The following is a 55,832-nucleotide window of genomic DNA, read 5'->3' on the forward strand; positions in this document are numbered from 1 at the left end:
ATGCCCTCCAGCGCCTCGTAGCCGTCGATGGCGTGCTCCTGCGGCCGGAACGGTGCGTCGTCGTACTCGACCGACCCGGGGTCGCCCGCTTCGATCGCCTGTGCGGGGATCTCGACGTCCTCGCCGAGCACGACCGGTGCCGGGACCTCACCGTTGCCGGTGACCTCGACGGTGGGGGAGGTGATCTGGGTGGTGGTCAGGTTGTCGTGACCGCCGGAGCCGCCGGGGCGGTACTCGGTGACCAGGCCGCTGGTGGCCACCTCGTCGCCGGGGGCGACCTCCACGGAGCCACGGGTGTACACGTAGAGGCCCTCGCTGGTGGCGGGGTCGTCGTCCGGGGTCGTCGACTGCATCCAGAAGCCGTTGCGGTCCGTGGCGGTCACGACACCGGGAACCGCCGAGACCTGCTGCCCCTCGTACGGGGAGCGGTGGGTGGCGCCCTGGATGTCGGCGATGGTCGCGTCACCCGGCTTCGGGTCGTCGGGATCCGGCACGGCCGAGCAGTCGCGCGGGGCGGTGGCGGAGTTCTGCGGCTCCGGCGAACCGGCCCGGAAGTCGGCGGCGTTGCTGTCGGTGTCGTGGCACGGCTCGGTGCGGGCGATCGAGGTGGTGTTCGAGGTCGAGCCGGCGGGAGCGCCCTCGGCGGTGTCCGCCCCGCCCCATCCGAGCAGGTCCACGACGGTGCCGTCGGGGCCGACGAGCTGCAGCTTGGCGCCGGAGGAGGACATGGGCGTGGTGCCGGTGGAGTCCGGGGTCGGCAGGGGCGCGGCCTCGGTGTTGGCGCCGGCTGCCTGCTGGACCAGGTGGCGCCCACCGGGCTCCACGGTGCCGGAGAGCTTGGTCACCTGCGGGGTGGTGCCGCTCTTGGAGCGGTACTCCAGGGTCCAGCCGGTCAGGTCGACGGGCTCGCCGGAGCGGTTGAACAGCTCGACGAAGTCGTTGCGGAACGGGGCGCCGGAGTTGCCGCCACCGCCGTACGCCTCGGCGATGACCACGTCCTGCGAGGCCGCGTGCGCGGACGGCTGGGCGGTGGGAGCGGCCAGGGCCGCGGCCGGCACGAGGAGGGCCAGCGTGACGGTCAGGGAAGTGCGAGCGGTGTGTCGCATGAGGGGGTCTCCACGGGAGGGATCGTCGGACAGGACAACATGACAGGCCATGGTGTTCTCCAGGTGCCAAGGACGTGTCCGGTGGGTGAACGGCACGTCCCCGCACCGCACCCCGGGCCCGGGTCCGACGACGGACGGTGCCCTCCTCGCGGAGCGCCGTAGTCTTCTGGGGACACCCTCGACGAACGCCCGTGCGCCCCGCACCGGCGTCCCTCCCGGCAGGAGCCCCACATGAGCAGCAAGGCCGTCGTCCTGGAGGTCCCCGGACCGGACGACTCGGTGCGCACGGTGCGCCTGTCCAGCCCGGGCCGGGTCATGTGCCCGGCGGGGGAGCAGCCCGGCTCGGTGGACGTCACCAAGCGGAACCTGGCCGAGTACCTCCTGGCAGCGGGGAGCCGGTTCCTGCAGGCGAACGCGGACCGCCCCGTCACCCTGCAGCGCTTCCCGACCGGCATCGACGGGGAGGAGTTCTACTCCAAGAACCCGCCGAAGGGTGCCCCGGACTACCTGTGCACCACCACCTGCACCTACCCGAGCGGGCGTTCACACGATCAGGTCGTCCTCGACGAGGTGGCCGCTGCCGTGTGGGCGGTGCAGATGTCCACACTCACCTTCCACCCCTGGCCGGTGCGCACGACCGACCACTCCGGCGATCTGCTCAACGACTGCCCGGACCAGGTGCGTCTGGACCTCGACCCCATGCCGGGCCGTCCGTTCACCGACGTCGTCACCGTCGCGCGCACAGCTCGCGAGCTGCTGGGGGAGTGCAGCCTCACCGGGTACGTGAAGACCTCCGGCCACCGTGGCCTGCACGTGTTCGCTCCGATCGAGCCCGACCGGGAGTTCCTCGACGTGCGGCACGGGGTCATCGCCCTGGCCCGGGAGCTCGAGCGACGGCTGCCCGAGCTCGTGACCACCCGCTGGTGGAAGGAGGAACGGGGTGACAAGTGCTTCATCGACTTCAACCAGCACTGCCGTGACCGGACGCTCGCCGGGGCCTGGAGCCCTCGTGCCCTTCCCGGCGCCCCGGTCTCCCTGCCCGTGACGTGGGACGAGCTCGACGACCTGACGCCCGGGGAGGTGGTGGTCCCCACCGCGGCCGAACGCCTGCAGGAGCCCGACCCGTGGGCCGACATGCTCGACCACCGCGGCGACTTCTCCCGGGTCATGCAGCTCTGGGAGGCGGACCTCGAGCGCGGCCTGGGGGAGGAGCCCTTCCCGCCGGACCACCCGAAAATGCCCGGCGAGCCACCCCGCGTGCAGCCGAGTCGGGCGCGCAGCGGGTCCTGATCCAGCGCTCGTGGGCGTTACCTCCTGCGCTCTCGGCACTGCGTCCCCTCGCCGGCGCAGTCCCGGTGCTCTCGACACGGCGGTTCTCTCCCTGCCGGGGTCCCTCATGCCGTGCCCTCGAAGTGCACGGTCGCCCGTCCGTGGGCGTCACGCTTCACGGTGTGGTGCACCCCTGGTTTGTCCAGGGCCCGGTGGTGGGCACCGCACAGCGGGATCGCGTTCGCCAGGTTCGTCGGTCCGCGGAGAACCTGCTCCCCGTGCCTCACACCCCTGTCGCTCGTTTCGTCCGGCGTGTCGTCGTCACCACCTGGCATCGCCCTGCCCGGTGGGCCGACCCCGCCGCCCCCAACGGCCCCACCAGCCAGTCCGGAGTCCCGGGAGGCGTGACGCGGTGACCACGGCTGCTCGTGGTGGATCTGGCACCAGCTGAACGGGCGATCGCAGCCGGCTGCCGCGCACTCGGTGTAGACGGCGCTCAACGCCAGGCGCTGGGTGGTGCTGAAGAACCGCTTCTGCGTCCCGAGGTCCAGCGGCAGCGACGCGCCACCCAGGACGCTCGGGATGATGCCGGCCTCCGACGCCAGCCGGCGCACCTGACCGGCCGAGAGCGTCGTCCCGACGTCCGTGCGAGCCACCCGGCGGACCTCACCGCGCAGTGTCTCCAGGTCGGTGTGGACCACGATGGTGGCCGCGACCTTCGACCCGAGGTGCTCGTGGGGCATCCGCTCCAGCAGCTCCGCGAAGGCACGCCCCCGCTCGGCCTGCCAGTCCAGCTCCTCCCACGTCTCGGGGCCGGACGTGCGGCCCGTCCCCGAGACGGGTTCACGACTTGTTGCCGCACCACCCGCCCGGGGGCGGCTCCGGCGGGTCGGGGAGACCATCGCCCCGATGACCTTCTCGAGCATGCGGGCCTGCACCGTCGGGACGACGAACTGCCCGGTGCTGGTGCCGTCCTCGTCGTGCCTCACCCAGAACCGGGCGGAGGCCCAGGCACGCTCCTCCTCGGCGGCGACGGCAGTCTCCTCATGCGTATCGACCTCGTCGAGGTCGTCCACCACCGCTGCCAGGCAGCGGGGCGCATCCCGCCGGAAGGAGGCGGGGGAGCGGCGGGAGGCCGACGCCACGAGACGGCGCTCGACCTCCGCACGCTCGGCGGCTCCCAGTCGTTCCGGGAGTCGGGCCAGCTCGCGGACGATCACCGCCACGTGGGCCTTGCTGATGACCCCCTTGTCCAGCGCCCGGCCAGTCCGCGTCCGCGATGCGGGGCTCTGCCCCTCACGGGCTCGTGGTGCCGTGTCCTCGCCGGAGGCACTGCAGGATCCTGGAGGGTCGAGGGCCCCCTTGGGCGACGCGTTGCCCAGCGCCTCGGACAGTGAGCCGTCGACGGCTGCCTGACGCCCGTCGGCCCTGCCACCACGACGGAAGAACTGCCCCTCGTCCAGGTGGGGCGACCGGCCGGCCAAGCGCTCGCCGCGGGCCACCGTCCCGACCCGAAGCCGTGCGGACTCCAGCCGGTTCACGGCCCGGTCGAGCTCCGCGATGAACTCGCGCAGGTCCGCGCCGGTCACGGGTCGAGGCGCATCGTTCAGGGAAGCCACCGAGACGATCAGCTCGTCCAGCCCGCGGTGCACCACGTCCAGGGCGTCTCGCACCCCCTGGACGGGCACCACGGCCTGCTGCTCCTCGACGACGGCCATGACCCACCCCCTCGGCAGTCACCTGCGGACGGAACCCCTGTTCCGTCCGTGCATCGACAGGATAGCACAAAAACGAACCTGTGTACTAGTCCGTATCGATGATGTGACCTAGTTCACCGAGGTCAGCCACGCCAGCCGGCCCAGCCACGACGCACCGGCTCAGCCCTCGCGGCGCTCCTGCACGACGCTCTCCCCGCGCCCACGGCCCTCCCGCGCCAGCCGCTCGGCGCGGGTCGCCAGCACGCCGGTGCCCCCGAGGACCAGCAGCAGGAGCACGACCGTCACGAGCCCCAGCGCCATCCAGGCCATGCCCAGCCATCCGAGCACGAAGAGCCCCACGGCCACCAGCAGTGCGACGAGCGCCATCGAGCGCACCACGCCCTTGACCGGCACGGGCAGGCTGCCCGAGCGCAGGAGCATCAGTAGTCCCGTGACGGCCAGGACGCCGGCGCAGACCGCCCCCGGCGCCCACGAACGCGACTCGGCGGTGGTCTCCAGCAGCAGTGCAGGCATGGGGTCTCCCTTGGTCGAAGCGGTTCCCGATCCCTCAGGAATCCGCGCCCAGAACGGCGCCCAGATCGTAGCCGGAGGCCACGTCAACCTGATCGAGGGTGCACTCGCGGGGGTCCTTGTCCGGGCGCCAGCGGACGAAGCGCACCGTGTGCCGGAACCGCCGCCCCTCGAGCTGGTCGAAGGCCACCTCGACCACCCGCTCGGGCCGCAGCGGCACGTACCCGGTGTCCCTCCGGGAGCTGAACCGGTTGCGTTCCCGCTGCGCGGTCGCGGCCCGCCCGTCGGAGCCCCGGACCACCAGCGGCTGCAGCTCCTCCTCGAGCTCGACCCGCCGCGCCGCGGTGAAGGACGACGCACCACCCACCGGCACCAGCTCGCCCCCGGAGTACAGGCCGAGCAGCAGGGACCCCACCCCGCTGCCGCTCCTGTGCTCCCGATAGCCCACCACCACGGCGTCCGCCGAGCGCTTGTGCTTGACCTTCACCATGCTCCGGCCGCCCGGCACGTAGGGCGTGTCCAGCCCCTTGGCCACGATGCCGTCGAGCCCCGCCCCCTCGAAGCGGGTGAACCAGTCGGTCGCCTCGTCCACATCGGTCGTCATCCGGGTGACGTGCACCCCGTGCGGGGCCGACGACCCACCCACCAGGGCCTCCAACCGCCGGCGCCGCTCGCGGAAGGGCTGTTCGAGGAGCGACCCGTCGCCGTCTGCCAGCAGGTCGAAGCACACGACCTCGCCGGGCGTCTCCGCGGCCAGCCGCTCGACCCGCGACCGGGCCGGGTGGATGCGCTGGGAGAGCGCGTCCCAGTCCAGCCGCTCGGCCCCCGGGGTGCCCGAGCGCACCACGAGCTCCCCGTCGACGACCGCCGGGGCCGGGATCACCCGCACCCGCTCGACCACCTCCGGGAAGTACCGGGCCAGTGACTTGCCGCTGCGTCCGACGAGGTCGGTCGCCTCGTCGCCCTCGCCGACCGCCGTCGCCGTCGGTGCGGCCTCGCCACGGACCACCAGGACGCGGAAGCCGTCCCACTTCGGCTCGTAGGCGCACCCACCGGGCAGTGCGTCGGGCGCCGGGACAGAGGCCGCGGCCTTCGCGAGCATCACGCCGGGCACCGAGGGGGAGTCAGCAGTCATGGCCCCAGTCTGCGCCACCCGGCGGCGTCCACCCAGGCGTTCGGACGCGGCACCCCGTCGCCGCACACCCGGCCGCACCACCCCCGCCCCGGCGCCGATGTCGTGACAGGGTGCCCCTCATGACCAGCCCCCGGTACATGCTCGCCATCGACCAGGGCACCACCAGCACCCGCGCCATCGTGTTCGACCACGACGGCCGGCCCGTCGCGTCCGACCAGGTGGAGCACCAGCAGATCCTGCCCCGGCCCGGGTGGGTCGAGCACGACCCACAGGAGATCTGGCGCACCACCCGCTCGGTGATCGCAGGGGCCCTGAGCGCGGCGGACACCAACGCCGGCCACCTGGCGGCCGTCGGCATCACCAACCAGCGCGAGACCACCGTCGTCTGGGATCTCCACACGGGCGAGCCGGTGCACCACGCCATCGTGTGGCAGGACACCCGCACCCGCTCGACGGTCGAGGAGCTCGCCTCCGAGCCCGGTCCCGACGGCGAGCCGCTGGGGGAGGACCGCTTCCGCGACACCTGCGGCCTGCCGCTGACCACCTACTTCGCCGGCCCCAAGCTGCGCTGGATCCTCCAGCACGTCGAGGGCGTCCGGGAGCGCGCCGAGGCCGGCGACCTGCTCTTCGGCACCACCGAGACGTGGGTCATCTGGAAGCTCACCGGCGGCCCGGACGGTGGCGTCCACGTCACGGACGTCACGAACGCCTCGCGCACCATGCTCATGGACCTGTACACCCTGCAGTGGGACGAGGCCACCTGCGCGGCCATGGGGGTGCCGATGTCGATGCTCCCGGAGATCCGGTCCTCCTCCGAGGTGTACGGCGTGGCCGACGGTGACAGCATCCTCACCGGGGTGCCCATCGCGGGAGCCCTGGGCGACCAGCACGCCGCCACCCTCGGCCAGGCCTGCCTGGAGCCCGGCGCCGCCAAGAACACCTACGGCACCGGCAACTTCCTGCTGATGAACACCGGCCAGGAGGTCGTGCGCTCGCAGCACGGGCTGCTCACCACGCTCTGCTGGAAGCTCGGCGACCAGGAGCCCGTGTACGCGCTCGAGGGCTCCATCGCCGTCACCGGGGCGCTCGTGCAGTGGCTGCGGGACAACCTCGGCCTCATCCACAGCGCGAGCGAGGTGGAGGAGCTCGCCACGACCGTCGAGGACAACGGCGGCGCCTACTTCGTCCCCGCCTTCTCCGGCCTCTTCGCCCCGCACTGGCGCTCGGACGCGCGAGGCGCACTGGTGGGGCTCACGCGCTACGTCAACAAGGGCCACATCGCCCGAGCGGTGCTCGAGGCGACGGGCTTCCAGACCCGGGAGGTCGTCGACGCGATGCTCGCCGACGCCGCGGACCTCGACCTCGAGGTGAGCGAGCTGCGCGTCGACGGGGGCATGACCGTCAACCGGACGTTGATGCAGTTCCAGAGCGATGTCCTGGGCGTGCCCGTGGTGGTCCCCGAGGTGTCCGAGACGACGGCCCTGGGGGCGGCCTACGCCGCGGGCCTGGCGGTCGGCTTCTGGGAGGACACCGACGAGATCGCCGCCCACTGGCACGAGGGGCGCCGCTGGGAGCCGTGCATGGATCCCGAGGTGCGGGAGCGGGAGGTGCGCCGGTGGGCCAAGGCGGTCTCCCGCACCCTGGACTGGGTGGAGGACGAGTGAGGCGCGCACCCCTCCCGGTGCGATCCCACCGGGAGGGGGGCCGACCGGCGCCCTCTAGGATCGGGTCATGGCTCTGACGAGTGCCGTGTGGCGACGCATCGGGGCGGTGGCCGGCTGGGTGGTCGGCAGCACCGCCGCGCTGACCGGCGCCGCCGCGGTGGGGACGGCGGTCTACTTCGGCCGCCGGGTGCTCACCCCCGATGCCGTCCACCCCGACGACTGCGAGCTGCTCGCCATCGACTCCGTGCACCGCACGGTCACCCTGGCGGCCAACGGACTGACCCTCCAGCCGGGTCGCTACGGGCTCTGGCTCAAGGGAGGGGACCGCCACCTGCGCTTCGGCGAGGTGCTGGAGCACCAGCAGGAGGCCGGGCGGGTGGTCCGTCGCCTGGACGCCGTCGACGGCCCCTTCCCGGTGCCCGGTCCCGCACGGCTCAACCCCTACTACTACCCCCGGGACCCCCGGCTGGCGCTCGGGATGCCGGCGCGCGACCTGCGGCTCGCCTCCGACATCGGCGAGTTCCCCTGCTGGCAGATCCTCCCCGAGGGCGTCGCGGAGGGCCCCGACCTCACCCACGACAGGTGGATGATCACCGTCCACGGCCGGGCGGCCCGTCGCGAGGAGGGCTTCCGGGCGGTGCGCCCGTTCCGCGAGTCCGGCTACGCCTGCCTGGTGCCGGCCTACCGGAACGACAGCGAGGCACCGCGCAGCGCGGACGGTCGCTACACCCTCGGCCTCACCGAGTGGCGCGACATCGAGGCGGCCATCGAGTACGCGGTCGAGCACGGCGCGCGCGAGGTCGTTCTCGTCGGCTACTCGATGGGGGGCGCCATCGTCCTGCAGACGCTGGTGCAGTCCGAGCTGGCCCACCTCGTCTCGTGCGTCGTGCTGGACGCCCCGGTGGTCGACTGGGGACAGGTGCTCTCGCACGCCGCGAGCCGCGCCAAGGTGCCGGCCGGGGTGGAGCAGCTGGCTCGCCACCTCATGGGTCGGGAGGAGGCGAAGTTCCTCTTCGCCATCAGCGAGCCGCGTGACCTCGCCCTCATGAACTGGCTGGACCGGGCGGCCGAGCTGACCCACCAGATGCTGGTAATCCACTCGGTGGTCGACGAGGTGGTGCCGGTGCACTCCTCCCGCGAGCTCGCGGCGATGCGGCCGGACCTCGTGACGCTGCAGGAGTGGCCGGTCGGCATGCACTGCCGGGAGTGGAACACCGACCCCGCCCGCTGGGAGCAGGTGGTGGCCCGCTACCTCGCCCGGACCAGGGTCTCCACCGGCTCCTGAGGCACCCCGACGAGGTCCTCGACGGGCCGCCGCACAGCCAGGAGTGGCAGAGTACGGCCATGGCAGAGACGAACCACGAGTTCCCCGGACCGACCGAGCAGGACCTGCAGGAGGCGCTGGAGCGCATCGCGCCGGGCGGGACGCCGTTCAGCGACGCCCTGCGCGTCGAGCGGGGATTCCGGCTGGAGGATGCCGACGCCTCCTCGACCCCCGCGTTCGACGGCGACAAGGCGGACGGGCAGCTGGCGATGGTCGCGGCCGAGCCCGAGCTGGACGAGCTGCAGGAGCGCCTGTACGCGATGGGTACCCGCGGCGACCGCCGGCGGCTGCTCGTGATCGTCCAGGGCATGGACACCGCCGGCAAGGGCGGGGTCATGCGCCACGTGTTCGGCACCATGGACCCGCAGGGCGTGCAGATCGCCGCGTTCAAGGCCCCGACGGCCGAGGAGCGCAAGCACGACTTCCTGTGGCGCATCCGCCAGCAGCTGCCCGACGCCGGGCACATCGGTGTCTTCGACCGGTCGCACTACGAGGACGTGCTCGTCGTGCGGGTGCACGACCTCGTCGCCCCGGAGCAGTGGAAAAAGCGCTACGCGGCGATCAACGCCTTCGAGCGGCAGATGGCCGCCCGCGGCACCACGGTCGTCAAGGTGATGCTGCACGTCTCCCGGCAGGAGCAGTCCGCGCGCCTGCTGGAGCGACTGGAGCGCCCGGAGAAGCACTGGAAGTTCAACCCCGGCGACCTCGACGAGCGCGAGTTCTGGGAGGACTACCAGGAGGCCTACCAGGTGGTGCTCTCCCGCACTTCCACCAAGGGGGCGCCGTGGTACGTGGTGCCGGCGGACCGCAAGTGGTACGCGCGCCTGGCCGTGCAGCAGCTGGTGCTCGAGCACCTTCGGGCGATGGACCTGACCTGGCCCGAGGCCGACTTCGACGTGGAGGCCAACCTGGAGCGGCTGCGCGAGCAGATCATCGCCGCGCCGGAAGGCGCCGAGGACGAACCGGCCTTCTCGGAGGCCCCCGAGGTCCTGCTGGGACGGACCACGGATGAGACTGTGGAAGGTGCTGCGGACGACTCGGGCAAGAAGAAGTCCAAGGACACGAAGAAGTCCGGGAAGAAGAGCAAGAAGCACAAGAAGAAGCACGACGAGGACGGGAAGTCCGCGAAGGACAAGAGCAAGAAGAAGTCCAAGCACGACAAGAAGGCCGACAAGAAGTCCGCGAAGAAGAAGCACGACGACGCGGACGACAAGGGCAAGAAGAAGTCCAAGGACAAGAAGAAGAGAAAGAAGAAGGAATCCTGATCATGGCGACGCTGCCCGAGGTGCCCACCGTCACGCTCAACAACGGGCTGGAGATGCCCCAGGTGGGCTTCGGCACCTTCCAGGTGGACGACTCCGAGGCCCAGCGGGCCGTCGAGACGGCGCTGGAGGCGGGCTACCGCCACATCGACACCGCGGCGGTCTACGGCAACGAGGCCGGCGTCGGTGCGGCCCTCAAGGCCTCCGGCATCCCGCGCGAGGAGCTGTGGATCACCACCAAGCTCCGCAACGGCGAGCAACGCAAGGACCTGGTGCGTCCGGCCTTCGAGGAGTCGCTGCGCAAGCTCGGCCTCGACGCGGTGGACCTGTACCTGATCCACTGGCCCGCCCCGGCCCTGGAGACCTACCACGAGGCGTGGACCGAGCTCGAGGGCATCTACCGCGACGGGGGTGCCCGGGCCATCGGCGTCTCGAACTTCCTACCGCACCACCTGCGCTCCCTCCTCGAGGGGGCCGAGGTGGTCCCGGCGGTCAACCAGATCGAGCTGCACCCGAGCTTCCAGCAGCCCGAGAGCCAGCAGGTCAGCCGCGAGAAGGGGCTGGCCGTGGAGGCCTACGCGCCCATCGGCCAGGCGAAGGACCTCGAGCTCCCGCCGGTCACGAAGATCGCCGAGGAGCTCGGTGTCACCCCGGGCCAGGTGGTGCTGCGCTGGCACCTGCAGTCCGGCAACGTGGTCATCCCCAAGTCCGTGACCCCGGAGCGGATCCGCACCAACATCGACCTGTTCGGCTTCGAGCTGAGCGAGGCCCAGATGGGGGAGCTCAGCGCCCTGGACACCGAGGAGCGGCTGTTCCCGCACCCGGACGAGGGCAACTTCACGATGCTGGACTGAGGCGGGCGAGTGATCCCCACCCTGGAGCAGTCCTTCGCCGCGGCCGTCCCGGAGCTCTCGCAGCCCTGGACGGCCGCGGCCGTCCCCGCCCCGCGTCTGTTGGCCCTCGACGAGGGGCACGCCCGGGAGCTGGGCTGGGACCCCGCCTGGCTCCGGTCGCCGGAGGGGCTGACCTTCCTGACCGGCGCGCGCACTGCCGAGGGCTCCCCGCCCGCGGTCGCGCAGGCCTACGCCGGTCACCAGTTCGGCGGGTTCTCCCCGCTGCTGGGGGACGGGCGCGCCCTGCTGCTCGGTGAGCACGTCGCGCCCGACGGCAGCCGGCACGACGTCCACCTGAAGGGCTCGGGGCGCACCCCCTTCGCCCGCGGCGGCGACGGTCTGGCCGCCGTCGGCCCGATGTTGCGCGAGCACCTGTTCAGCGTGTTCGCCCACGCCGTGGGGCTGCCGACGACGCGCTCCCTGGCGGTGGTGGCCACGGGGGAGCAGGTGCTGCGGGAGCGCCCCCTGCCCGGTGCGCTGCTGGTGCGTACCGCCGCGAGCCACCTGCGGGTCGGCACCGTGCAGCACGCCGCCGCCTCCCACGACCGGGACGTCCTGCAGCGGCTGGTGCACCACGCGCTGCACCGCCACCACCCGCAGGCCGCCGCCAGCGCGGCCGAGGCGGGGGAGCCCGAGGCGCTGGCCCTGCTGCGCGCCGTCGGGCAGGTGCAGGCCTGCACGGTGGCGCAGTGGATGGGCCTCGGGCTCGTGCACGGCGTCATGAACACCGACAACGTGACGCTCTCGGGCGAGACGATCGACTACGGCCCGGTCGCGATGCTGGACGCCCACGACCCGCAGGCGGTCTTCAGCTCCATCGACCATGCGGGCCGCTACGCCTACGGCAACCAGCCGGGGGTCGCGCAGTGGAACCTCGCCCGCTTGGCCGAGGCCCTGCTGCCACTCGTCGACGAGGACGCCGACCGCGCTGTCGAGCGGGCGACGCAGGTGGTGGTCGACTTCGCCGACACCTACCAGGTCGAGCGCACGGATCTCTTCTCCCGAAAGCTGGCGCTCCGGGGGCCGGACGAGGAGCTCGTCGCGGCGACGCTGGGACTCCTCGCCGAGCACGCGGTGGACCACACGCTCTTCTTCGCCGGGCTGGCCGACGGGCGGTCCCGGGAGCTCTTCACCGACCCGACCACCTTCGATGCGTGGGCCGACCGGTGGCGGGCGGCCACCGGCGGGGGAGAAGGGGCCGCCGAGGCGCTCCGCGTGGCGAACCCGGTGTACGTGCCCCGCAACCACGTGGTCGAGGAGGTGCTCGCCGCGGCGGAGCAGGACGACCTCGCGCCCCTCGAGCGCCTGGTCGGGGCGCTGCGTGACCCGTTCACGCGACGGGAGGGGCTGGAGGACCTCGAGGTTCCCGCGCCGGCCGGGGTGCCTCGCCACGTCACCTACTGCGGCACCTGAGGCGACGCCGGGGCCCGATGGACGAGACCGCGGCCGCCGAGAGACCCCCTCGGCGGCCGCGGTCTCGTGGTGGGTCACTCGGAGGCGGAAGCGGACTCCTCGCTCGAGGCCTCGTCGTCGGACGACTTCTCGTCGCTGGAGCCGGACTCCTTCTCTGACGCGTCGTCACCGGACTCGGACGCCTTGTCCTCGGACTTCTTGTCGTCGGACTCGTCGTCACCGGACTTCTCGTCCGAGGAGGAGCCGCCCTCGCCGGCCGTGTTCCAGGTGACGGTGGCCTCGGCGGGCTCACCCTCCGTCACCTCGGTGGCAGGCTTGGCACGCGGGGTCAGGCGGACGATCGCCTCTCCGGCGTCGGCGGGGACGGAGAAGGTCATGGGCCCGTCGAAGGCCTTGACGAGGCTGCGGTTCTCGTCCTCGGGCTCGATGGTGGTGCCGTCGGGCATCTCGACCTGGATGGTGCTCCTGTTGTCGTGGTTCTCCGGCTCGTCGACCGTCACGACGAGGTACAGCTCTCCGGAGCGGCTGAAGCCGAACTGCTCGTGGTACGGGGTCAGGTGGGCCTTCTCGACCTCACCGCGGATGGTCTGCGTCTCCTTCGTCAGGTCGACGTAGTCGAAGGACATCGCCTCGGCGTCGGTGACCTCGGCGGTGAAGTCCTCGACGGCGTAGAGCTGGGGAGCGGAGTCGGAGGTGCGGGTGCCGTCGACGATGCTGAGGGACTGCTCGAGCGACTCCTCCTGGCCGGTGGTGACCTCCAGCAGGAGGTCCTCGGGGGCGATGTCCTCGGGGGCGGAGACGATCACGCTGCCCTGCTGCCTGTCACCGGCCGTGGTGAACAGGCTGTCGGTGCCGGCCTCGCTGCCCTCGATGGTGACCGTGGCGGTGGACTCGGGGACCTCGTCCCCCTTCGGGCCGGGGATCTGGGGGTCGGTGCTGCTGTAGTTCATGACGTAGAAGGCCTCACCGTCGGCCGGGACGACCTTGTCGGCGTCTGCGGGGACGGACATGCCGGCCGCCTCGGCGTCCTGGGCCGACAGCTCGGTGAGCTGGCCGGTCTCGGTGATGCGCAGGTCCAGGCCGGGGGCGAGCAGGTGGGTCTCGGGGGACTCCTTGACGGGCTCCAGCTCGGCGTCCAGCTGCTTGGTGGTCCAGACCTGCCCGGCCTCCATGGCGCTCTCGAGCTCCTCCATGCCGGACTTCGCGGCGTCGAACTCGGCCTGCTCCTCGTCGTTGCTGCAGGCGGTCATGCCCAGTCCGAGGCCCAGAGTGAGGGTCAGGGCGGTCAGGCGGCGGGGCGTGCGGCTCATGAGGGCTCCTTGTGTCGTGTGTGATGTGCGTGTGCGAGGGGCCTGGTGCCGGCCACAGGGGCTCGAACGACGCATCACTGGGTACGTCGCACGCAGGATCCGAAAAGTTGCACGGTCATCTCGGTGTCCTGCGGATCCGGGGGGGACGGTGTGAACGGTAACGCCCCGAATCAGCGCCATTCCGGGGGGTGTAGCCTCCCGGCATGACCGCGTCGGCCGCCGATCCCCTGGACGCTCTGGAGAGGGCCCTGGAGGCCGAGGACGCGGTGGCGGCGCGCCGCCTCCTGGACGGAACCTCAGGTGACGACAGCGATCGTGCCCTGTCCCTGTTGGCGCGGACGGCGCAGCAGGCCAGGAGCCCCCACCTGGCGACCAGCCTCTTCGTGGAGCACCTCGATGCCTCCGGCATGGTGCGCCGCATGGTCTCGGCCGCTCTGCTCGACCGCGGCGCGGTCGATGACGTGACGCAGGAGAGCCTGATCTCGGTGGCCGGTTCCATGGGCTCCTTCCGAGGAGGCTCGCGCGTCTCCACCTGGGTGCACAGCATCGTCCGGCGGCGGGTGGCCGACCATCTGCGGCGACGGCGCGAGGTGCAGGAGCTGCCGGAGGAGGAAGAGCTGCCCTCGCACCGGATGAGCTCCCTCATCACCACCCGGGAGACCGTCCGGGAGGCCCTGGCGCACCTCCCGGAGCTGTACCGCGACCCGGTGGTGCTGCGCGACGTCCAGGGGCTGGCGTACGCCGAGATCGCGGACCGGTTGGGGCGGCCGCAGGGAACGGTCAAGGCGCAGATCTCCCGAGGGAGGGCGATGGTGGCCGCACGCCTCGAGGACGGAGGGTGGTCGGGCACCGGGGGACCGGCATGAGCACGGTGGGGCGCTACGAGCTCGGCGACGTGATCGGTGTGGGTTCCTTCGCGACCGTGCACCGCGCCCACGACCCCCTCCTGGAGGGGGACGTCGTGATCAAGGTGCTGGCGGAGAACCACAGCCTGAACCCCGAGGTGAGGGAGCGTTTCATCGCGGAGGGACGTTGTCTGCGCCGGGTGCGCAGCCCTCACGTGGTGACGGTGCACGACCTGGGGGAGACCACGCGGCAGCAGCCCTACCTGGTGCTGGAGCACGCTGACCGGGGAACGCTCGGCGAGAGGGTGGCCGAGCACCGCCGGAACGGGCGCGTGCTGGGTCGGGGTGACCTTCTCGATCTGTGTCGCCAGCTGGCCGCGGCCCTGGGGGCCCTGCACGAGGCACGTCTGGTGCACCGGGACCTGAGCCCCGCCAACGTCCTCATCACCTCCGTCGGCTCGGAGGGCGGGGCGGCCGGCGGCACGCCCAGGGGATCGCTGCTGGCTGCGGACGAGCGGCTGGTGCTCGCGGACCTGGGCCTGTGCAAGGACCTCGCCCTGAACAGTGGGCTCACCGTCACGGCAGGAACGTCGGGGTTCCGCCCGCCGGAGATGGAGGGCGGGCCGGCGGTCGTCGACCAGCGTGCCGACCTGTGGGCCCTCTCCGCCCTCGTCCGGTGGGTGGCGGACGGGGGCGATTTCCCGTCGGCGTTGGATCGAGTGCTCGATCAGGGGATGGCCGCTGACCCGCAGGCCCGCCCGGAGGACGGCGCGGCGTGGCTGCGCGGGGTCGAGGAGGCTCTCGCGGAGTCAGCCGGTTCCGGAGGAACCCCGACGTCCGCACCCGCCACCGCGGCAGGGGCTCTTCCGCACGGTCCCGGGACGTCGGAGCCGCGGGCGAGGGGCGGCCGGCCCCTCCTTCTGGCAGGCGCCGGGGCCGTGGTCGCCCTGGGAGTGGGCGGTGTGTTCGGCTGGTCCGTTCGCGGCGATGGCGCCCCGGGGCCGAACTCCGTGGACGGCAGCGTGTCCATCCGGGGGCCGGAGACGATCTCGGTAGGGGACCCCGTCGACTTCACCGTGGACCGCGAAGGAGTCGAGTCCTGGGTGTGGACGCTTCCGGACGGTCGGTACGTCGTGGACGAGGACGAGGTGACACTGTCCCCGGCCTCGTCCGGAGAGGCCACGCTGCGTGTGCAGGCGCAGGACTCCGCCGGGCAGCCGCTGGCGGACGACCACGTCGTGAGCGTGCGGGCCGAGGGCTGAACGTCGGACGACCGGGCCACCGGCTCCCGGCTCCCGGCTCCCGGCTCCGCGCACGCGAAACGGCCCACACCCCGAAGGGATGTGGGCCGTTCACCGGAGCGGACAACCGGGCTCGAACCGGCGACCTCAACCTTGGCAAGGTTGCGCTCTACCAACTGAGCTATGTCCGCGGGGCACGTGGGCCCCGGTCCGAGGACCGGGGCCTGTCGTGCTGGTGGGCGATACTGGGTTTGAACCAGTGACCTCTTCCGTGTCAAGGAAGCGCGCTACCGCTGCGCCAATCGCCCGTTTCGGATTGCTCCGAAGTGACGGCGGACATCCCGCCGCCTCGAGGTGGAGACGGGATTCGAACCCGTGTATACGGCTTTGCAGGCCGCTGCCTCGCCTCTCGGCCACTCCACCGTGAGGTCGACTGGATGACCTCAGAGCGGACAACCGGGCTCGAACCGGCGACCTCAACCTTGGCAAGGTTGCGCTCTACCAACTGAGCTATGTCCGCCTGCCGCTCGTTCTGGTGCCGATTTCTCGACCCCGCCCGTGCGGCGCTGGGAAACAATAACCAACTTCGACGCTCGTGCCAAGTCGGCCCCGGATCCGGCCCGGTGCCGCCTCAGAGCTGCTCCGGCATGGGCCGCACGGTGAGCGACTGCTCGATGCGGGCGAAGGCGCCGTCGACGTCGTGCATCCAGGTCGACGTGAGGCCCGCGCCGGTCGGCCCGAAGGCCACCTGACCGTCCAGCCCCATCCAGCCCGGGGTCGGCTGTCGCCACACGTGCACGCTGATCTCCACGTTCGGGAACATCCACTCGGCCGGGCTCTGCCGGGGGCCGATGCCGTTGGCGGTGTCCGACAGCGCCAGCGCCTGCGCCAGCGGCGACACCTCCTCGCCCTCCACGAGTTCCTTGTCGGTCCGCAGCCAGGCCCGTCCGCGTCCCGGCGCGTGCCCCGGGACCTCACGGAAGTCGAGCGAGTCGATGAAGCCACCGCTCCACACGTGCATGCCGTCCCACTCGGGCAGGGACTCGGGGTCGGGCAGGCGCTCGATCTCCTGACCGGCGACCTCCGCGGTGTCGACCACCTGGATGCGCCAGGCGTGCGCCTGCACGACGACGCGGTCGCCGATCGTCATGGTCGCCTCCAGCAGCTCGATGCTGCGCCCCGGCCGTACCGTCCGCACGGAGATCGTCGACGGCAGGGCGGGCATCACCCCGTAGACCTCCAGGGTCACCCGGGAGAGCTGCATGTCCTCGCGGGGCTCGTGCCGCGCGAACTCGTGGGTGAGGAGCCCGACGACGGGGGCCAGGTGGTGCTCCCACGGGCGCCAGGCGCCCTGGACGTGGATCGTCGGCTGGTAGCGGCCGTCGCCCAGGGGCTGGAAGTAGCAGGGGACGTCCGTCGGCAGGGAGTCGACGATCTGGTCGGGTTCGGGGAGGGCGTTCATGCGGCCAGCGTAAGGGCGCCCGTGATCCCGCGACCTAGCATGTGCCCATGGATGACATGCAGCCCATCGTCTGGGTCAACGGAGAGATCGTTCCCGCCGACCAGGCGGCCGTCCTGGCCGTCGACCACGGCATCACCGTCGGGGACGGGGTCTTCGAGACCGCCGAGGTGCGCGACGGGCGGGTGTTCGCCCGGACGCGCCACCACGACCGCATGGACCGTTCGCTGGCGGGCATCGGCCTGCCGCCGCTGGACCGGGCCCGGCTGGACGAGGGGATCGAGGAGGTCCTGACCGCCTCGCGCGAGGAGCACGGCGCGGCGCCGGCGCTGGGTCGGCTGCGCTACACGGTCACCGGTGGCCGTGGCCCGCTGGGCTCGGGCCGGTACGAGGTCGAGCCCACCTACATCGTCGCCCTGGCCCCGGACCCGGGCGCCGGCCCCGCGACGACCGTGGCCGTGGGCCCGTGGCGACGCAACCTGCACTCCACGGTGACCGGACTGAAGACCACCTCCTACGCGGAGAACGCCGTCATGCTGCTGGCCGCCAGCCGGCTGGGCGCCACCGAGACCCTGTTCGCGACCAGCGACGGCGACCTGTGCGAGGGCACCGGGTCCAACGCCTTCCTGGTCACCGACGGGGTGCTGCGCACCCCCGGCCTGGACCGGGGTCCGCTGGCCGGGGTCACGCGCGGGCTCGTCATCGAGTGGGCCCGCGAGGCCGGCCTGGAGGTGCGCGAGGAGCGCATCCCGATGGCGGACCTCGCCTCCGCGGACGAGCTGTTCATCACCAGCTCCATCCGCACCGTCCAGGCGGTCGAGCGCCTCGTGGAGATCACCTCCTCGCCGCTCCCGCCCGCGCCCGGCCTCGCGCAGCCCGAGGCCCCCTCGGTGCAGCACGGGGTGTCCTTCGATCGCGACCTGCCCACGGGGCCGGTCACCCAGCAGGTGCAGGCGCTCTTCCGGGGGAACGCGGCCGCGACCCCGGACCCGTGACGGCGCACCGCTGGCGGGGGAGCGGGGCGCCGCCGCCTCCGGACCCGGTCCCGCTGCACGAGCGGGACTGGGCCTGGCGCAACCGACTCCGCGCCCTGCCGGGGGTGGGGCACTTCTACAAGCTCCTCGTGGGGCTGGTGGGCCTGCTGATCGTGGTGCTCGGGCTGATCCTCGTGCCCTTCCCCGGGCCCGGCTGGGCGATCGTCTTCCTCGGGGTGCTGGTGTGGGCCACGGAGTTCCCTCCGGCCTCCCGGCTCCTGTCCTGGGGGCGCGGCAAGGTGGTGGACTTCGGGCACTGGGTGGCCCGCCGGGGGTGGCCGGCGCGGGTGGCGCTGGGTGTCGTCACCTTCCTCACCGCCACCGTCATCGTGTGGTGCATCGCCTTCGTGTTCGGGCACCCGCCCGCCCTGCCCGCGGTGGTCGGCGACCTGCTGACCCGGTGGGCGGGGCTGCCACCCGAGCCGGTCTGGTCCCGGTGACCCGTTCGCTCCGGACGGGGAGCATGCAGCGATTCGCGCTGCGCATCGCGATGGGGTACAGTCTGCCGTCGCACCAACGAGTTGGTGCAGGCTTCCGGGCGCATAGCTCAGTTGGTTAGAGCGTTCGCTTCACACGCGAGAGGTCAGGGGTTCGAGTCCCTTTGCGCCCACCGGAGAGAGAGCCCCGCGGTCCGCCTGGACCGCGGGGCTCTCGTCGTTCCCGGCCCGCCGGGGGAGTGGAGGTGCCGCGTAGACTGCCCCGGCACGCCCTGTGGGCGTCGACCCGTCGCTTCCACCACGCAGCAGGTGCTGCACGAACAGGAGAATGCCTTGGCTCCCATCAGTCTGACCGTGAACGGCGCATCCCGTACGGCCGAGACCGGGACCACCGGCACCGACCTGTTCGGGGAGGACCGCAAGGTCGTTGCCGCCCGCGTCAACGGCGAGCTGCGCGACCTGTACCGCGAGGTTGCCGACGGCGACGTCGTGGAGGCCGTGCTCATCGACGAGCAGGACGGCCTGGACATCCTGCGCCACTCGGCGGCCCACGTCCTCGCGCAGGCCGTGCAGCAGGAGTTCCCCGAGGCCAAGCTCGGCATCGGCCCGCCCGTCCGGGACGGCTTCTACTACGACTTCGACGTCGCGGAACCGTTCACGCCGGAGGACCTCAAGAAGCTCTCCAAGACCATGCAGCGCATCATCAACGAGGGGCAGACCTTCGTGCGCCGCGAGATCTCCGACGAGGACGCCCTCACCGAGCTCGCCGGCGAGCCGTACAAGGTCGAGCTCGTCGGCCTCAAGGGCGGTGCGGCCGAGGACGCCGCCGAGGGGGCGTCGGCCGAGGTGGGTGGCTCCCAGCTGACCATCTACGACAACGTGCGCAAGGACGGCTCGGTCGCATGGGGTGACCTGTGCCGGGGCCCGCACCTGCCCACCACCAAGCTCATCGGCAACGGGTTCGCCCTGACCCGCTCGGCTGCGGCCTACTGGCGCGGCTCGGAGAAGAACCCGCAGCTGCAGCGCGTGTACGGCACCGCCTGGCCCAGCAAGGAGGAGCTCAAGGCCTACCAGGAGCGCCTGGCCGAGGCCGAGCGCCGCGACCACCGCAAGCTCGGTGCGCAGATGGACCTGTTCAGCTTCCCCGAGGAGGTGGGGCCGGGGCTGCCGGTGTTCCACCCCAAGGGCGCCGCCCTGCGCAAGGCGATGGAGGACTACGTCTACAAGCGCCACGTCGAGGAGGGCTTCCAGTACGTCACGACGCCCCACTTGGCCAAGGAGCAGCTGTTCCACACCTCCGGCCACCTGCCCTACTACGCCGAGGGCATGATGCCGGAGCTCGACGACGACGGGCAGGCCTACCGCGTCAAGGCGATGAACTGCCCGATCCACAACCTCATCTACCGCAGCCAGCAGCGCTCCTACCGTGACCTGCCGCTGCGCTTCTTCGAGTTCGGCACCGTCTACCGCAACGAGAAGTCGGGCGTGCTCCAGGGGCTGACCCGCGTGCGCATGATCACGCAGGACGACTCGCACTCCTACGTCACCGCCGAGCAGGCGCCCGGCGAGATCCGCCACCTGCTGGACTTCGTGCTCTCCCTGCTGCGCGACTTCGGGCTCGACGACTACTACTTGGAGCTCTCCACCCGGGACGAGGACGGGGACAAGAAGGACAAGTTCATCGGCTCCGACGAGCAGTGGGAGCAGGCCACCTCGGTGCTGCGCGAGGTGGCCAAGGAGACCGGCCTGGAGCTCGTCCCGGACCCGGGCGGCGCGGCCTACTACGGTCCGAAGATCTCCGTGCAGGCGCGCGACGCCATCGGCCGCACCTGGCAGATGTCGACCATCCAGTACGACTTCAACCAGCCCGAGCGCTTCGGGCTGGAGTACTCGGCGGCCGACGGCGGTCGCGAGCGCCCGGTCATGATCCACTCGGCCAAGTTCGGCTCCATCGAGCGCTTCATCGGCGTGCTCATCGAGCACTACGCCGGCGCCTTCCCGGTGTGGCTGGCGCCCGTCCAGGTGCTCGGCGTGCCGGTGGCGGGGGAGTTCACCGAGTACCTCCAGGACGTGCTGGACCAGATGGCCGCCGAGGGCATCCGGGTGGAGCTGGACGCCGGGGACGACCGCTTCCCGAAGAAGATCCGCAACGCCAGCAAGTCCAAGGTGCCCTTCACCGTCATCGCCGGTGGTGAGGACCGCGACGCCGGGGCGGTCTCCTTCCGCTTCCGCGACGGGTCGCAGGAGAACGGCGTCCCGGTCGCCGACGCGATCGCGCGCATCCGCGAGGCGATCGACACCCGCGCCCAGGTCTGAGGCGCCACTGCACGAGGAGCGGGCCCGCACCCCACGACCGGGGTGCGGGCCCGCTCGTCGTGGTGGCCCGATCAGGGTGCCCACCCGAGGCAGGGGGGGACGAGAAAAGGGCCCCTGCCCGGAGGCAGTGGCCCTTCCTCGTCGTGCTCCCGGACCGTGCCGGGCACCCGTTCGGCTCAGCCGAAGCGACGGGTGGTGTAGCGCCAGGTCCAGATGCGGTCGCAGGACAGGCGACGACCCGGACGCGGGGCGTGGTAGATGTAGTGACGGCCGTTCCACGGCACGTAGAAACCCACGTGCGAGGCGTAGTTCCAGTCACCGACGAACAGCATGTCGCCCAGGGTCGCGTAGCGGCGCGAGATCTTGCGCGCAGCGCGGTACTGGGAGGCGGCCGAGCGCGGCAGGGAGACGCCGTAGGCCTTGTGGGCCCACTGCACCAGGCCGGAGCAGTCGTAGCTGGACGGGCCGTCGGCGCCGTACACGTAGGGCTTGCCCTCCTGGGTACGGGCCTTGCGGTAGATGGAGCGACGACGCGACTGCGTCATGGCGCTCGCGCCGGTCGCCGACCCGACGGTCAGGGCACCGGCGCCGGCAGCGGCGGCCGAGCCGACCAGGAGGGAACGGCGGTTGACGACGGCAGGGGTCTCGAAGGTCGTTGCAGACATGAGGGATCTCAGGATCGCTTACGGAGTGTTGCCTGTCGGGTTCGGCTCCTGTGAAACCGGCCAAGGGGACTCCTGGCTTCACCCCAAGACGACGCAGGGTCGTCGGAGATGGGTACCCCGTTCCCACCATCGACTTTCGTCGGACATCAGCGGTGTCATGGTGGGACTCAGCGGGACACCGCCACCCCCGCAAGGGATCGGGGGCGGCCCCAAGGTAAGGCATCCCCCCCGGGGAGGGTCAAACCCTGGGTGGAGAGGATTGGAAGATCCTGACCGGCAGTGTGATTCGACAGATTGTCGTATGTCGGTCCCGGTGGGCCGGGGCCCGGGTCTCCACCCAGGGGAGGGGGTGTCGCCCTCGTTACGCTCGAGGAATGACGAATGAGCCTGTCGAGTCCAGTGCCGACCTGCCGGGGGTCCCGGACGGCTTCCAGCGGCTGTGGGTGCCGCACCGCATGGCGTACCTGGACGCGAGCCCCTCGCGCGGAGGGGAGCGGACGGAGTGCCCCTTCTGCGTCGGTCCGCACCTGGCCGACGGCGAGGGTCTGCTGGTGGCACGGGGCGCGCACTGCTTCGTCACGATGAACCTCTACCCCTACAACGCCGGGCACGTGCTGGTGTGTCCCTACGAGCACGTGCCCGGCTACCTGGACATCGAGGGGGAGGCGCTGGCCGAGTTCAGTGCCCTCACCCGGCAGGCCATGCGGACCCTGAAGGCCGTCTCCGGCTGCCACGGCTTCAACCTGGGCATGAACCAGGGGAGCGTGGCCGGAGCGGGCGTGGCCGAGCACCTGCACCAGCACGTCGTCCCCCGTTGGGCCGGGGACGCGAACTTCTTCCCGATCGTCGCCCGCACCAAGGCCCTGCCGGAGCTCCTGGAGGACACCCGGCGGAAGCTGGCCGAGGCCTGGCCGGACCACGCCGAGGACCGCTGAGCCGGCGGTGTCCGCGGTCACCGGGGCACGACGAACACGGCGGACACGACGAAGGGGCCCCGTCGGACGCGCGTCCGACGGGGCCCCTTCCGAGCCGTGACCGGGGTCAGCGGCGGCCGGTCACCTTGCCCACGATGAAGAGCAGCAGGCAGGCGCCGATGATGGCGGAGATGAAGCTCCAGAGGTTGAAGGCCTCACCCATGATGTCGCCTCCGGTGAAGAGGCTCACCAGGAAGCCGAAGAGCGCGGCACCGATGATGCCGACGATGACGTTGGCGGGGATGCCCATGGCGGCATCGGTACCCATGATCTTGCTGGCGATCCAGCCGGCGATTCCGCCGACGATGATCCAGGCGATGATGGTCCACATGGTCGGACTCCTTTCGTCAGTGCCCTCGTGAAGGGGATACCGGCCTGTGTGGGGCCGGTCGAGGGCGCTTGCGTCAAGGCTAGGCAGAGAGCGCACACATATCCTGTCGAGAGGAACGTGCAAAGTCTCACAGTCCCCGGTGTGGGCCGCGCAGTACCGCACGAGGACTAGGCTTTGTCCGCCATGTTGAGCCGCCATGCCCGCCCCCTCCTCGCGCGCGTCGTCGAGCCCGTCGCCGGCACCCTGCTGAGGGTGGGGCTCGGGCCGGACGCCGTCACCGTCGGTGGCCTCGTGGGCGTCGTGGCGGGCTCCCTCTGGTTCTTCCCCCGGGGTGACTTCCTGGTCGGGACCCTCGTGGTGACCGTGTTCGTCCTGTCCGACCTGCTCGACGGGACCATGGCCCGGATGCAGCGACGCTCCAACCCCTGGGGCGCCTTCCTGGACTCGACCTGCGACCGGGTCGGCGACGCGGCGGTGCTGCTGGGCATCGCGTGGTGGGCGCTGCGCGGCGCCGGTCCTGCGGGGGTGCTGGGCGGCGGTCACGCCACCCTGCTGGCGGTCCTCACCCTCACGGCCCTGGTCGCCGGGTTCCTCGTGAGCTACGCCCGTGCCCGTGCCGAGGGTCTGGGTGTCCGTGCGGACGTCGGCCTGGCCGAGCGCGCCGACCGGCTGGTCCTGGTGCTCGTGAGCACGGGGCTGGTGGGCCTCGGTGTCCCCCCGGTGCTCCTGACCGTGGCCATGGGGGTGCTGGCGTTGGCCGGCGTGCTGACGGTCGGCCAGCGGATGGCCGCCGTGCACCGGGAGTTCGCATGAGCTGCCGCATCGGCCTGGTCTGCCCCTATCCGGTGGACATGCCCGGCGGCGTGCAGTCACACGTGCGTGACCTCGCCCGCAACCTGCACTCGGCCGGCCGCGAGGTGAGCGTGCTGGCACCGGTCTCCGGGACGGGGGCCGCGCTGCGCCGGGCCGCACGGGTGGGGGAGGACACCCCGCTGGAGCCGTTGGCCGCGGCCGCCTGGGGGTTGCCGGACTCGGTGGGGCTGACCGTCGTGCCCGGTGCCATCGAGGTGCCCTACGCCTGGTCCGCCTCCCAGGTGATCACCGGTCGGGCCGCCCGCCGTGCGGTGGACGCCTGGGTGCGGGCGGTGGAACCGGACCTCGTCCACGTGCACGAGCCGATGGCGCCCAGTCTGGGGCTGACGACGGCCGACGTGGTGTGCGAGCGGGTCCCGCTGGTGGCGACCTTCCACAGCTCGTTCAAGCCCGGGCACTCCATGCGACAGATCCTCCCGCTCGTGCAGCAGGTGCTGCGACCCGTCCGTGCCTCGATCGCGGTCTCGCGACCCACCCGTCGCTCGGTGCGCGAGTGCTTCGGCGTCGACCCCCGGGTCATCCCCACGGGTGTGCAGGTGCAGCAGTTCACCGACCCGCCGCCGCGCGCCCCGTGGGCGGAGGGCCCGGGGCGCCCGACGATCGCCTTCGTCGGGCGCTCCAGCGAGAGCCGCAAGGGGCTGCGGCTGCTGCTCGAGGCCCTGCCGGGGATCGCCCAGCGGACCCCGGGCATGCGGGTCTTCGTCGCCGGCCCCGGCCAGGAGGCGGCCCGGCGGGTGGTCAATCAGGAGTTCCCGCACCTGCGCACCTCGGTCGTGTGGCTGGGGGAGCTCAGCGAAGCCGACAAGGCTTCACTCATGCGGAGCGTGTCGGTCATGGTGGCCCCACAGGTGCAGGGGGAGAACTTCGGCATCACACTGGTCGAGGCCATGGCGGCCGGAGCCCCGGTGGTCGCCAGCGACCTGCCGGCCTACGTGTCGGTCCTGCGCGGCGCCGGGCGTCACTTCCGGGCCGGCGACCCCGAGGACCTGGCCGCGGTGCTGGAGGACGTGATCCTCGACCCCGGCGTGCGGGCGCGCATGCGCCAGGCCGGTCTCGCGCGAGCGGCCCGCTTCGACTGGAAGGTGGTGGGCCGCGAGGTCATGGACGTCTACGAGGAGGTGGTGGGCCGGTGAGCACGCGTTCACTCGACCCGATGGCGTGGGGGCAGGCGCTCGGCGTCGGCACCCTGGGGGCCCTCGTGGTCCTCGCGGTGGGGGGCGCCCTGCTGTGGCGCTCACGGGCAGCAGGCCGGGCGCGGGAGGCCCGTGCCCGCATCGAGGCGTCGCGCTCGGCCCTGGATGCCGCACTCATGCGACGGGCCCTGGCCGCCCGCGAGTTCGCCTCCATGGGCTGTCTCGACCCCGCGAGTGCCGTGATCGTCCTGCGGACGGTCGGTGACGTGCTGGACGCCTGCGACGCCAGCGCCACCCCGGCCGACCTCATGGGGCCCGACCGGCTCGAGGCCGAGGAGCACCTGACCGAGGCCCTGCGCCGCGCCTTCCACCAGCGCCACGGCAGCGGTGGGGCCAGCGGCGGTGAGCTCGGCCCCCAGACCGTCGCGGCCAAGCAGGCGCTGGCGCGGGCCTCCGAGCGGGTGCACGCCCTGCGGGTGCGCCACAACGACGAGGTGCAGTCCACCCGGCACCTCATCGCCGGGCCGGCCGCCCGTCTGCTCGGCGTCGACCGACGCGGCGAGCACCCCGAGCCGCTGGAGGTGGAGGACGACATCCCCCACCTGAGGGCCACTGATGAGCCCGCGACGTAGACTGCTGCCCCAGCCCTCCGGAGCCCCGGTGCGCCACCCCACAGCGAAAGGCATCCCCGACGTGACTGACCAGAACCCCACCACCGGCACCGCCCGTGTGAAGCGCGGCATGGCCGAGATGCTCAAGGGCGGCGTGATCATGGACGTGGTCACCCCGGAGCAGGCCCGCATCGCCGAGGATGCCGGGGCCGTGGCGGTCATGGCCCTGGAGCGCGTCCCGGCCGACATCCGCACCGAGGGCGGCGTGGCCCGCATGAGCGACCCGGACCTCATCGACGGCATCATCGAGGCCGTCTCGATCCCGGTCATGGCCAAGGCCCGCATCGGCCACTTCGTCGAGGCGCAGGTGTTGCAGTCCCTCGGTGTCGACTACATCGACGAGTCCGAGGTCCTCACCCCGGCCGACTACGCCAACCACATCGACAAGTTCGCCTTCGACGTCCCCTTCGTCTGCGGCGCCACGAACCTGGGTGAGGCGCTGCGCCGCATCACCGAGGGCGCGGCCATGATCCGCTCCAAGGGCGAGGCCGGCACGGGTGACGTGTCCAACGCGACCACCCACATGCGCACCATCCGCGCGGAGATCAACCGGCTGCAGTCGATGGCCGAGGACGAGCTCTACGTGGCCGCCAAGGAGCTGCAGGCCCCGTACGAGCTGGTCAAGGAGGTGGCGCAGAACGGCAAGCTGCCGGTCGTGCTCTTCACCGCCGGCGGCATCGCCACCCCGGCCGACGCCGCGATGATGATGCAGCTGGGCGCCGAGGGCGTCTTCGTGGGCTCGGGCATCTTCAAGTCCGGCAACCCGGCCGAGCGCGCCAAGGCCATCGTCCAGGCGACCACCTTCCACGACGACCCGGCCAAGATCGCCGAGGTCTCCCGCGGCCTCGGCGAGGCCATGGTGGGCCTGAACGTCGAGGGCATCGCCGAGCCCCACCGTCTGGCCGAGCGCGGCTGGTGACCAGCACCGACCACCCGACCGGGGGCGCCGTGGACACGGCGCCCCCGGTCGGCGTCCTGGCGGTCCAGGGCGACGTGCGCGAGCACCTGCACGCGCTCGAGGCGAGCGGCGCCCGGACGGTGCCGGTGCGTCGCCGCGAGGAGCTCGACCGTGTCGACGGTCTGGTGATCCCCGGCGGGGAGTCGACGGTCATGGACAAGCTCTGCCGGCTCTTCGGCCTCGCCGAGCCGCTGCGTGAGCGCATCGGCGCCGGGATGCCGGTCTACGGCTCGTGCGCCGGCATGATCATGCTCGCCGACCGCGTGCTGGACGGGCACCGTGACCAGCAGACGCTCGGCGGCATCGACATGACGGTGCGCCGCAACGCCTTCGGCCGGCAGGTCGACTCCTTCGAGGTGGACCTGGAGGTGCCGACCCTGGGGGAGGGGGCGGACCCGGTGACGGCCGTCTTCATCCGCGCCCCGTGGGTGGAGCGCGTCGGGGCGGACGTCGAGGTGCTGGCCCGCGTGCCGCACCGCGCGGTGGAGGGCGACCCGGACAAGGAGGAGGCCGCCGACCGGATCGTGGCCGTGCGCCAGGGCAACCTGCTGGCGACCTCCTTCCACCCCGAGGTGACCGGGGACCGACGCATCCACCAGCTGTTCGTGGACCTGGTGCGCGTGGCCGACGCCTGAGGCGGCCTCGTCGGGGTCGATAGGATGACCCGCTGCACCTGAACCTTCCGAGACGACCAGAGGGAGCACCGTGGCCGGTCACTCCAAGTGGGCAACCACCAAGCACAAGAAGGCGGCGATCGACGCCAAGCGCGCCAAGCTGTTCGCGAAGCTCATCAAGAACATCGAGGTGGCGGCACGGATGGGCGGCGGTGACCCGGCCGGCAACCCGACCCTCTTCGACGCCATCCAGAAGGCCAAGAAGAGCTCGGTGCCCAACGACAACATCGACCGCGCCGTCAAGCGCGGCTCCGGTGCCGAGGCCGGTGCCGCCGACTACCAGAGCCTCACCTACGAGGGCTACGCCCCCGGCGGCGTGGGCCTCATCATCGAGTGCCTGAGCGACAACAAGAACCGTGCCGTCATGGAGGTCCGCACCGCCCTGACCCGCAACGGCGGGCAGATGGCCGACTCCGGCTCGGTGACCTTCAACTTCCAGCGCAAGGGCGTCATCGTCGTCTCCGAGGCCGGGCGCTCCGAGGACGAGCTCATGGAGATCGTCCTGGAGGCCGGTGCCGAGGAGCTCACCGACCTGGGCGAGGGCGGCTTCGAGATCACCACCGAGCCGTCGGACATGGTCGACGTGCGCACGGCGCTCCAGGAGGCGGAGGTCGACTACGACTCCGCCGACGTGAAGATGCTGCCGATCACGCCGATCGAGCTCGACGCCGACGGGGCGCGCAAGCTGTTCAAGCTCATCGACGCGCTCGAGGACTGCGACGACGTGCAGGAGGTCTACGCCGCCGCCGACGTCCCCGACGCCGTGCTGGCCGAGCTGGACGAGGACTGAGGTGCGGGTCCTCGGCGTCGATCCCGGCCTCACGCGGTGCGGGCTGGGCGTGGTCGAGGGCCGACGGGGTGGCGCGCTGCGGATGGTGGCGGTCGACGTCGCCCGCACGAACGCCGACGCGCCCACCGAGCAGCGACTGCTGGCGGTCAGCCGGCGCGTCGAGGAGTGGATCGAGCGGCACGAGCCGGACGCGGTGGCGGTCGAGCGCATCTTCGCCCGCTCGGACGTCAGCACGATCATGGGCACGGTGCAGGCCAGCGGAGTGGCGCTGGTGGCCGCGGCGCGGGCCGGCGTCGAGGTGGCGCAGCACACGCCCAGCGAGGTCAAGGCCGCGGTGTGCGGCAACGGACGGGCCGGCAAGGAGCAGGTGACCTCCATGGTCACGCGCATCCTGCGGCTGTCCGAGGCGCCGCGACCGGCGGACGCCGCCGACGCGCTGGCTCTGGCCGTCGCGCAGATCTGGCGCGGCGGGGGACAGCGGCAGCTGGCCGCGGCGGCCGGCCTGGGCGACGGCAGGGCGCGCTGGGAGCAGGCGGTGCACGCGCAGTCCGCGGCCCGGGAGCGGGCCGCGGCCAGGTGGCGCGCCGCACAGGACGAAGCACGACGGAGCAGGAGGACCAGGTGATCAGCTCGCTCGAGGGCACCGTGGCGCACGTGGGCCTGGACCAGGTGGTGGTCGAGGTCGGCGGCGTCGGCATGGGTGTCCGGGTTCCCCCGCAGGTCCCGGCGGAGCTCCGCGTGGGGCAGTCGGTGCGGCTGGAGACCACGCTGGTGGTGCGCGAGGACTCCCTGACCCTCTACGGCTTCCTCGACGCCGACACCCGCGAGGTCTTCGAGACGGTGCAGTCCGTCTCGGGCGTCGGGCCGCGGCTGGCGCTGGCGCTGGTCGCGGTGCTCACCCCGGCCGAGTTCGCGCGCGCCGTGGCGGCCGAGGACCTGGGCGCCCTGACGAGCGTCCCCGGCATCGGTCGCAAGGGGGCCCAGCGGCTGGTGCTCGAGCTGGCCAGCAAGCTGCCCGCCGCGCCCGAGGAGGCCGCACCCGCCGACACCCCGCAGACGCCGGCCGAGGGGGAGGGGCCGGCGTGGGCCGGGCAGGTGCGCGAGGCCCTCGAGGGACTCGGGTGGAACGCCACGCAGGCCGCCCGGGCGACCGATGCCGTCGTCGCCCGCCACGCCGAGGAGGCGCCCGCGCCCGCCCTGCCGGAGCTGCTGCGTGAGGCGCTGCGGGAGGCCTCGGCATGAGCGACCCCTGGGACCGCAGCGGAACCGACGCCGACGGGCGGATCGTGGACCCCGCCGCGGGCGAGGAGGACGCCGGACACGACGCGGCCCTGCGTCCCCGGCACCTGGCGGACCTGGCCGGGCAGGACCGGGTGCGCGACCAGCTCCACCTCGTCCTGGAGGCGGCCCGTCGCCGCGGCACGCCGGCCGACCACGTCCTGCTGTCGGGGCCGCCCGGGCTGGGCAAGACGACGCTGGCGATGATCGTGGCCGCCGAGATGTCCGCCCCCATCCGCATCACCTCGGGGCCGGCGATCCAGCACGCCGGTGACCTGGCGGCGATCCTGTCGTCGCTGGCCGAGGGGGAGGTGCTCTTCCTCGACGAGATCCACCGGATGTCCCGGGCCGCCGAGGAGATGCTCTACCTGGCGATGGAGGACTTCCGGGTCGACGTCGTCGTGGGCAAGGGCCCTGGCGCGACCGCCATCCCGCTGGAGCTGCCGCCCTTCACCGTGGTCGGTGCGACGACGCGCTCCGGGCTGCTGCCCGCCCCGCTGCGCGACCGCTTCGGCTTCACCGGCCACCTCGACTACTACGCCGCCGAGGACCTCGCGAGGATCCTCGAGGTGAACGCGGTCAAGCTGGGCATCGCCAGCGAGCCGGACGGCATCGCGGAGATCGCGCGCCGCTCGCGGGGGACGCCCCGCATCGCCAACCGCCTGCTGCGCCGGGTGCGCGACTGGGCGCAGGTGCACGGTCACCGGGTCGTCACGGCGGACGCCTCCCGCGAGGCGCTGGCGCTCTTCGACGTCGACCTGCTGGGACTGGACCGGCTGGACCGAGCCGTCCTGGAGGCCCTGTGCCACCGCTTCGACGGGGGGCCGGTGGGGCTCACCACGCTGGCGGTGGCCGTCGGGGAGGAGGCGGACACCGTCGAGACCGTCGCCGAGCCCTACCTGGTGCGGGAGGGCTTCATGGTCCGCACCCCACGCGGCCGGGCCGCCACGGCGGCCGCATGGGAGCACCTGGGGGCGGATCCTCCGGGGACCACCGCGGGTCGGTTCGGTCACCAACCACCGCTCGCCTAGACTCACGTCCCGCCGCGCCCGAGGGGGCGGCAACCATCCACGAACCGAGGTAAGTCCATGCCGATGCTGCGCGAGCGGGCCCGCCGGGGGGTGCGCCGATGAACCTGCGTGCCCAGCGGGCCAAGGCCGTCAACACCCTGCTCACCCTGTTGCTGTTGCTGATGCTGCTCTTCGGCGGGTTGGGTGCCGCCCACCTGTTCGCCAAGCCGCAGGCGTCCCTGACGCCCCAGCTCGGCCTCGACCTCGAGGGGGGCCAGCAGATCATCCTGGAGCCCGCCGTCGACGGTGGCGAGGTGGACAGCGGTCAGGTGGACCAGGCGGTCAACATCATCCGCCAGCGCGTCGACGGCTCCGGTGTGGCCGAGGCCGAGGTGACGACCCTGGGCGGTCGCAACATCTCCGTCGCGATGCCCGGTACCCCGGACCCGGCGACCATCGAGTCGCTGCAGGCCTCCAGCAGCATGACCTTCCGCGAGGTGCTCGCCGCCGAGGGTGGCGCGCCGGAGCCGGAGAACCCGGACACGCTGCCGGGGTACGGGGGCTCCTCCGGTGACAAGAAGTCCGGTGGTGAGAAGTCGGGTGGGAAGTCCGGCGACGAGAAGTCGGGCTCCTCGGACAAGGCCTCCGGCTCCTCGAAGGAGAAGGAGTCCGGTTCCTCGCCGACCTCGGCCGAGGGCGTGTGGCCGGCCGACGCCTCCCCGAAGCCGTCGGGCTCCGCGGACGAGGGCTCGAGCGACAAGGGCTCCTCGGAGCCGAAGAGCTCTGGTGACGCCAGTGCACCGGCCCCGGGGGCCCCGGGCAGCCAGCCCAGCGCCCCCGGCGGCCAGCAGCAGACGGGCAGCAAGTCGCCCGAGGAGGGGCACGGTGCCGAGATCGCGATCCCGAAGGACGTGCAGAAGCGCTTCGAGGAGTTCGACTGCAGCGACGAGAAGGCTCGCAAGAAGGCGCAGAACGCCGGTGACGACGAGTTCGTCATCGCTTGCGACCCGAACGGCCAGGAGAAGTTCCTCCTGAGCCCCACCCGCATCCAGGGCTCCAGCATCGCCGACGCGTCGTCCGGCCCCGCCACGAACCAGCAGGGCCAGCCGACCGGTGAGATCGCCGTGAACATGGAGCTCGACGAGAAGGGTGCCGACACCTTCGCCGACCTCTCGGCCGTCATGGCCGGGCAGGAGCAGGGCTCGCCCTACAACCGGTTCGCGATGCTGCTGGACGGTGAGGTCATCAGCGCTCCCGGCATGCGGCAGACGATCACCAACGGCGAGGCCTCGATCACCGGTGACTTCACCGCCGAGCAGGGCGAGGCCCTGGCCGACCAGCTGAAGTTCGGCGCCCTGCCGTTCAGCTTCGACCTGCAGTCCTCCGAGCAGATCAGCCCCACCCTGGGTGAGGAGCAGCTGCGCTGGGGCATTTGGGCCGGCGTGATCGGCCTCGCCCTGGTCGCCGTGTACTCGCTCTTCCAGTACCGCGCGCTGGGCCTGGTGACGCTCGCCTCCCTGGCCCTGGCCGCCCTCCTTGCCTACGGCGCCGTGGTGCTGCTGGGCTGGCAGTACAACCTGCGCCTGACCATGGCCGGCATCACCGGACTCATCGTCGCCATCGGCATCACGGCGGACTCGTTCATCGTCTACTTCGAGCGCATCCGCGACGAGGTGCGCGACGGAAGACCGCTGCGGAACGCCGTGGACACCGGGTGGGCCCGTGCCCGCCGGACGATCCTTGTCTCAGACGCGGTGAACCTGCTGGCCGCGGCGATCCTGTATCTGCTCAGCGAGGCGAACGTGAAGGCGTTCGCGTTCATGCTGGGTCTGACCACGATCATCGACCTGATCGTCGTCATGCTGTTCACGCACCCCGTGGTCACCCTACTGGCGCAGACCCGCTTCTTCGGGCGGGGCCACCGGCTCTCGGGCATGAACCCCGAGAGCCTGGGTGCCCGGCCGACCACCTACGTCGGCCGCGGACGGGTGCGCTCGCTGCCCGACCCGAAGCCGGCGAACGGCACCAGCACGGAGGTCGCTCTCTGATGGGTTTCGCACAGTTCGGAAACGACCTCCACACGGGCCGTCGGCAGTTCGACTTCGTCGGCCGCCGCAAGATCTGGTACGCCGTCTCGGCCGTCCTGCTGGGCTTGACCCTCATCGGCATCTTCGGCCGGGGTCTCAACCTCGGTCTGGAGTTCACCGGTGGCTCGGACTTCCGCATCGCGGGGGTCAGCGACACGAGCAACTACGAGGAGCGGGCGACCGAGGCGCTCTCCTCGGTCGCCTCAGGTGACGAGGCCGTCCGCTCCAGCGTCATCGGTGGGGACACCGTGCGTGTGCAGACCGCCGAGGTCGAGGGCGGCTCGCAGGGGGTCGACCGGGCCCGCGCCGCACTCGCGGAGGAGTTCTCGGTGCCACCCAAGGACGTCGCCGGCTCGCTGGTCGGGCCCTCCTGGGGCAAGGAGGTCAGCCAGAAGGCACTCGTGGCCCTGGGTACCTTCCTCGTGCTGGTGTCCCTGGTGCTCGCGCTGTACTTCCGCACCTGGAAGATGGCCGTGGCCGCACTGGTCGCGCTGCTGCACGACCTCGTCTTCACCGTGGGCGCGTTCGCGCTCCTGGGCTTCGAGGTCTCCCCGGCGACCGTGATCGGCTTCCTGACCATCCTCGGCTACTCGCTCTACGACACCGTGGTCGTGTTCGACAAGCTGCGGGAGAACACGGACGACGCGCTCAAGCACAAGAGCAAGACCTTCGCACAGGCCGCGAACACGGCCGTCAACCAGACCCTGGTGCGCTCCATCAACACCTCGGTCGTGGCGCTGCTGCCGGTCGGGGCGATCCTCCTGGTCGGCTTCGCGAAGCTCGGCCCGGGCACGCTGCTGGACCTCTCGCTGGCGCTGTTCATCGGCATCGCGATCGGTACCTTCTCCTCGATCTTCATCGCGACCCCGCTGCTGGTGCAGTTGCGTGAGGGCGAGCAGGGGATCCGCGAGCACGACGCCGAGGTGCGCACCCGCCAGCGGGCTCGGGCGGCCGCGATCATCGCCCGCCGCAAGGAGCAACGCACCGATGCCGCCGAGGACGCGTCCGGTGCCACGCCGGCACCCGCGGACGCCCCGGCGGACGGGGCAGCGCCCGAGGGCGAGGCCGTGGCACCCTCTGCGGTGGGCGCGGGCTCGGGTCGGACCATCGCCGGTGGCGGACGTCCCCGTCACCCCGCCGCCTGGGGGAGCCAGTGACGGTCACCCCGCCCACCCGCGCGCTCCCGCGCACCGTCTGACACCGGAGGAGTCCCATGGACGCACGCCCGTCGCAGCCCGAGACCCCGCAGGGTGAGGAGCTCTCCGAGCTCGTCGCCTCCCGGCTGGAGGACATCCCGGACTTCCCGAAGCCCGGCGTCGTCTTCAAGGACTTCACCCCGCTGCTGCGCGACCCCCACGCCAGCCGCGCGGTGGTGGACGACGTCGTGCGTCGCCGCGGTGGGCAGGTCGACGTGGTGGTCGGCATCGAGGCCCGCGGGTTCATCCTGGGATCGGCGATGGCGCACGCGCTGGGGGTCGGCTTCGTGCCGGTGCGCAAGGCGGGCAAGCTGCCCGGTGAGACGCACTCGGCCAGCTACACCCTGGAGTACGGCACCGCCACCATCGAGATGCACAAGGACGCGGTCCGCCCCGGCGACCGGGTGCTGATCGTCGACGACGTGCTCGCCACCGGCGGCACCGCCGCGGCTTGCGTGCGGCTGGTCCGGGAGGCCGGCGCGACCGTCACGGGCCTCGAGGTCGTGCTCGAGCTCGGCTTCCTCGGTGGTCGGGCGCAGCTGGAGGGGATCGACGTCGTGAGCCTGCTCGTCCAGGACTGAGCGCCCCCGGCTCCCACGGCCCCGCACCGCCCGCCGGCGGTGTGGGGCTGCTCACGTCACGCCGGAATTGGCGGGAACGCCGCGTATCATCCCGACATGAGCCAACCGACCCGTCCCGCGACGGGCTGGACCGTGCGCGAACGCCTGGCCCGCCTGGGCACCTCGCGGACGGAGACCCCGGAGCTCGCGCCGCTCATGAAGCGGCTGCGGCAGCGGGGTGACAAGGCCGACCTGAGCGTCGTCGAGCGCGCCTACCGGGTGGCCGCCCGGGCGCACGAGGGCCAGTTCCGCAAGAGCGGGGACCCTTACATCACGCACCCGGTGGCCGTGGCCGGCCTGCTGGCGGACCTGGGCATGGACGCCCCCACCGTCGCGGCGGCGCTGCTGCACGACACCGTCGAGGACACCGAGTACAGCCAGGAGCAGCTGGAGGCGGACTTCGGGCCGGAGATCGCACTGCTGGTCGACGGCGTCACCAAGCTGGACAAGGTGCACTACGGCGACAGCGCGCAGGCCGAGACCGTGCGCAAGATGGTCGTGGCGATGTCCAAGGACATCCGGGTGCTGGTCATCAAGCTCGCCGACCGCCTGCACAACGCGCGCACCTGGCGCTACGTCTCGCCCGAGAGCGCCTGGCGCAAGGCCGTCGAGACGCTGGACATCTACACGCCGCTGGCCCACCGGCTGGGCATGAACGCCATCAAGTGGGAGCTGGAGGACCTCTCCTTCCGCTTCTCGCGACCGGCGGTGTACCAGGAGGTCGTGCGGCAGGTGGCCGCCGCGGCGCCGCAGCGCGAGGAGTACCTCGGCGAGATCCGCCAGCAGCTCGAGAAGGCGATGGCCGACGCCCGTCTGCCGGGTGTCATCACCGGGCGCGAGAAGCACTACTGGTCGATCTACCAGAAGATGACCGCACGGGGCCGGGCCTTCGAGGACATCCACGACCTCATCGCGCTGCGGATCATGGTGCAGGACGTCGCCAGCTGCTACCACGCGCTGGGGCTCGTCCACTCGCTGTTCACGCCGCTGCCCAACCGCATCAAGGACTACATCGCCACGCCGAAGGGCAACGGCTACCAGTCCCTGCACACCACGGTGATGGGCACCGGGGGCAAGCCGGTGGAGATCCAGATCCGCACCCACGAGATGCACCGGCTGGCCGAGTACGGCGTGGCAGCGCACTGGCGCTACAAGCAGCGCGACGGGCGGGACCGGTCCGGGCAGGACCTCTCCTGGCTGCGGGAGACCATGGACCTGGCCATGGACGCCAGCAGCGAGGACTTCATGGATACGCTGCGCTTCCAGATCTCCTCGCCGGAGGTCTTCGTGTTCACGCCCAAGGGCAAGCTCATCTCGCTGGCGCAGGGCTCCACCCCGGTGGACATGGCCTACGCCATCCACACCGACGTGGGCCACAAGGCCGTGGGCGCCAAGGTGAACGGCCGGATGGTGCCGCTGGACACGCAGCTGGAGAACGGCGACTCGGTCGAGATCCTCACCGCGAAGGGGGAGAACGCCGGCCCGTCGCGGGACTGGTTCACCTTCGTGGCCACCCCGCGGGCGCGCTCGAAGATCAAGCAGTGGTTCAGCCGCGAGCGCAAGGCCGAGATGACGGCCGCCGGCCACGACCGGCTGGTGCGGGCGCTGCGCAAGGCCGACCTGCCGGTCAAGCAGTGGACCCGCGAGGAGGCCCTCGCCCCGGTGGTCGAGAAGCTCAGCCTCCACGACCGCGACGGGGTGTTCCAGGCGATCGGGGAGCGGCGCACCTCGGTCGGTCACGTCATCGAGCTGCTGCGGCAGGCCCACGCGCCCGAGGAGCCCGAGCCGCTGGCCCCGGCCGAGCCGGTCACGGCCCCACGACGCCGCCCGGACGAGGCGCCCGTGCACATCGTGGGCTCGGACGACGTGTGGAGCCACCTGGCGGTCTGCTGCGCGCCGGTGCCCGGGGACGACATCGTCGGCTACGTGACCACCGGTCGCGGGGTCTCGGTGCACCGCAGCGACTGCCCGAACGTCGAGAAGCTGCTGGAGAGCCCCGAGCGCGTGGTGCAGGTGGCCTGGGACGCCCGCTCCCGCGGCACGTTCACGGTGCGGCTCGGGCTGGAGGCGCTGGACCGCAACGGCCTGGTGGCCGACGTGCTGCGTGCCACCGGCGAGCTCGGTCTGGTCCTGTCGGACATGGCGTTCACCTCGTCCGACGGCCGGACCGCCTACGGGCGCCTGGAGTTCGAGCTCGGCGAGGTCGAGTACCTGGAGCACGTGGTCAGCGTGCTGCGACAGGTGCGCGGCGTCTACTCCGTCACCCGGTCGTCCTGAGCCCCGGCACCGCACCTGGTGACGGGGCGGCGCCAAGGCCCGGTGGCCCGACGCGGCGGCTCAGGCCGGGTCGAGGAAGGACGCCAGGCAGGCGACGTACATCGCCTGGTCGGCGGTGCCGCAGGCCTCGCGGACGCTGTGCATCGAGAGCGTCGGCGCGCCGAAGTCGACCGTCGTCGCCCCGGTGAGGGCTGCCGTCATCGGGCCGACGGTGCTGCCGCAGGGCAGGTCGGACCGGGTGACGAACTCCTGCATCGGCACCCCGGCCTGCTGGCAGGCCAGGCGGAAGGCCGCCGTGCCGACCCCGTCGGTGGCGTAGCGCAGGTTGGTGTTCACCTTGAGCACCGGACCGCCGTTGACGTCGATGGTGTGCCCGGACTCGTGCCGGTCGGCGTAGTTCGGGTGGGTGGCGTGGGCCATGTCGCCGGAGGCGATGACCGTGGCGGCCAGCGCCCGCAGATGGTCCTCGCGCGTGCCGCCGCGGGCCAGCACGATGCGCTCCAGCACCGCCGGGAGCAGCTGCGAGAAGGCGCCGCGCTCGGACATCGAGCCGACCTCCTCGTGGTCGAACAGCGCGATGACCGGGATCGCGGCCAGGTCGCCCTGCGGCTGCTCGACCGCGTCGACGATCGCGCGGACCGCCGCGTAGGAGGTCGCGAGGTTGTCCAGCCGGGCCGACGCGATGAGGCCCCCGTCGATCCCGATGCGGGCCGCCCCGGTGAGGTCGTAGGTCATGAGGTCCCAGCCCAGGACGTCCTCGGCGGTCACCTCCAGCCGCTCGGCGAGCCAGGTGGTGAACGGCGGGGCGTCGGGGGAGACCGACCAGTGCGGCACCAGGTGGCGCTGGGCGTTGAAGGACTCGCCCTCCTTGACCGCCCGGTCGAGGTGGATGGCCAGGCGCGAGACCCGCAGGAGCGGCTCGTCCACGTCCAGCAGCACGGTGCGCACGCCGCTGGGGACGGCCGCGTCGCGGAGCGTCACCCGCCCGGCCAGTCCGAGGTCGCGGTCCAGCCAGGAGTTCGTGATGAGGCCGCCGTAGGGCTCCACCGCAAGCTGCGCGAAGCCGACCGAGGAGACGTCCGGGCGCGGCTTGATGCGCAGGTTGGGGGAGTCGGTGTGGGCCCCGACCACGCGGAACCCGGTGGCGGCGTCGGCACCCTCGGGCAGGGCCTCGGTGCTCCAGGCCACCAGCGAACCGCCGCGCACGAGGTAGTGGCGACCGGGCGCCGAGGGCAGGGCGTCGGTCTCCGGCACCTCGACGAAACCGGCCTCCTCCAGCAGCTCGGCGGCCGCGCCGACGGCGTGGAAGGGGGTGGGGGAGTCGTCGAGGTAGGCGATCAGCCCTGCCGCGACCTCGTCGGTGTCGAACCGGCTGATGCGGGCGCTCACCGGTCACCCCCGAACTCGGCGACGCCCTCGCGGGCCTGGTCCAGCCACGCCTGCTTGGTCTCCAGCTCCTTGCGGACCTTCGCGGCACGCTTCTCGTCGCCGGCGGCCTCGGCCTTGGCGAGCTTCACCTCCAGGTCCTGCACGGCGCTCTCGAGCTGCGTGGCGAAGAGCGAGGCGCGCTGGGCGTGCTCGGGGGAGGTCTTCTTCCACTGCAGGTCCTCCGCCTCGCGGAGGGCCTGCTCCACGGCGCGCATGCGGCCCTCGATGCGCTTGACGTCCGCACGCGGCACCATGCCCGCGGCCTCGAAGCGCTCCTGGATGCCGCGGAGCTGCCGCTTGGTCGTGTTCAGGTCCTTGACCGGCAGGAGCGCCTCGGCCTCGGCCAGCAGCGCCTCCTTGGCCGGCACGTTGGCCGCGTACTCCTCGTCCCGGGCCGCCGCCTCGGCGTCCTTGGCGTCGAAGAACCGGTCCTGCGCGCTGCGGAACTGCTCCCACAGGGCGTCGTCCACCGAGCGCTGGGCGCGCCCCGCGCGCTTCCAGTCCTGCATCAGGCGCTTGAAGGCACCCGCGGTCGACGGGTCGTCCGTGTGGGTGGACAGGCGCTCGGCCTGCTTGACGAGCTCCTCCTTGGTGCGGCGGGCCTCCTCGCGCTCGGCGTCGAGCTGGGCGAAGTGGGCCTTGCGCACCTTGTCGAAGCTGTTGCGCGCGGCGGCCAGCCGCTGCCAGAGCTCGTTCTCGGTCGGCTTGTCCAGCCGGATCTGGGCGCGCTGCATCGCCTTCCAGTCGTCCACCATGTGGCGCATGCGGTCGCTGGCGGCCTTCCACTGCATCTGCGAGGGGTCGGTCGCCGCGATGGTCTCGGCCTCCACCACGAGGCGCTCCCGCTCGGCGGCGGCCTCGGCACGCGCCTCGGCACGCTGGGCCTGGTCGCTGCGCTCCTTGTCGCGCAGGGCCTCGGTCAGCTCGTCGAGGACGGTGGCCAGGGCGGCGTAGTCACCCACCATCGGGGTCTCGTCCACGTGGGTGCGCAGGGCCTCCAGCGACTGACGGCCCTCGGCGGCGGTCACGGTGCCGGCGTGGATGCGCTGGGCCAGCAGCACCGCGGAGGCCGCGATCTCCTCGAACTTGCGCACGAAGTAGGCGACCGCCTCGTCGGCGTCGGCACCGGGGTAGCTGCCGACCACGGTGGTCGTGCCGTCGGCATCGGTGCGGACGACCTCGCCGTCCTCGGCCACCGAGCCGAAGCGGGACATGTCCCCCTCGGTGATGCCCGAGGTGTCGACCAGCGGGCCGGGCACCGGGGTGGGCGTGAAGGTGGCGCGCTGCGCGGCGGGACGCTGCCGGCCGCCACCGCCACCGCCGGTGGGCGTGCCCTTGCCGCCGGCAGGGGCGCCGCCGACGGGCGTCACCGGCGGGGCCGGACGCTTGCGGGCCAGGGCCCCGGGGGAGGGGACGCCGCCGGGCTTCGGTGCCGGGGAGGGCTTGGGGGCGGTCACCCCCGTCTCGTCGGGGGTCCCGGTGGTCTCGGGACGCCCGGCGTCCTCGGGGGTGGACGTGGTCTGATCAGCCGCGTTCATGGTTGCCTCTCTCGGCGGACGGTTCGCTCGGGCCAGTCTAGGTAACCGCCTAGGCGCGCCGCGCCTAGGCTGGCGCACATGCTCACGCTCGCGATCCCTGCCACCGCCTTCGGCACCAACTGCTACATCGTGGCCCCCGCGGCGGGGGAGGAGTGCGTGGTCATCGACCCCGGCTTCGGGGTGGTCGAGCGACTGCGTGACGCGCTGGCGGAGCACCGCCTGCGCCCGGCCGCGGTGCTGCTCACGCACGGCCACCTGGACCACACGATGAGCGTGGCGCCCGTCTGCGGAGGGACGGTCGGTGCCTACATCCACTCCGACGACCGCTACCGGCTGACCGACCCGCGGCAGGGTCTCTCCGAGCACATGTGGGCGATGCTGCAGCAGGAGTTCGGGGGCGCCGTCGGGTGGAAGGAGCCCGACGAGGTGCACGAGATCACCGGCTCCGCCCGGCTGGAGCTCGCGGGGATGAGCTTCGGGGTGCGTCACGCACCGGGCCACACCGAGGGCAGCGTTCTCTTCGACGTCGACCGGGTGCCGGAGGTCGTCAGCAGCGCGGGCACCGACCTGACCGCGAGCACGTTCACCGGTGACGTCCTGTTCGCCGGGTCCATCGGGCGGACGGACCTGCCCGGCGGTGACCCGGCGGCGATGCAGCGGTCGCTGCGCGACGTCGTGCTGTCGACGCCCGACGACACGATGGTGCTGCCCGGTCACGGCCGCGCGAGCACGATGGCCCACGAGCGGGCCGCGAACCCCTTCCTGCAGGACCTCTGAGCCCCGGAGGGCCTCCCGCGCGGCCGGGGAGGGCAGCCCCACCGGTCCGTGCGGATCAGTCGCGTGGTGCTGGCAGGTGGACGCCCAGCTCCCGCGCCTCGGCCTCCGCGAGATCCCGGACCACCCGCTCGTCACCTCGGCGCCAGGCTCCGACCGGGTCGCGGTCCAGGGAGGCGAGCTGACCGACCGACAGGTGGGAGAGGGCCCGCAGGGCGAGCAGGGACTCGGGGTCGTCCACGCGGCGAAGGTTCGCCGCGGTGGTCGCCGAGCGCACCGCGAAGTGCAGGCGGAAGGGCAGCCACACGAGCACCGCGGTGAGGATCGGCCCGCCGCTCACGGTCAGCCACAGCAGGTCGGCCAGCGACTCCCCGTTGGCCAGCAGCTCCCGCCCCGTCTCGCTGATGGGGTCGCCGACGCCCAGCAGGCCGTCGAGCGCACCGGACATCGCGTCACCGACCAGCGGGAGGTCACCGAGGCGCTCGTCGGCGTCGGCGATGCCGTCGTTGAGCTCGTCCCCGGTCTCCACGAGGCGCTCGGCGGGGCGGAATCGCTCCAGGGTCTGGTGGTGCACGGCGCGTCCGATGAGCACCCACAGGACCGCCCAGGCGGCGACGGCGAGGTCCGTGAGCACCTGCAGCGAGCGACGGGTGGGGGCGGAGGAGTACCAGGCCATGGGGCCCAAGCCTGCCCCACACTGGGGGGATGAGTCGTCGCCCCACCGCGCAGCCCCCGTCCGAGAGCCCCCTGTGGCCGGCGGTGGAGGAGTGGCTGGCGCACCTCGCGGTCGAGCGCGGTCTGAGCCGCAACACCACGGCCGCCTACCGTCGCGACCTCCTCGCCTGGGTGGAGCACCTGGACGGTCGGGGGCAGCGGGAGTGGGGCCGGGTCACGACGCAGGACGTCCGCGACCACCTGCAGGCGCTCACCGCCTCGGGACTGGCGCGCAGCTCGGTGACCCGACGGCTCGTGGCCGTGCGGCGCTTCCACGCCTTCGCGCTGCTCGAGGGCTGGGTGGGGGCCGACGTCGCGGCGGAGGTCCCGCCCCCGGCGGCTGCCCAGCGACTGCCGAAGGCCCTGCCGCTGGACCAGGTGCAGCGGCTCATCGAGGCCACCGGCCCGGTGGAGGGCGCCGACGACGCGCTGGCGACGGCGGTCGCCCGGCGGGACCGGGTGCTGCTGGAGCTGCTCTACGGCACCGGTGCCCGCGTCTCGGAGGTCACCGGGCTGGACGTCGACGACGTGGACCTCGTCGCCGCCGTGGTCCGCCTCGTCGGGAAGGGCGGCAAGGAGCGCCACGTCCCCTTGGGTGGGGCGGCCTCCACCGCGGTCTCGGACTGGCTCACGGCGGGGCGCCCGGTGCTGGCCGCCCGCAGCGGCACGAGCTCGCCCGGCCCGGCGCTCCTGCTCAACCAGCGCGGTCGCCGGCTCGGTCGGCAGAGTGCGTGGGCGGCGGTGGTCGAGGCGGGGGAGCGGGCAGGGCTCGACGAGCCGCTCAGTCCGCACACCCTGCGCCACAGCTACGCCACGCACCTGATGGCCGGTGGCGCGGACGTGCGGGTGGTGCAGGAGCTGCTCGGTCACGCGTCGGTGACCACCACGCAGATCTACACGCGGGTCACGCCGGACCACCTGCGGGAGGTGTTCCAGCAGACGCACCCCCGTGCGCGATAGTTCCTCCGGCACTGTGGATCTCGCTTTTTGACACATAACCCTCAACTGGAGGTAGACGCATATCCGGGGTCGAGGGTGAGGGTCTGACCGTCGGGCGCGGTCGCCTGTAGGGTGACCCCGTCGACAGGAGAGGACTTTCCACCGTGACTGAACGCTCGGACACCCGTGACCACATCGGGGCGACCCAGCCGTCGCTGGACGGCCTCGAGGCCCCCGTGGCCACCCGGGAGGACTCCGGGTCCCGGGCACGTCCGACGCCCGGATCTGCTCCGGTGCTCCGCCTCGACGACTTCCCCGAGCCCCAGCCCCTGCAGTCCCACGGCCCGGCGCGCGTGATCGCCCTGTGCAACCAGAAGGGCGGCGTCGGCAAGACGACCACCACGATCAACCTGGGTGCCGCCCTGGCCGAGGCCGGGCGCCGGGTGCTGCTGGTCGACTTCGACCCGCAGGGCGCGCTCTCGGTGGGCCTGGGCGTGCGGGCCGAGGAGTCGGGGCAGACCGTCTACGACCTGCTCATGGCGCCCTCGCGGGAGGCCGACGTGCACCAGGTGATCCGGCCGACCGAGACCGAGGGGCTCGACGTGCTCCCGGCGGACATCGACCTCTCCGCCGCCGAGGTGCAGCTGGTCAACGAGGTGGCCCGCGAGCAGGCGCTCGAGCGCGTGCTGCGCCCGGTGCTGGACGAGTACGACGTGGTCCTCATCGACTGCCAGCCCTCGCTGGGCCTGCTCACCGTGAACGCCCTCACGGCCTCGCACGGCGTGATCATCCCGCTGGAGACCGAGTACTTCGCCCTGCGCGGTGTGGCCCTGCTCGTCGAGACGATCGAGAAGATCACCGACCGCCTCAACCCGGTGCTGCGCATCGACGGGATCCTGCCCACGATGGTGGACGGGCGCACCCTCCACAGCCGTGAGGTCGTCGCGAGCGTGACCGAGCACTTCGGCGACCTGGTGTTCACCACCCCGATCCGCCGGACCGTGAAGTTCCCGGACGCCACGCTGGCCTCCGAGCCCATCACCACGTACGCCCCCGGGCACCCGGGTGCGGACGCCTACCGGCGCCTGGCGCGCGAGCTCATCGCGCGCGGCGGGGTGGCGTGAGTCCGGACCCGGACCACCCGGAGGCGCCCCCGGACGACGCCGTCCCCGGCGGGGTGCTGACGCACCGGCGCCCGGTGCCCTTCCGGGTCCACCAGGCCGCCTTCGAGGGGCCCTTCGACCTGCTGCTGGGCCTCATCTCGAAGCACCGCCTGGACATCACCGAGATCGCCCTCGCGCAGGTGACCGACGAGTTCATCGCCCACCTGCGCGAGGCGCAGCGGGCCGCGGCCCGGGCCGAGGCCGAGGGAGACCGGGCGGCAGCGGCCTGGCTGCTCAACGAGCTCTCCGAGTTCCTCGTCGTGGCCTCGACCCTGCTGGAGCTCAAGGCCAACCGCCTGCTGCCGGCCGAGACCCGCTCGGAGGTCGAGGACCTCGAGTTCATCGAGGCCCGCGACGTGCTGTTCGCGCGGCTGCTGCAGTACCGCGCCTACAAGCAGGTCGCCGCCTGGCTGGCCGACCGCTCCGGGCAGGTCTCCGGTGCCGTCCCCCGCATGGCCGGGCTGGAGGAGCGCTTCGCCAGCGTGTTGCCCGACCTCGTCATGGACGTCTCCCCGGAACAGCTCGCGATGGTCGCCGCCGGTGCGCTCAGTCCGCGGCCCGAGCCGGTCGTCGGTGTGGGCCACCTGCACGCACCCACGGTCAGCGTCACCGAGCAGGTCTCCCTGATGTCGGCACGCCTGCGCAGCGCCGGGCGGCTGTCCTTCGCCGAGCTCATCGGCGACGCGTCCACCCGGCTGGAGGTCGTCGGACGCTTCCTCGGGGTGCTGGAGATGCTGCGCTCGGGCACGGTCGACGTGACGCAGTCGGCACCACTGGGACCGATGGAGGTCGTCTGGTCCGCTCCGGGGACCGGGCACACTGGTCCCCGTGACTGAACGCGCCCCGGAGACCCGAGACGACGAGGACCCGCAGGGGCCCCTCGGCGTCGACGACCTGTCGGCCGCCCTGGAGGCCGTGCTCATGGTCGTCGACGAGCCCGTCACCGCGGCCGAGCTGGCGGAGGGCCTGGGCGTCGAGGCAGGGCGCGTCGAGCGCTGCCTGCAGGAGCTCGCGGCCGAGTACACCGCCCAGGGCAGGGGCTTCGACCTGCGCTCTGTCGCCGGCGCCTGGCGCGTGTACTCGCGCCCGGAACACGCCGAGGCCGTGGAGCGTTTCCTCGTCGGCGGTCGTCAGGCACGTCTGACGCAGGCGGCGCTGGAGACCCTTGCGGTCATCGCGTACCGTCAGCCGATCAGCCGGGGCCGGGTCGCCGCGGTGCGCGGCGTCAACGTCGACGGCGTGGTCCGCACCCTGGTCGCCCGGGGCCTCATCGCCGAGACGGGCAGCGAGCCCAGCGGAGCGGTGCTCTACGGCACCACGCACCAGTTCCTGGAGCGGATGGGACTGGACGGGCTCGACGACCTGCCGGACCTGGCGCCCTACCTGCCCGATGCAGGGGACGTGGACGACATCGCCGCCGGGCTGCCGGTGCCCGCACGACCCGGCCGGACCGACGAGCAGCAGCAGGACGGTGCGCCCGAGGAACCCGGTGCTCCGGGTGGCGCCGCAGCCGCCGACACGACAGAGCAGCACAGCCAGGAAGGTGAGCAGTGATGACACGCCGCGACAACGGCACCGGCCGCCCCAACGGCCAGGGCAAGCGGGGGACCGGGGGCTTCGGCCCGGTCCGCAAGCGCCGCTCCCGACCGACGGGCGCCCAGACCGAGCACGACGTGCACACCGCCGACGGCGAGCGCCTGCAGAAGGTGCTCGCCGCGGCCGGCCTCGGCTCGCGCCGGGCGTGCGAGGAGATGATCACCGACGGGCGCGTGGAGGTCGACGGCCAGCCGGTGCTCGAGCTCGGTGTGCGCGTCGACCCCTCCCGGCAGCGGGTGGCGGTCGACGGGCTGCCGGTGCAGCTGGACGAGTCGAAGGTGTACCTCGTGTTCAACAAGCCGGTCGGCGTCATCTCCACCATGGAGGACGAGGAGGGCCGTCCGACGGTGGGCGACTACACCTTCACGCGCAAGCAGCGGCTGTTCCACGTGGGGCGGCTGGACCAGGACACCTCCGGTCTGCTGCTGCTCACCAACGACGGCGAGTTCGCCCACCGCATGCAGCACCCGAGCTACTCGGTGGCCAAGACCTACGTGGCCAAGGTGCCCGGCCCGGTCCGCAAGGGGCTGGGCAACACCCTGCGCGAGGGCGTCGAGCTCGAGGACGGCGTGGTGAAGGTCGACGACTTCTCGGTCGTCGACTCCCAGCCCGGCTGGGCCCTGGTGCAGGTGGTCATCCACGAGGGGCGCAAGCACGTCGTGCGTCGCCTGCTGGAGGCCGTGGGGCACCCGGTGCACGAGCTCGTGCGCACCCAGGTGGGCGAGATCCGGATGGGTGACCTGCGACCGGGCAACGTGCGGGCCGTGACGCCGGACGAGCTCGCCCGCACCATGAAGGCGGTCGGTCTGTGATGCGGCTTCCCTACTCGGCCTCGCGCCGTCACCCGCGGCTGGAGGAGCTCGACGTCCCGGTGACCGTCGCCGTCGACGGGCCCTCCGGATCGGGCAAGTCCACCGTCTCGCGCACCGTGGCCATGGCCTTCGACCTCGCCTACCTGGACACCGGGGCCATGTTCCGGGCGCTCACCTGGGCGGCGCTGGAGGACCAGGTGGACCTCCGTGACGTCGAGGCGGTCGCCCACCTGGCGCGCACGGCCCCGCTGCACCAGTCCACCGACCCGACCGCACCCGGTGTGTGGGTGGGGGAGCAGGACGTCAGCCGCGCCATCCGCGACAGCCGCATCTCCTCGCAGGTCTCTGCGGTGGCGACCAACCTGGACGTCCGCGGTGAGCTCGCGCGGCGGCAGCGGGAGATCATCGCGCAGTCCCGCACCCGTGGGCGCGGCATCGTGGCCGAGGGCCGCGACATCACGACGGTCATCGCCCCCGACGCACGGGTGCGCATCCTGCTGACGGCCGACGAGGAGGCCCGCCTGCGCCGCCGGCAGCGGCAGACCGGCGGGCGCTCGGTCTCCGAGGCCACCCGCGACGAGGTGCTGCGCCGCGACCGCGACGACTCGACCGTCTCCAACTTCACCACCGCCGCCGACGGCGTCACCACCATCGACACCTCGCACCTGGACCTGAACGGGTCCGTCGAGGCCGTCGTGCAGGTGGTGCTCGACCGCGCCGGCCGGACCCCCGAGGGAGCAGCATGAGCGACCAGGAGCGCCACCAGGACGACGAGGTCGAGGTGGAGGTCGTGTACCCCACCCCCGACGAGCAGGGGGTGCCCGAGGACCTCGACGCGCCGGACACCGAGGTGGAGACCGCCTACGCCACCGCGCTGCGGGCCGGCCTGGACGAGTTCGCGCTCGAGGAGGAGGACGCCGCCCTGCTCGAGGGCGAGGTCGACCTCGACGCGCACGGCAACCGGGGCACCTCGCTGCCGGTCGTGGCGATCGTCGGGCGTCCCAACGTCGGCAAGTCGACGCTGGTCAACCGCTTCCTGGGCCGCCGCGAGGCCGTGGTGCAGGACGAGCCGGGCGTCACCCGCGACCGCGTGACCTACCGGGCCGAGTGGAACGGCGTGCCGTTCATGGTCATGGACACCGGGGGCTGGGAGCTCGACGCCCGCGGCATCCAGCGCCACGTCGCCCAGCAGGCCGAGGTGGCCGTGGAGCTGGCGGACGTCATCGTCTTCGTCGTGGACGCCACCGTCGGGGCCACCGATGCCGACGAGGACGTCGTCAAGCTGCTGCGGCGCTCGAGGAAGCCGGTGCTGCTCGTGGCCAACAAGGTCGACGACGTGAACCGGGAAGGCGAGGCCGCGGCCCTGTGGAGCATGGGGCTCGGCCAGCCGTGGCCGGTCTCGGCGCTGCACGGCAAGGGCTCGGGCGACCTGCTCGACGAGGTCCTGGACAGCTTTCCCGACGAGCCGAGCTCCGAGGCCGGCCGTGTCGTCGGCGGGCCCCGACGGGTGGCGCTGCTGGGGCGGCCGAACGTCGGCAAGTCCTCGCTGCTCAACCGGCTGGCAGGCTCCGACCGCGTGGTCGTGGACAACGTCGCCGGCACCACCCGTGACCCGGTGGACGAGTACATCGAGCTCGATGGGCGCACCTGGATGTTCGTGGACACCGCTGGCATCCGCCGGCGCGTCCACCAGACGCGGGGGGTGGACTTCTACGCCTCGCTGCGCACCCAGAGCGCGCTGGAGAAGGCCGAGGTGGCCGTCGTCCTCATCGACGCCGGGGTGGAGATCGCCGAGCAGGACATCCGCGTCGTGCAGCAGGTGATCGACTCCGGTCGGGCGCTGGTGATCGCCTACAACAAGTGGGACACCACCGACGACGAGCGGCGCCGGTACCTGGAGCGCGAGATCGAGCGCGAGCTCGTGCAGGTGCAGTGGGCCCCGCGGGTGAACATCTCGGCGACCTCCGGGCGTCACGTGGACCGCCTCGTCCCGGCGCTGGAGACGGCGCTGGAGAGCTGGGACGCCCGCATCCCGACCGGGCGGCTCAACTCCTACCTCGGGGAGGTCGTGGCCGAGCACCCGCACCCGGTGCGCTCGGGCAAGCAGCCGCGCATCCTGTTCGCCACCCAGGCCTCCAGCCGGCCGCCCAAGTTCGTGGTCTTCGCCTCGGGCTTCTTGGAGCACTCCTACCGGCGCTTCCTGGAGCGCAAGCTCCGCGATCGCTTCGGCTTCGAGGGCAGCCCGGTCGAGATCTCGGTGCGGGTCCGGGATCGCCGCCGCCGCTGAGTGGCCGGTTGGGGGAGAGCCCGACCGATGGGTTATGGTTCTCTCCGCTCCGCAACCGGAGCATCGGGCTGTGGCGCAGTTTGGTAGCGCACCTGACTGGGGGTCAGGGGGTCGCAGGTTCAAATCCTGTCAGCCCGACCACGCGAGGAGCCCCACCCGAAGGTGGGGCTCCTCGCGTGTGTCCAGGGCCTGTGTCGTTCAGCAGGCGTTCACCGTACGTTCAGTTTTCTGAGATACTTCACGGATGCCTGCTTCTCTCGCGACCACCGGGCGCGACCCGCTGCGCGCCGGTCGCCGCTCGCCCTCGCCCCGCACCCTGGTCGACCTCTTCCTGCACACCGTGGCGAACTCAGGTGCGGCACCGGCCATCCAGGCCGGTGGCAGCGTGCTCACCTACGACGGGTTCCACGAAGCTGCCGCCGAGCTCGCCGGGCGGCTGGCGGAGCTCGGCATCGGCCGCGGCGACAAGGTGGGCGTGCGTGTCCCCTCCGGCACCGCCGACCTGTACGTCGCGATCATGGGCGTCCTGCTCGCCGGGGCGGCCTACGTGCCCGTCGACGCCGACGACCCCGACGAGCGCGCCCGCACCGTCTTTGAGGAGTCGCATGCCGCGGCGGTCGTGAGTGCGGACCTGGTCGTCTCCTCCCGCCTGTCCGAGGCGCGCGAGTCCGTCGAGCCGGAGCTCCCGGACCTCGAGGACGACTGCTGGGTGATCTTCACCTCCGGCTCCACGGGCAAGCCCAAGGGCGTGGCCGTCGCCCACCGCTCGGCGGCCGCGTTCGTCGACGCCGAGTCGCGCCTCTTCCTGCAGCGCGCACCGATCGGCCCCGGCGACCGCGTCATGGCCGGGCTGTCGGTCGCGTTCGACGCCAGCTGTGAGGAGATGTGGCTCGCCTGGGCCCACGGCGCCTGCCTGGTGCCGGCCCCGCGCTCCCTGGTGCGCTCCGGGGTGGATCTGGGCCCGTGGCTGGTCGCCAACGACATCACCGTCGTCTCCACCGTGCCGACCCTGGTCTCGATGTGGCCGGCCGAGGCGATGGACCGCGTGCGCCTGCTCATCGTGGGCGGTGAGGCGTGCCCGCCGGAGCTCGGGGCACGCTTCGCGACGGACACCCGCGAGGTGTGGAACACCTACGGCCCCACCGAGGCGACCGTCGTCGCCTGTGCCGCGCAGGTCACGGCCGAGCCGCCGGTGCGCATCGGTCTGCCGCTGGACGGCTGGGACCTCGCCGTCGTCGACGAGCAGGGACAGCCGGTCGCGCCAGGAGAGGAGGGCGAGCTGATCATCGGCGGCGTCGGGCTGGCCCGGTACCTCGACCCCGAGAAGGACGCGGAGAAGTACGCGCCGATGCCGACGCTCGGCTGGGAGCGCGCCTACCGGTCCGGCGACGTCGTGGTGAACGACCCCGAGGGCCTGCTCTTCCGCGGCCGGGCGGACGACCAGGTGAAGGTGGGCGGGCGCCGCATCGAGCTGGGGGAGATCGACTCCGCCCTGCTGCAGCTGCCCGGGGTCGGCGGGGCGGCGGCCGCGATCCGCAAGACGGAGTCCGGCAACTCCCTCATCGTCGGCTACCTGACGGTGGACGAGACCTTCGACCGGTCCGCCTCGGTGGCCCGCCTGCGCGCCGACATGCCCGCGGCCCTGGTGCCCCGCCTGGCCGTCGTGCCAGACCTGCCGACGCGCACCAGCGGCAAGATCGACCGGGACGCCCTGCCGTGGCCGCTCCCGGACGACGAGGCCGGTGCGAGCGACCTGGGTGAGATCGAGCAGTGGCTCGCCGACATCTGGAACACCGTCCTGGGCGCCCGGCCCACCAGCGGCGACGAGGACTTCTTCGAGCTCGGCGGCGGTTCGCTCACCGCCGCCCAGATCGTCGCGAGGGTGCGGGAGCGCTACGTCAACGCCACCGTCGCCGACGTCTACGAGCACCACACGCTCGGGTCCTTCGCGGGGTGGCTGCAGACGCTCGACAGCTCGACCGGGCGGCTCAACGAGCAGGTGGCACCGGTGGGGAGGGGCGTCCGGTTCGGGCAGCTCCTGGCCCTGCTGGGTCTCCGGACCGTCAGCGGCCTGCGCTGGGTCTTCTGGCTGGCCCTCGGTGTCCGTGTCGCCGACGCCCTCGGCTGGGAGGCAGCGGCGCTCGTGCCGCCGGCTCCGTGGTGGCTGCTGGGCCTCGTGTGGCTCGTGCTCGTTCTGCCGGCCGGTCGGCTCGCCCTCTCGGCACTGGTCGCCCGGGTGCTCCTGCGCGGGGTGCGCCCGGGCAGCCACCCGCGGGGAGGCGGGGTGCACTTCCGGCTCTGGCTCGCCGAGCGCTTCGCCGACGAGGCCGGGGCGGGCCTGGTCTCCGGCGCGGGTCTGGTGCGCTGGTACGCCCGCCTGCTCGGCTGCCGCGTCGGCCGGGGCACCGACCTGCACGCCATGCCGCCCGTCACGGGCCTGCTCACCCTGGGGGACGGCTGCGCCGTCGAGCCGGAGGTGGACCTGCAGGGCCACTGGGTCGACGGCGAGACGCTCCACGTCGGGGCCGTCGAGATCGGGGACCGGGCGCGCATCGGTGCCCGGTCCACCCTCGTCGGGGGCACCCGCATCGGGGCGGGCAGCGAGATCGCGCCCGGGTCGACCGTGTTCGGCGAGGTCCCGGCCGGCCAGCGGTGGTCCGGGTCGCCGGCCATCCGCACGGGGAAGGCCCGGGGCCCCTGGGCCGAGCCGCCCCGCTCCCGGCCGGTCTTCATCGCCCTCTACGCCCTGACCGGCGTGCTGATCTCCCTGCTGCCGCTGCTGGCGGTCGCGGTGGCCGGGCTCGTGCTGTGGCTGCCGCTCGCCGGGGCCGACTCGCTCGGCGAGGCCCTGGGCGCCGCGCTCCTGTGGCTCCCGCTTGCGGGGCTGGTGGGCTACCTGACCCTGGCGCTGCTCGTGCTCGTGCTGGTGCGGCTGGCCGGCGTCGGGCTCGAGGGCGGGTGCTACCCGACGCAAAGCCGTCGGGCGCTGCAGGCCTGGGCGACCCTGCGCCTCATGGACGAGGCCCGCACCTGGCTGTTCCCGATGTACGCCGGGGCCATCACGTCCTGGTGGCTGCGGGCCCTGGGCGCCCGCATCGGCAAGGACGCCGAGGCCTCGACCGTGCTGATGATCCCCCGCCTGACGCGGGTGGGAGCCGGGGCCTTCCTGGCCGACGACACCTTCATCGGCGGGTACGAGCTCGGGGGCGGCTGGCTGCGCGTCGAGCGGGTGAAGATCGGCCGCGGCGCGTTCGTCGGCAACTCGGGCATGACGGCGCCGGGTCGCAAGGTGCCCAAGGAGTCCCTCGTCGCGGTGCTCTCGGCCGCACCGCGACGCAAGAAGGCGAAGGCAGGTGCCTCCTGGGTGGGCTCGCCGCCGGAGAAGCTGCGCCGCGCCCCCTCCGAGGTGGACACCTCCCGCACCTACGCGCCGCCCTTCCGGCTGCGCCTCCTGCGCGCCCTGGTGGAGAGCTGCCGCGTGCTCGCGCTGCTCGCGCACCTCGTGCTGCACGTGCTCGGCGCCGCCGCGCTCTGCTGGGTCGCGGCCCGCTGGGGGTGGGCCGTCGCCGGGGCCTTCTCCGGGCTGGTGCTGCTGGCCTGCGGCCTGCTGGCGGTCGGGACCGCGCTGGTGGCCAAGTGGCTGCTGGTGGGGCGGTGGAAGCCGTCCGAGCACCCGCTGTGGTCCGGCATGGTCTGGCGCGGCGAGCTGGCCGACGCCTTCGTCGAGTCCGTCGCGGTGCCGTGGCTGCTCCGTGCGGTCCCGGGCACGCCCCTGCTGAACCTCTACTTCCGGGCCATGGGCGCCCGGGTCGGGCGCGGCGTGTGGTGCGAGACCTACTGGCTGCCGGAGCACGACCTCATCGAGCTCGGTGCCGGCGCGACGGTCAACCGGGGCTGCGTCGTGCAGACCCACCTCTTCCACGACCGCATCCTGGCGATGGACCGGGTGCAGCTCGCCGAGGGCGCGACGATCGGGCCGAACTCCGTGATCCTGCCCGCCTCGACCCTCGGCCGCGACGCGACCGTCGGCCCCGGCTCGCTCGTGATGCGCGGGGAGTCCGCGCCCGAGAAGACCCGGTGGGTCGGCAACCCCATCGGGCCGTGGGTGGAGGACTAGTCTTGACCGCTCCCGCGAACCCCTCTGCGGCAACCCCCTCGACGAACAGGCGTCCATGACCCACCCCGACCCGTATCTGCGCGCACACGGCGACACCCGCTACCGCGTCTCCCACTACGACCTCGCCCTCACCTACGCGGTGGCGAGCAACCGCCTCGAGGAGCGGGCGCGCCTGCACGTCGAGATCGCCGAGCCGACCAACCGCCTGCACGTCGACCTGCGGGGGCTGCAGCTCGGCTCCGCCAGCGTCGACGGCTCGCCGGTCAGGTACCGCCGTCGGGACGGTGGCTGGGCGATCAACGTCGGCGACCGCACCGTCGGCGAGCGCTTCGTCCTGGAGCTCAAGGTCTCGGGCAAGCCCCGACCGGTGCCCGGCGCCCACGGCGAGGCCGGGTGGGAGGAGCTCACCGACGGCTCGATGGTGGGCTCCCAGCCGCAGGGGGCGCCGTCCTGGTTCCCGTGCAACAACGACGCCGCGGACAAGGCCACCTACCGCATCGAGGTGCTCACCGACCCCGACTTCCACGTGGTGGCCAACGGCACCCGCACCGAGTGCACGCGCGAGGGGCGGCGCACCCGGTGGGTGTACGAGATGGAGCGGCCGATGTCGCCCTACCTGGCCACGCTGCAGGTCGGCCACTACGTCGAGACGGCGTGCGCGGCGGAGGTTCCCGTGACGATCGTGCACCCGTCGGGGGTGCAGGTCGGGGAGGGGACCGCGTTCGAGCACCAGGGGCGCATGGTGGACCACTTCACCGAGCTCTTCGGCCGCTACCCGTTCGCGCAGTACCGGGCGGTCGTCGTCGACGACGAGCTCGAGATCCCGCTGGAGGCCCAGGGCCTGAGTACCTTCGGGCGCAACTTCGTCGAGCCGGTCTGGGAGAACGAGCGCCTGGTCGCCCACGAGCTCGCGCACCAGTGGTTCGGCAACGCGGTCACCGGTGCGCTGCTGCAGGACATCTGGCTGAACGAGGGCTTCGCCTGCTACGCCGAGTGGCTGTGGTCCGACCACCGCTCCGAGTCGGACGACACGCCCACGGTCCAGGAGCAGGCCGCCTTCTACCACGCGAAGCTCGAGGACCTCGACGAGGGCGTGACCCTCGCCGAGCCCGGCATGGAGCTCATGTTCGACGACTGGGTGTACAAGCGCGGTGCGCTGACCCTGCACGCGCTGCGGGCCGTGGTCGGTGACGAGCTCTTCTTCCACCTGGTGCGCAGCTGGGTCCAGGTGCACGAGGGCGCCACCGGGTCCACCGCGCAGTTCGAGGCGCACTGCGTCGAGGCGGCAGGTGACCTCGGCGTCCGGGTGGCCGAGACGCTGCACGCCTGGCTGCACGAGCCCGAGCTGCCCGACCTTCCCGAGCTCGGCTGACGCTCAGGACCGGACGAGGCGGACCGCGGCCGGCGGGGTGACCGCCACCGCGACCACCTGCCCGTCGTGCTCGAGGTCGACCACCGTGCCGTCGGGTCCCTGCCGGACGGTGCCGTCCTTCCCGAGCCACACCGCGCGGGGGTCGGTGGACAGCCCCGTGCCGTGCGCCTTGAGCAGGGCCTCCTTGCGGACCCACAGGCGGGTGCGGGCGTCGTCGTCCGCACACCGTTCCCGGGGGTGGAGGGCGAGGTCGTCGAAGCCCTCGAAGGCGGCCGCGCCCGCGTTCTCGACGTCCACGCCCACGGCGGAGCCGACGCAGACCGCGACGACCGCCGGGCCGGGCGTGCGGGGGCGCGAGAGGGACACGAAGGTCTCGGCGGTGCCGAGGAGGACCGGGCGGCCGTGCTGGTCCGAGCCGCACCGGGGGCAGGCACGCGTCAGGGTCAGGCCCTCGACACCCGTCACGGCGGTGGCCAGCGCCAGCAGGGCTTCCTCGGCGTCCCCGGTGGTGCGCGCCAGATGGACCTCGGGCATGACCGAACCGTAGACCGCCCTGCAGGGGCTCAGTGCCGGCGCTGCTCGACCAGGCGCTCCACCGCGGCCACCGCCTCGTCCACGCTCGCCCCACCGGCCACGGCGTGACCGATCAGGTAGGTCGTCAACGGGCCGGCCACCTTGGTGACACCGTGCGCGGCCTCGCGCGTGACGTCCAGGAGCTGCCGGCTCGGGACGGGCGCGTCCACGCCCAGTGCGTCGGACAGGTCGTGGATCCAGCCGTCCAGGTCGACGGGGTCCTCGGCCACGGGGCCTCCTCTCCTGGGGCGTGCGGCGGGGTCAGCGTAGGTCCCCGCGCCCCGTGGGGCAGGTCGGCCCGGAGCGGCGTGGGAGGATCCCCCGATGGGCCGCATCACCGTCCGCCGACCGCTCCACCGCGTCCGGGGCGAGCAGGAGCCGCGCCGCGTCGTGGACACGCTGGCCGTCGAGGAGCCGCTGGAGATCCGCGTGGACGGGCGGCCGCTGGCGGTGACCATGCGCACTCCGGGGCACGACGTCGAGCTGGCGACGGGCTTCCTGGTCTCCGAGGGGGTGCTGCGGACGGGGTCCCACCTGCGTGCGGCGATCCACTGCGGCGGACCGGGCACCGGCGGCACCGAGGGCAACACCTACAACGTGCTCGATCTCGCGCTCGCCCCCGGCATCGCCCCGCCCGACCCGTCGGCCGAGCGGAACTTCTACACCACGAGCAGCTGCGGCGTCTGCGGGAAGGCCAGCATCGAGGCGGTGCACACGGTCTCGGTCCACGACGTCGCCGCCGACCCCGTGCGCCTGACGCCGCAGCTGGTCACCTCGCTGCCGGTGGCCCTGCGTGCGCAGCAGAAGGTCTTCGAGAGCACCGGCGGGCTCCACGCCGCCGGTCTCTTCGACGCCGCCAGCGGGGAGGCGCTCGTCGTGCGCGAGGACGTCGGCCGCCACAACGCGGTCGACAAGGTCGTGGGCTGGGCCGCCCAGCACGACCTCCTGCCGGCCACCGGGACGGTGCTGCAGGTCTCCGGGCGGGCCAGTTTCGAGCTCGTCCAGAAGGCGGTCATGGCCGGCATCCCGGTGCTGAGCGCGGTGTCCGCCCCGTCCTCGCTGGCCGCCGAGCTCGCGGAGGATCGTGGGCTCACCCTCATCGGCTTCGTGCGCGGTGAGTCGCTGAACGTCTACGCGCGGGCCGATCGCGTGCTGGACGACCTCGGTGGCGAGGGGGTCGTCGGGCCCCGGTAGTAGGATCCGGGCTCACCAGCGAGGCAGCCCCGGTCGGGTTCGGGAGGAGTGGGATGGCGCAGCAGACCCCTCGGCACCGACCGACCAATCTCATCGAGGAGCTCCTGGCCAACCCCGTGGAGCCCGCCTACGCCGAGGAGCACGCGCGCCGTCGGCGGGCTGGGCACGCGGGGTCCCCGCGCCGTGGGACCGGGAGAGTGGCCCTGACCCTCACCCTGCTCGTCATCGGTCTGCTGGTGGCGGTCGGCTACGTGGGCCTGCGGCCGGACGAGGTCGCCTCCTCACCTCGGGCGGAGCTCGCCGCCAGGCTGCAGGAGCGGCAGGACCTCTACCAAGAGCAGGCCGCCGCCCTGGACCGCGAGCAGCGCGCCGTCGAGGCCGAGCAGCAGTCGGTGCTGCGCAGCGGCGGGGACGAGGACGCCGCCCGGACGCTGGAGGCGCACGGCGTCGCCGCGGGAGCCACGGAGGTCGAGGGGGACGGCGTGCGCATCGAGCTCGACGACGCCCCCGGGGCGGACCCGCAGGAGCGCGTGGTGGCCGCCGACCTGCAGCGCACGGTGAACCTGCTGTGGGCCGCGGACGCCCGGGCCGTCAGCATCAACGACCACCGGCTCAGCTCCACCGCCGGCATCCGCTTCGCCGGCAAGGCCCTCGTGGTGGACTTCCGCGCCCTCGAGCGCCCCTACGTCATCGAGGCGGTCGGGCCCGCCGACCTGCCCGAGCGCTTCGACGAGCTCGGTGGGCCGGACCGTCTGGCGGCCCTGCGCGACGAGCTCGGCCTGCGCACCTCCTGGGAGCGCGCGAACGGCCTCACGCTGCCCGCCGACCCGACCCTGACCCTGCACCACGCCC

The 55,832-nt window shown here is 72.6% G+C and carries 49 protein-coding genes, 6 tRNA genes, 1 pseudogene and 1 riboswitch (2 of these 57 cut by a window edge); of the genes and pseudogenes, 39 read left to right on the forward strand and 17 right to left on the reverse strand.

The annotated features are described in order from the left end of the window. On the reverse strand, positions 1 to 1,106 hold the 5' portion of the coding sequence (locus ACY8FT_RS02795) for a lamin tail domain-containing protein (protein WP_462417423.1). 1,306 nt of this gene lie to the left of the window's left edge; only the first 1,106 of its 2,412 coding nucleotides appear in the window; it begins with the start codon at positions 1,104 to 1,106; the stop codon falls past the left edge of the window. A 231-nt stretch (positions 1,107 to 1,337) separates the two neighbouring features. On the opposite strand from ACY8FT_RS02795, the gene ACY8FT_RS02800 reads away from it, so the two are divergent. Beyond that, positions 1,338 to 2,396 (forward strand): DNA polymerase domain-containing protein, encoded by a 1,059-nt coding sequence (locus ACY8FT_RS02800; RefSeq protein ID WP_462417424.1) that lies wholly within the window; start codon positions 1,338 to 1,340, stop codon positions 2,394 to 2,396. Positions 2,397 to 2,500: 104 nt separating this feature from the next. Here the strand turns inward: ACY8FT_RS02800 and ACY8FT_RS02805 are convergent, their stop codons facing one another. The 3 genes from ACY8FT_RS02805 to ACY8FT_RS02815 all read right to left on the reverse strand — a co-directional run bounded on the left by ACY8FT_RS02805 (position 2,501) and on the right by ACY8FT_RS02815 (position 5,738). Further along, positions 2,501 to 4,093, reverse strand: coding sequence for a DUF222 domain-containing protein (locus tag ACY8FT_RS02805; protein ID WP_462417425.1), 1,593 nt, complete (start codon positions 4,091 to 4,093; stop codon positions 2,501 to 2,503). Positions 4,094 to 4,252: 159 nt separating this feature from the next. Then, on the reverse strand, positions 4,253 to 4,606 hold the full coding sequence (locus ACY8FT_RS02810) for a hypothetical protein (RefSeq protein ID WP_462417426.1): 354 nt from the start codon (positions 4,604 to 4,606) through the stop codon (positions 4,253 to 4,255). 34 nt (positions 4,607 to 4,640) lie between these two features. After that, entirely contained in the window at positions 4,641 to 5,738 is a 1,098-nt protein-coding gene (locus ACY8FT_RS02815; protein ID WP_462417427.1) for an ATP-dependent DNA ligase, read from the reverse strand. Positions 5,739 to 5,857: 119 nt separating this feature from the next. Between ACY8FT_RS02815 and glpK the strand changes: the two genes are divergently transcribed. The 5 genes and pseudogenes from glpK to ACY8FT_RS02840 all read left to right on the forward strand — a co-directional run bounded on the left by glpK (position 5,858) and on the right by ACY8FT_RS02840 (position 12,294). Next, positions 5,858 to 7,402 (forward strand): glycerol kinase GlpK, encoded by a 1,545-nt coding sequence (glpK, locus tag ACY8FT_RS02820; protein WP_462417428.1) that lies wholly within the window; start codon positions 5,858 to 5,860, stop codon positions 7,400 to 7,402. A gap of 67 nt (positions 7,403 to 7,469) precedes the next feature. Beyond that, positions 7,470 to 8,687 carry an alpha/beta hydrolase family protein gene (locus ACY8FT_RS02825; protein WP_462417429.1) on the forward strand — a complete coding sequence of 406 codons (1,218 nt, stop codon included), beginning with the start codon at positions 7,470 to 7,472 and terminating at the stop codon, positions 8,685 to 8,687. Positions 8,688 to 8,746: 59 nt separating this feature from the next. Then, a pseudogene (locus tag ACY8FT_RS02830) lies at positions 8,747 to 9,646 on the forward strand (polyphosphate kinase 2 family protein); the annotation flags it as partial. 347 nt (positions 9,647 to 9,993) lie between these two features. Further along, positions 9,994 to 10,842 carry an aldo/keto reductase gene (locus tag ACY8FT_RS02835; RefSeq protein ID WP_462417430.1) on the forward strand — a complete coding sequence of 283 codons (849 nt, stop codon included), beginning with the start codon at positions 9,994 to 9,996 and terminating at the stop codon, positions 10,840 to 10,842. A gap of 9 nt (positions 10,843 to 10,851) precedes the next feature. After that, complete coding sequence (locus tag ACY8FT_RS02840; protein ID WP_462417431.1) at positions 10,852 to 12,294, forward strand: protein adenylyltransferase SelO; 1,443 nt, start codon at positions 10,852 to 10,854, stop codon at positions 12,292 to 12,294. Positions 12,295 to 12,368: 74 nt separating this feature from the next. Here the strand turns inward: ACY8FT_RS02840 and ACY8FT_RS02845 are convergent, their stop codons facing one another. After that, positions 12,369 to 13,604, reverse strand: coding sequence for a hypothetical protein (locus ACY8FT_RS02845; protein WP_462417432.1), 1,236 nt, complete (start codon positions 13,602 to 13,604; stop codon positions 12,369 to 12,371). A gap of 203 nt (positions 13,605 to 13,807) precedes the next feature. Between ACY8FT_RS02845 and ACY8FT_RS02850 the strand changes: the two genes are divergently transcribed. Continuing rightward, positions 13,808 to 14,470, forward strand: a complete 663-nt coding sequence (locus tag ACY8FT_RS02850; RefSeq protein ID WP_462417433.1) for an RNA polymerase sigma factor — start codon at positions 13,808 to 13,810, stop codon at positions 14,468 to 14,470. Further along, complete coding sequence (locus ACY8FT_RS02855; protein WP_462417434.1) at positions 14,467 to 15,711, forward strand: serine/threonine-protein kinase; 1,245 nt, start codon at positions 14,467 to 14,469, stop codon at positions 15,709 to 15,711. The genes ACY8FT_RS02850 and ACY8FT_RS02855 overlap by 4 nt, the downstream gene beginning before the upstream one ends. Positions 15,712 to 15,808: 97 nt before the next feature. Here ACY8FT_RS02855 and ACY8FT_RS02860 read toward each other — a convergent pair. The 5 genes from ACY8FT_RS02860 to ACY8FT_RS02880 all read right to left on the reverse strand — a co-directional run bounded on the left by ACY8FT_RS02860 (position 15,809) and on the right by ACY8FT_RS02880 (position 17,152). After that, positions 15,809 to 15,881: transfer RNA gene (locus tag ACY8FT_RS02860), tRNA-Gly, on the reverse strand. Positions 15,882 to 15,923: 42 nt separating this feature from the next. Beyond that, positions 15,924 to 15,998 (reverse strand) — tRNA-Val (locus ACY8FT_RS02865). Positions 15,999 to 16,042: 44 nt separating this feature from the next. Continuing rightward, a tRNA-Cys gene (locus ACY8FT_RS02870) sits at positions 16,043 to 16,113 on the reverse strand. 24 nt (positions 16,114 to 16,137) lie between these two features. After that, positions 16,138 to 16,210, reverse strand: a tRNA-Gly gene (locus ACY8FT_RS02875). 111 nt (positions 16,211 to 16,321) lie between these two features. Beyond that, complete coding sequence (locus tag ACY8FT_RS02880) at positions 16,322 to 17,152, reverse strand: thioesterase family protein (RefSeq protein WP_462417435.1); 831 nt, start codon at positions 17,150 to 17,152, stop codon at positions 16,322 to 16,324. Between the two features lie 47 nt (positions 17,153 to 17,199). On the opposite strand from ACY8FT_RS02880, the gene ACY8FT_RS02885 reads away from it, so the two are divergent. From ACY8FT_RS02885 to thrS, 4 genes are all read left to right on the forward strand, one after another. Next, positions 17,200 to 18,144: an aminotransferase class IV gene (locus ACY8FT_RS02885; protein WP_462417436.1), complete on the forward strand. Its 945-nt coding sequence runs from the start codon at positions 17,200 to 17,202 to the stop codon at positions 18,142 to 18,144. Then, entirely contained in the window at positions 18,141 to 18,623 is a 483-nt protein-coding gene (locus ACY8FT_RS02890) for a TIGR02611 family protein (protein ID WP_462417437.1), read from the forward strand. Before ACY8FT_RS02885 ends, ACY8FT_RS02890 begins: the two co-directional genes overlap by 4 nt. 96 nt (positions 18,624 to 18,719) lie before the next feature. Continuing rightward, positions 18,720 to 18,793, forward strand: a tRNA-Val gene (locus ACY8FT_RS02895). A gap of 160 nt (positions 18,794 to 18,953) precedes the next feature. Further along, complete coding sequence (gene thrS, locus ACY8FT_RS02900) at positions 18,954 to 20,936, forward strand: threonine--tRNA ligase (RefSeq protein WP_462417438.1); 1,983 nt, start codon at positions 18,954 to 18,956, stop codon at positions 20,934 to 20,936. Positions 20,937 to 21,112: 176 nt separating this feature from the next. Here thrS and ACY8FT_RS02905 read toward each other — a convergent pair whose 3' ends face one another. Next, complete coding sequence (locus ACY8FT_RS02905; RefSeq protein WP_462417439.1) at positions 21,113 to 21,601, reverse strand: C40 family peptidase; 489 nt, start codon at positions 21,599 to 21,601, stop codon at positions 21,113 to 21,115. After that, positions 21,602 to 21,763, reverse strand: a riboswitch (cyclic di-AMP (ydaO/yuaA leader). Positions 21,764 to 21,975: 212 nt separating this feature from the next. Here ACY8FT_RS02905 and ACY8FT_RS02910 point away from each other — a divergent pair. Then, positions 21,976 to 22,536, forward strand: a complete 561-nt coding sequence (locus ACY8FT_RS02910) for an HIT family protein (RefSeq protein ID WP_462417440.1) — start codon at positions 21,976 to 21,978, stop codon at positions 22,534 to 22,536. Positions 22,537 to 22,642: 106 nt separating this feature from the next. Here the strand turns inward: ACY8FT_RS02910 and ACY8FT_RS02915 are convergent, their stop codons facing one another. Then, entirely contained in the window at positions 22,643 to 22,906 is a 264-nt protein-coding gene (locus tag ACY8FT_RS02915; protein ID WP_462417441.1) for a GlsB/YeaQ/YmgE family stress response membrane protein, read from the reverse strand. 183 nt (positions 22,907 to 23,089) lie between these two features. On the opposite strand from ACY8FT_RS02915, the gene pgsA reads away from it, so the two are divergent. From pgsA to ACY8FT_RS02980, 13 genes are all read left to right on the forward strand, one after another. Continuing rightward, entirely contained in the window at positions 23,090 to 23,719 is a 630-nt protein-coding gene (pgsA, locus tag ACY8FT_RS02920; protein WP_462417442.1) for a phosphatidylinositol phosphate synthase, read from the forward strand. After that, on the forward strand, positions 23,716 to 24,912 hold the full coding sequence (locus ACY8FT_RS02925; protein ID WP_462417443.1) for a glycosyltransferase family 4 protein: 1,197 nt from the start codon (positions 23,716 to 23,718) through the stop codon (positions 24,910 to 24,912). The genes pgsA and ACY8FT_RS02925 overlap by 4 nt, the downstream gene beginning before the upstream one ends. Then, on the forward strand, positions 24,909 to 25,544 hold the full coding sequence (locus ACY8FT_RS02930; RefSeq protein ID WP_462417444.1) for a hypothetical protein: 636 nt from the start codon (positions 24,909 to 24,911) through the stop codon (positions 25,542 to 25,544). The genes ACY8FT_RS02925 and ACY8FT_RS02930 overlap by 4 nt, the downstream gene beginning before the upstream one ends. A 61-nt stretch (positions 25,545 to 25,605) precedes the next feature. Beyond that, entirely contained in the window at positions 25,606 to 26,502 is an 897-nt protein-coding gene (gene pdxS, locus ACY8FT_RS02935) for a pyridoxal 5'-phosphate synthase lyase subunit PdxS (RefSeq protein ID WP_462417445.1), read from the forward strand. Beyond that, on the forward strand, positions 26,499 to 27,176 hold the full coding sequence (pdxT, locus tag ACY8FT_RS02940) for a pyridoxal 5'-phosphate synthase glutaminase subunit PdxT (RefSeq protein ID WP_462417446.1): 678 nt from the start codon (positions 26,499 to 26,501) through the stop codon (positions 27,174 to 27,176). Before pdxS ends, pdxT begins: the two co-directional genes overlap by 4 nt. 70 nt (positions 27,177 to 27,246) lie before the next feature. Continuing rightward, the gene (locus ACY8FT_RS02945) at positions 27,247 to 28,005 is read left to right on the forward strand and encodes a YebC/PmpR family DNA-binding transcriptional regulator (protein ID WP_462417447.1); all 759 of its coding nucleotides are present in this window, start codon (positions 27,247 to 27,249) and stop codon (positions 28,003 to 28,005) included. Position 28,006: 1 nt separating this feature from the next. After that, positions 28,007 to 28,630, forward strand: coding sequence for a crossover junction endodeoxyribonuclease RuvC (gene ruvC / locus ACY8FT_RS02950; RefSeq protein ID WP_462417448.1), 624 nt, complete (start codon positions 28,007 to 28,009; stop codon positions 28,628 to 28,630). Continuing rightward, entirely contained in the window at positions 28,627 to 29,247 is a 621-nt protein-coding gene (ruvA, locus tag ACY8FT_RS02955; RefSeq protein ID WP_462417449.1) for a Holliday junction branch migration protein RuvA, read from the forward strand. The genes ruvC and ruvA overlap by 4 nt, the downstream gene beginning before the upstream one ends. Next, a complete protein-coding gene (gene ruvB, locus ACY8FT_RS02960) occupies positions 29,244 to 30,314 on the forward strand; it encodes a Holliday junction branch migration DNA helicase RuvB (RefSeq protein ID WP_462417450.1) in 1,071 nt (356 codons plus the stop codon). The genes ruvA and ruvB overlap by 4 nt, the downstream gene beginning before the upstream one ends. 98 nt (positions 30,315 to 30,412) lie before the next feature. After that, complete coding sequence (gene secD / locus ACY8FT_RS02965) at positions 30,413 to 32,341, forward strand: protein translocase subunit SecD (protein WP_462417451.1); 1,929 nt, start codon at positions 30,413 to 30,415, stop codon at positions 32,339 to 32,341. Then, complete coding sequence (gene secF / locus ACY8FT_RS02970; protein ID WP_462417452.1) at positions 32,341 to 33,537, forward strand: protein translocase subunit SecF; 1,197 nt, start codon at positions 32,341 to 32,343, stop codon at positions 33,535 to 33,537. The genes secD and secF overlap by 1 nt, the downstream gene beginning before the upstream one ends. A 56-nt stretch (positions 33,538 to 33,593) precedes the next feature. Then, on the forward strand, positions 33,594 to 34,157 hold the full coding sequence (locus ACY8FT_RS02975; RefSeq protein WP_462417453.1) for an adenine phosphoribosyltransferase: 564 nt from the start codon (positions 33,594 to 33,596) through the stop codon (positions 34,155 to 34,157). Positions 34,158 to 34,253: 96 nt separating this feature from the next. Further along, positions 34,254 to 36,473, forward strand: a complete 2,220-nt coding sequence (locus ACY8FT_RS02980) for a RelA/SpoT family protein (RefSeq protein WP_462417454.1) — start codon at positions 34,254 to 34,256, stop codon at positions 36,471 to 36,473. A gap of 60 nt (positions 36,474 to 36,533) precedes the next feature. On the opposite strand, the gene ACY8FT_RS02985 is transcribed toward ACY8FT_RS02980, so the two are convergent. Beyond that, positions 36,534 to 37,862: a M18 family aminopeptidase gene (locus ACY8FT_RS02985; RefSeq protein WP_462417455.1), complete on the reverse strand. Its 1,329-nt coding sequence runs from the start codon at positions 37,860 to 37,862 to the stop codon at positions 36,534 to 36,536. After that, a complete protein-coding gene (locus tag ACY8FT_RS02990; protein WP_462417456.1) occupies positions 37,859 to 39,439 on the reverse strand; it encodes a DUF349 domain-containing protein in 1,581 nt (526 codons plus the stop codon). Before ACY8FT_RS02990 ends, ACY8FT_RS02985 begins: the two co-directional genes overlap by 4 nt. A 78-nt stretch (positions 39,440 to 39,517) precedes the next feature. Between ACY8FT_RS02990 and ACY8FT_RS02995 the strand changes: the two genes are divergently transcribed. Next, positions 39,518 to 40,216, forward strand: coding sequence for an MBL fold metallo-hydrolase (locus ACY8FT_RS02995; RefSeq protein WP_462417457.1), 699 nt, complete (start codon positions 39,518 to 39,520; stop codon positions 40,214 to 40,216). Between the two features lie 55 nt (positions 40,217 to 40,271). On the opposite strand, the gene ACY8FT_RS03000 is transcribed toward ACY8FT_RS02995, so the two are convergent. Then, on the reverse strand, positions 40,272 to 40,889 hold the full coding sequence (locus tag ACY8FT_RS03000) for a hypothetical protein (RefSeq protein ID WP_462417458.1): 618 nt from the start codon (positions 40,887 to 40,889) through the stop codon (positions 40,272 to 40,274). A gap of 29 nt (positions 40,890 to 40,918) precedes the next feature. Between ACY8FT_RS03000 and ACY8FT_RS03005 the strand changes: the two genes are divergently transcribed. The 10 genes from ACY8FT_RS03005 (at position 40,919) to ACY8FT_RS03050 (ending at position 53,213) form a co-directional block, all read left to right on the forward strand. Next, the gene (locus ACY8FT_RS03005) at positions 40,919 to 41,887 is read left to right on the forward strand and encodes a site-specific tyrosine recombinase XerD (RefSeq protein ID WP_462417459.1); all 969 of its coding nucleotides are present in this window, start codon (positions 40,919 to 40,921) and stop codon (positions 41,885 to 41,887) included. 215 nt (positions 41,888 to 42,102) lie between these two features. Further along, positions 42,103 to 42,990, forward strand: coding sequence for a ParA family protein (locus tag ACY8FT_RS03010; RefSeq protein ID WP_462418386.1), 888 nt, complete (start codon positions 42,103 to 42,105; stop codon positions 42,988 to 42,990). Next, complete coding sequence (locus ACY8FT_RS03015) at positions 42,987 to 43,865, forward strand: segregation and condensation protein A (RefSeq protein ID WP_462417460.1); 879 nt, start codon at positions 42,987 to 42,989, stop codon at positions 43,863 to 43,865. Before ACY8FT_RS03010 ends, ACY8FT_RS03015 begins: the two co-directional genes overlap by 4 nt. Beyond that, complete coding sequence (gene scpB / locus ACY8FT_RS03020) at positions 43,858 to 44,583, forward strand: SMC-Scp complex subunit ScpB (protein WP_462417461.1); 726 nt, start codon at positions 43,858 to 43,860, stop codon at positions 44,581 to 44,583. Before ACY8FT_RS03015 ends, scpB begins: the two co-directional genes overlap by 8 nt. Then, positions 44,583 to 45,437 (forward strand): pseudouridine synthase, encoded by an 855-nt coding sequence (locus ACY8FT_RS03025; RefSeq protein WP_462417462.1) that lies wholly within the window; start codon positions 44,583 to 44,585, stop codon positions 45,435 to 45,437. Before scpB ends, ACY8FT_RS03025 begins: the two co-directional genes overlap by 1 nt. Then, positions 45,437 to 46,183, forward strand: a complete 747-nt coding sequence (gene cmk / locus ACY8FT_RS03030; RefSeq protein WP_462417463.1) for a (d)CMP kinase — start codon at positions 45,437 to 45,439, stop codon at positions 46,181 to 46,183. Before ACY8FT_RS03025 ends, cmk begins: the two co-directional genes overlap by 1 nt. After that, positions 46,180 to 47,724, forward strand: a complete 1,545-nt coding sequence (der, locus tag ACY8FT_RS03035; protein WP_462417464.1) for a ribosome biogenesis GTPase Der — start codon at positions 46,180 to 46,182, stop codon at positions 47,722 to 47,724. The genes cmk and der overlap by 4 nt, the downstream gene beginning before the upstream one ends. 64 nt (positions 47,725 to 47,788) lie before the next feature. Beyond that, positions 47,789 to 47,865: transfer RNA gene (locus ACY8FT_RS03040), tRNA-Pro, on the forward strand. Positions 47,866 to 47,968: 103 nt separating this feature from the next. Next, positions 47,969 to 51,841, forward strand: a complete 3,873-nt coding sequence (locus tag ACY8FT_RS03045; protein ID WP_462417465.1) for a Pls/PosA family non-ribosomal peptide synthetase — start codon at positions 47,969 to 47,971, stop codon at positions 51,839 to 51,841. Between the two features lie 55 nt (positions 51,842 to 51,896). Then, entirely contained in the window at positions 51,897 to 53,213 is a 1,317-nt protein-coding gene (locus tag ACY8FT_RS03050; protein ID WP_462417466.1) for a M1 family metallopeptidase, read from the forward strand. Between the two features lie 3 nt (positions 53,214 to 53,216). On the opposite strand, the gene ACY8FT_RS03055 is transcribed toward ACY8FT_RS03050, so the two are convergent. Next, a complete protein-coding gene (locus tag ACY8FT_RS03055; RefSeq protein ID WP_462417467.1) occupies positions 53,217 to 53,747 on the reverse strand; it encodes a 4'-phosphopantetheinyl transferase family protein in 531 nt (176 codons plus the stop codon). Between the two features lie 29 nt (positions 53,748 to 53,776). Continuing rightward, positions 53,777 to 54,016: a DUF6457 domain-containing protein gene (locus ACY8FT_RS03060; protein WP_462417468.1), complete on the reverse strand. Its 240-nt coding sequence runs from the start codon at positions 54,014 to 54,016 to the stop codon at positions 53,777 to 53,779. A 94-nt stretch (positions 54,017 to 54,110) separates the two neighbouring features. Here ACY8FT_RS03060 and fdhD point away from each other — a divergent pair, with 94 nt between their 5' ends. After that, positions 54,111 to 54,980, forward strand: coding sequence for a formate dehydrogenase accessory sulfurtransferase FdhD (fdhD, locus tag ACY8FT_RS03065; RefSeq protein WP_462417469.1), 870 nt, complete (start codon positions 54,111 to 54,113; stop codon positions 54,978 to 54,980). Positions 54,981 to 55,033: 53 nt separating this feature from the next. After that, positions 55,034 to 55,832 carry the 5' portion of a DUF881 domain-containing protein gene (locus ACY8FT_RS03070; RefSeq protein ID WP_462417470.1) on the forward strand. It continues 26 nt past the right edge of the window, so 799 of the gene's 825 nt are visible here — the first part of the coding sequence; it begins with the start codon at positions 55,034 to 55,036; the stop codon falls past the right edge of the window.

The organism is Kytococcus sp. Marseille-QA3725 (assembly GCF_054950055.1).

Coding starts and splice junctions, on each gene's coding strand:
- ACY8FT_RS02800 (WP_462417424.1), top strand. CDS start 1,338: ATGAGCAGCAAGGCCGTCGTCCTGGAGGTCCCCGGACCGGACGACTCG.
- ACY8FT_RS02805 (WP_462417425.1), bottom strand. CDS start 4,093: ATGGCCGTCGTCGAGGAGCAGCAGGCCGTGGTGCCCGTCCAGGGGGTG.
- ACY8FT_RS02810 (WP_462417426.1), bottom strand. CDS start 4,606: ATGCCTGCACTGCTGCTGGAGACCACCGCCGAGTCGCGTTCGTGGGCG.
- ACY8FT_RS02815 (WP_462417427.1), bottom strand. CDS start 5,738: ATGACTGCTGACTCCCCCTCGGTGCCCGGCGTGATGCTCGCGAAGGCC.
- glpK (WP_462417428.1), top strand. CDS start 5,858: ATGACCAGCCCCCGGTACATGCTCGCCATCGACCAGGGCACCACCAGC.
- ACY8FT_RS02825 (WP_462417429.1), top strand. CDS start 7,470: ATGGCTCTGACGAGTGCCGTGTGGCGACGCATCGGGGCGGTGGCCGGC.
- ACY8FT_RS02835 (WP_462417430.1), top strand. CDS start 9,994: ATGGCGACGCTGCCCGAGGTGCCCACCGTCACGCTCAACAACGGGCTG.
- ACY8FT_RS02845 (WP_462417432.1), bottom strand. CDS start 13,604: ATGAGCCGCACGCCCCGCCGCCTGACCGCCCTGACCCTCACTCTGGGC.
- ACY8FT_RS02850 (WP_462417433.1), top strand. CDS start 13,808: ATGACCGCGTCGGCCGCCGATCCCCTGGACGCTCTGGAGAGGGCCCTG.
- ACY8FT_RS02855 (WP_462417434.1), top strand. CDS start 14,467: ATGAGCACGGTGGGGCGCTACGAGCTCGGCGACGTGATCGGTGTGGGT.
- ACY8FT_RS02880 (WP_462417435.1), bottom strand. CDS start 17,152: ATGAACGCCCTCCCCGAACCCGACCAGATCGTCGACTCCCTGCCGACG.
- ACY8FT_RS02885 (WP_462417436.1), top strand. CDS start 17,200: ATGGATGACATGCAGCCCATCGTCTGGGTCAACGGAGAGATCGTTCCC.
- ACY8FT_RS02905 (WP_462417439.1), bottom strand. CDS start 21,601: ATGTCTGCAACGACCTTCGAGACCCCTGCCGTCGTCAACCGCCGTTCC.
- ACY8FT_RS02910 (WP_462417440.1), top strand. CDS start 21,976: ATGACGAATGAGCCTGTCGAGTCCAGTGCCGACCTGCCGGGGGTCCCG.
- ACY8FT_RS02915 (WP_462417441.1), bottom strand. CDS start 22,906: ATGTGGACCATCATCGCCTGGATCATCGTCGGCGGAATCGCCGGCTGG.
- pgsA (WP_462417442.1), top strand. CDS start 23,090: ATGTTGAGCCGCCATGCCCGCCCCCTCCTCGCGCGCGTCGTCGAGCCC.
- ACY8FT_RS02925 (WP_462417443.1), top strand. CDS start 23,716: ATGAGCTGCCGCATCGGCCTGGTCTGCCCCTATCCGGTGGACATGCCC.
- ruvB (WP_462417450.1), top strand. CDS start 29,244: ATGAGCGACCCCTGGGACCGCAGCGGAACCGACGCCGACGGGCGGATC.
- secD (WP_462417451.1), top strand. CDS start 30,413: ATGAACCTGCGTGCCCAGCGGGCCAAGGCCGTCAACACCCTGCTCACC.
- secF (WP_462417452.1), top strand. CDS start 32,341: ATGGGTTTCGCACAGTTCGGAAACGACCTCCACACGGGCCGTCGGCAG.
- ACY8FT_RS02975 (WP_462417453.1), top strand. CDS start 33,594: ATGGACGCACGCCCGTCGCAGCCCGAGACCCCGCAGGGTGAGGAGCTC.
- ACY8FT_RS02980 (WP_462417454.1), top strand. CDS start 34,254: ATGAGCCAACCGACCCGTCCCGCGACGGGCTGGACCGTGCGCGAACGC.
- ACY8FT_RS02990 (WP_462417456.1), bottom strand. CDS start 39,439: ATGAACGCGGCTGATCAGACCACGTCCACCCCCGAGGACGCCGGGCGT.
- ACY8FT_RS02995 (WP_462417457.1), top strand. CDS start 39,518: ATGCTCACGCTCGCGATCCCTGCCACCGCCTTCGGCACCAACTGCTAC.
- ACY8FT_RS03000 (WP_462417458.1), bottom strand. CDS start 40,889: ATGGCCTGGTACTCCTCCGCCCCCACCCGTCGCTCGCTGCAGGTGCTC.
- ACY8FT_RS03005 (WP_462417459.1), top strand. CDS start 40,919: ATGAGTCGTCGCCCCACCGCGCAGCCCCCGTCCGAGAGCCCCCTGTGG.
- ACY8FT_RS03025 (WP_462417462.1), top strand. CDS start 44,583: ATGACACGCCGCGACAACGGCACCGGCCGCCCCAACGGCCAGGGCAAG.
- cmk (WP_462417463.1), top strand. CDS start 45,437: ATGCGGCTTCCCTACTCGGCCTCGCGCCGTCACCCGCGGCTGGAGGAG.
- der (WP_462417464.1), top strand. CDS start 46,180: ATGAGCGACCAGGAGCGCCACCAGGACGACGAGGTCGAGGTGGAGGTC.
- ACY8FT_RS03045 (WP_462417465.1), top strand. CDS start 47,969: ATGCCTGCTTCTCTCGCGACCACCGGGCGCGACCCGCTGCGCGCCGGT.
- ACY8FT_RS03050 (WP_462417466.1), top strand. CDS start 51,897: ATGACCCACCCCGACCCGTATCTGCGCGCACACGGCGACACCCGCTAC.
- ACY8FT_RS03055 (WP_462417467.1), bottom strand. CDS start 53,747: ATGCCCGAGGTCCATCTGGCGCGCACCACCGGGGACGCCGAGGAAGCC.
- fdhD (WP_462417469.1), top strand. CDS start 54,111: ATGGGCCGCATCACCGTCCGCCGACCGCTCCACCGCGTCCGGGGCGAG.